This is a genomic window from Micromonospora reichwaldensis, assembly GCF_031845925.1.
Classification (GTDB): Bacteria; Actinomycetota; Actinomycetes; order Mycobacteriales; family Micromonosporaceae; genus Micromonospora; species Micromonospora reichwaldensis.
The window spans coordinates 1-57,671 of record NZ_JAVRFL010000009.1; the positions used below are offsets into that span (position 1 = coordinate 1).

Sequence of the window (57,671 nt, forward strand, 5' to 3'; positions counted from 1 at the left end):
ATGGTGGAGAGCTCGGCGATCTCCTTGCGGAGCTTCTCCTGCTCGGCCTCCAGCTCGATCCGGTCGTACTTGGTCAGCCGGCGCAGCGGAGTGTCCAGGATGTAGGTGGCCTGGATGTCGGAGAGCCGCAGCAACGACGCCTCCGAGGTGACGAAGGTGAGCGTCTCCGCGCCGTCGGTGAGCCAGGTCGCCCCGACCACCTCGTCGCCCTCCCGCAGGCCGATCACCTCGAACTCGTCGGAGCGCACGGGCCACTCCGGCGCGCAGACCTTGACCACGCCCTGCCGGGTGCCCAGGGCGAGGCCCGGGGAGCCCTCGGCCGTCGGCCCGAGCGGCGCCAGCCCGACCACGGTCTCCCCCGGTTCCAGCGGCACCAGCTCGGCGGCGGCCATCCCACCGCGCAGCGACACCGTCCCGGCCTGCTCCGGCAGCACCGGCAGCGGCAGCACGTCGACCTTGAACGCGCGGCCGGCGCTGGTCACCAGCAGCACCTTCCCCCGGGCGGTGGAGTGCACGACGGCGCGTACGGCATCGTGCTTGGTCCGGCCGTGCCGCCGGCGACCCTCGGACGCCTCCTCCGACTCTGCCGCCGTCCGGGCGACCAGCCCGGTCGCGGAGAGGATCACCTGGCAGGGGTCGTCGGCGACCTCCAGCGGGCCGGCCGGCGCGGACGCGGCCAGCACCTCCTTGAGGTCACCGTCGACGAGCGTGGTGCGCCGCGCCGCGCCGAACTGCTTCACCACCGCCGCCAGCTCGTCGGAGACGACCTTCTTCAGCACCTTCGGGTCGTCGAGGATGGTGGAGAGCTCGGCGATCTCCTTGCGGAGCTTCTCCTGCTCGGCCTCCAGCTCGATCCGGTCGTACTTGGTCAGCCGGCGCAGCGGAGTGTCCAGGATGTAGGTGGCCTGGATGTCGGAGAGCCTGAACTTCTGCATCAGGCCGTCCTTGGCGGCCTGGGCGTCCTCGCTGGCCCGGATGAGCTTGACCACCCTGTCGATGTCGAGCAGCGCGATCAGCAGGCCGTCGACCAGGTGCAGCCGCTCCTGGCGTTTGCGCCGGCGGTACGAGCTGCGCCGGGTCACCACCTCGTAGCGGTGGGCCAGGAAGACCTCCAGCAGCGCCTTCAGCCCGAGGGTCTGCGGCTGCCCGTCGACCAGCACCAGGTTGTTGACGCCGAACGACTGCTCCAGCGGGGTGAGCCGGTAGAGGTCGGCGAGCAGCGCCTGCGGGTTGACGCCGACCTTGCACTCGACGACCAGGCGGGTGCCGCTCTCCCGGTCGGTGAGGTCCTTGACGTCGGCGATGCCGGTGAGCCGCTTGGTCTTGTTGACCTCGTTGGTGATGGCCGCGATGACCTTCTCGGCGCCGACGCCGTACGGCAGCTCCACGACGGTGATCGCCTGCCGTCCCCGGCTGCCCTCCAGCGGGCCGATCTCGACCTTGCCCCGCATCCGGACCACCCCGCGCCCGGTCTCGTAGGCCCGACGCACCTCGTCGAGCCCGAGCAGGAGCCCACCGGTGGGCAGGTCCGGACCGGGGACGAACTCCATGAGCTTGTCGAGGGTGGCGTCGGGGTGGTTGATCAGCCAGCGGGCGGCGGAGACCACCTCGCCGAGGTTGTGCGGGATCATGTTGGTCGCCATGCCGACCGCGATCCCCGACGCGCCGTTGACCAGCAGGTTGGGGAACGCGGCGGGCAGCACGGTGGGCTGGGTCAGCGAGCCGTCGTAGTTGGGCTCGACGTCGACCGTGTCCTCGCCCAGCTCGCCGACGAGCAGCATCGCCTCGCGCGACATCCGCGCCTCGGTGTATCTCGAGGCCGCCGGCCCGTCGTCCGGGCTCCCAAAATTTCCGTGCCCGTCGATTAGTGGCGCGTTCAGGGAGAAGCCCTGGGCCAGGCGGACCATCGCGTCGTAGATCGCGGTGTCGCCGTGCGGGTGGTACTTGCCCATCACGTCGCCGACGATGCGCGCGGACTTCACGTGCCCCCGGTCGGGGCGGTGCCCCTGCTCGTGCATCGACCACAGGATGCGCCGGTGCACCGGCTTGAGGCCGTCGCGGGCGTCGGGCAGGGCCCGGGAGTGGATCACCGAGAAGGCGTACTCCAGGTAGGAGTCGGAGACCTCGGTGACCAGCGGGTTGTCGAAGACCCGCGCGCCGGCCTGGTCGAAGGCGGACAGGTCCACCTTGGCGCGGTCGTCCTTGCGGCGTGCCATCGTTCAGCTTCCCTCTCGGCGGGTGGTGCTCATGCGTCGATCGCCTCGCGGTCGACCCGGTCGGCGGAGTCGATCAGCCAGTTGCGGCGCGGCTCGACCTTCTCCCCCATGAGCAGTTCGAGGATCCGCTCGGCGGCGTCGACGTCGTCGAGGGTGATCCGGCGCACGGCCCGGGTGGCCGGGTTCATCGTCGTCTCCCACAGCTCGTCGGCGTCCATCTCGCCCAGGCCCTTGAACCGCGGGATCGGGGTGACGATCTGCTTGCCGGCCTTCTCCAGCTTGCGGACCGTGGCCTCCATCTCGGCCTGGGTGTAGGTGTAGATCGTCTGCGGGTTGCGCCCCCTGGTGGTGATCTTGTGCAGGGGCGGCATCGCCGCGTAGAGCCGGCCGGCCTCGATCAGCGGTCGCATGTAGCGGGCGAAGAGCGTGATCAGCAGGGTGCGGATGTGCGCGCCGTCGACGTCGGCGTCCGCCATGATCAGCACCCGGCCGTAGCGCATGGCGGACAGGTCGAACGTGCGGCCGGAGCCGGCACCGAGCACCTGCACGATGGCGGCGCACTCGGCGTTGTCCAGCACCTGCTGGAGGTTGGCCTTCTGCACGTTGAGGATCTTGCCCCGGATCGGAAGAAGCGCCTGATATTCGGCAGATCGGGCAAGTCGCCCTGTCCCGAGTGCGCTGTCCCCCTCCACGATGAACAGCTCACTGCGCGCGATGCCCGCCGCGCGGCAGTCGACCAGCTTCGGCGGCATCGACGCGCCCTCCAGGGCGGTCTTGCGCCGGGCGGCGTCCTTCTGCTGCTTCTGGGTCAGCCGTACGCGCGCCGCGTCGACGATCTTCTGCAGGACCGTACGCGCCTCGGCCTTGGTCCGGCGGTCCTCCAGCCACGCCTTCAGGTGCTGCTCGACCAGCCCCTGGATCACCTTCGTGATGCCGGCGGTGGAGAGCTCGTCCTTGGTCTGCGAGGTGAACTGGGGCTCCGGGATCCGGACGTGCACGACCGCGGTCATGCCCTCCAGGACGTCGTCGAGGGTCGGCGGGTCCTCCTTGGCCTTGAGCAGGCCACGGGTGTTGCGGACGGCGTCGGCGAGGGTACGCGCCAGGCCCCGCTCGAAGCCCTTGCGGTGGGTGCCGCCGTGCGCGTTGCGGATGGTGTTGGTGAAGCACTCGACGGTGCGCTCGTAGCCCGTGCCCCAGCGGAAGGCCACCTCGACCTCGGCCCGACGCTGCACGTTGGACTGCATGACCCCGTTGGCGTCGGCGGCGTTCTCCCGGTAGGTGCCCTCGCCGGTGACCATCAGCATGCCGGAGACGGGCCGGTCGCCGGCCGGGGCGAGGAACTCCACCATGTCCGTCAGGCCGTCGGGGTAGTGGAAGCTCTCCTCGGTCGGCTCCTCGCCGGTGTGGTCGCGCAGCGTGTAGCTCACGCCCGGCACCAGGAACGCCGTGTTGCGCAGCTTCATCCGCACGGCCTCGGCGTCCAGGCCGGCGCCGGTCTCGAAGTAGCGTGCGTCGTGCCACCAGCGGATCGAGGTGCCGGTGCGCTGGCCGCGCTTCATCGCGCCGACGATCTGGAGCCCGGGGCCCGGGGTGAACGCGGCGTCGGGGCCGTCGCCGTCGAAGATCCCCGGCACGCCGTGCCGGAACGACATCGCGTGGACCTTGCCGCCCCGGCGGACGGTGACGTCGAACCGGCGGGACAGCGCGTTGACCGCCGAGGCGCCCACGCCGTGCAGACCGCCGGAGGTCTTGTAGCCGGAGCCGCCGAACTTGCCGCCCGCGTGCAGCCGGGTGAGCACCAGCTCGACGCCGGAGATGCCGGACTTCGCGTGCACGTCGGTGGGGATGCCCCGACCGTCGTCGTCGACCTGGACCGAGCCGTCGGCGTGCAGCGTCACCTCCACCTTCGTGGCGTGGCCGGCGACGCCCTCGTCCGTCGAGTTGTCGAGGATCTCGTTGACGAGGTGACCCACGCCACGGCTGTCGGTGGAGCCGATGTACATGCCGGGCCGCTTGCGGACGGCGTCCAGCCCCTCGAGGTGCGTGAGGTCGTCGGCCCCATACAGGGTCTCAGGCTCTGCGGTCAACTGGTCGTACTCCCAGGTCTCGGCGATGTGGTGCCGCGTCCGACGTCGTCGGCCGGCCGGCGCGCCGCAGCGAGCCTAACCGGGAGATGCGACAGGACGACGGCGCCCCGCAGCGAGGCACGCGCCTCGTCGTGGGTCGGGCCCGGGCGGCAGGGTAACGCGTTCCGTCCGGTTCCGACGTGTCGGAGCCACCGTGACCGGTTTGGGTGCGGGGCCGGTCGCGGGCGTTCCACCCGGACAACAACGATGCGGTGGCCGGCCTTCCCCCACGCGGCGGACGCCCCGGAGCGGCGCTCCGACCGCCGACGCCCGCGGGGCCGCGGCCAGGGCGAGTGTGTCCCTCTCGGAAAGATCTTGTTACGGGCCATTGACGCCCGTCGTGCCGGAGTGATCTGATCGCGCCCTCGGAGGATCTTTCACGTTTCGATGGACAGTTAGGGGACGACATGTCCAGGTTCCGTCGTACCGCACTCGCGGCGGCGCTCGCCGTCGCCACCGCCACCCTGTCGACCGCCGTCGGGCTGAGCGCCCCGGCCTCGGCGGCCCCGCCCACCGCCGCGGTGGCGCTCGGCGACAGCTTCATCAGCGGCGAGGGCGCCGGGGCGTACACCCCGGTGGCCGACGCCAACGGGGTCGCCCAGGGCTTCCCGGGCTGGACCGCCGCGAACAACAACGCGTTCTTCTGCCACCGCTCGGCGAACGCCTCACTGCACCGGGCCAACCTGCCGGGCATCCAGGACCGGTTCAACCTCGCCTGCTCCGGCGGGCAGCCGCACGACATCGCCGCCGCCTCCTCGGCCCGGGCCAACGGCCGCCAGGTGGCCGCCCAGCTCGACCAGCTCCGCGCGGTCGGCCGGACCCACGACATCGACCTGGTGCTGCTCGGGCTCGGCTCGAACAACAGCTCGTTCACCTTCGGCAACGTCGCGGAGAAGTGCGCCAACCGGTTCATCGCCGACGCCTGGACCGGCTGGTGGGAGTTCTGGGCCTACCTGGGCGGGCCGGTGGAGCAGAAGCCCTGCACCGACGCCGACCTGGCCACCGCCGCCCAGTGGAGCGCCGCGACCGCGGAGACCACCTCGGCCGTACGCCAGCTTCTCACCACGCTGCGCGAGATCGACGCCGACGGTCAGCACCGGATCGTCCTGCAGGACTACACCAACCCGCTGCCGTTCGACCTCGAGGCGCGCTTCCACGAGGAGGACAGCCGTGACGACACCCGGGACAAGTTCCGCGCGCTGGGTGCCGAGCGGTACGCGGCCGGCTGCCCGATCCACCGGGCCAGCCTGCTGCCGGGGCACCGCTTCTCGCAGGGGCTGGGCACCCTGGTGAAGTCCACCCGGGACACCCTGGCCGCCGAGTTCCCCGGCGCGGACCTGGTCTACCTCAACGTGCAGCGGGCCTTCGACGGCGCCCGGCTCTGCGAGTCGGGAACCAGCCCGGCCGGCACCCTGGCCACCCCGATCCGGCTGCAGGACAGCCCGCCCAACGGCGTCTTCGTCACCAGCCTCTCCGGCAAGGACAAGATCGCCATCCAGCGGATCGCGAACACCTGCGTGAGCTACTTCCAGACCTGCCAGGAGTCGTGGCACCCGAACGCCGCCGGCCACCAGGTGCTCGGGCAGTGCCTGACGGGCGCGGCCACCACCGGTGCGCGTTCCGTGGCCTGCGTCCGCGCCGGGGACGGCTCGATCACGGTCTCCTGACCGCGACCCCGTCCCGGAACCCCGTGCCGCCCGGCGCGGGGTTCCGCCACGTCCGGGCCCGGAACGGACCAACGCGGCAACCGTGAGTGGCACCGGTCCGACGGCCACGGACCACCGGCGCGGCCAAGGCCACGGCCACGGCCGATCGCCCCGGCCACGGACCACCGGCGCGGCCACCGACAGCCGGCTCGGTCACGGACGACCGGCGCGGTCACGGGCGAGGATGGATCAGTCGCGGGTGGCCACGCCGAGCACGTGCGGGGCGGCCGGGGCCGGGAGTCGGCTGTCGGGAAAGCGGAACGCGTCCAGCTCGGTGACGGTGAAGCCCGCCGCCCGGATCGCGGCCACCGTGTCGCGGCCCGTGTGGCAGCCGCCGCAGAGCAACGGCCAGACGGTCGCGTCGGCCAACCGCTGCACGCGGCGCAGGCCGGGACTCTGCGCGCGTACGTGCTCGAAGAAGCGCACCTGCCCACCGGGCCGCAGCACCCGGCGGGCCTCGCGCAGCGCGGCGGCCTGGTCGGCCACCGAGCAGAGGACCAGGGAGAGCACCACCGCGTCGGCGTCGCCGTCGGGCGCCGGCAGCGCCTCGGCGAGGCCGTCGACCACCTCGACGGGTACGGGGGCCGCGCCCGCCGCCTCCCGGGCCGCCGCCCGGAGCCGGGGCTCCGGCTCCACCGCCAGCACCCGCTCGACGGTGCCCGGGTAGTGCGCGAAGGTGCGGCCGTTGCCGGCGCCGACCTCGACCACCCGGCCCGCGAGGCCGGCGACGAGGCGGCGCCGGTGAGCGGCCGCGCCGGCGCGGTCCATCGCCACGCTCGCCCGCTGGAACACCCGGGCGAAGACCGGGTGGGAGACCTCGTTGGCGGGCATCGTCACTCCTCAGACCGGACCGGGTACGGCCGGCCGGGCTCCGGCGGGCCCGACAGGCGACGGCGGCGCGTGGGGCTCCGGCGGGCCCGGCACGGTCGCGGAGGGCGACGCGTCGCGCCCCGGCGGCCTCCCGGACGGCGTCGCGTCGCGCCCGGGCAACCCTTCGGACGGCGCCGACCGGGGGCGGGGCAGGCCGAGGGCGAGCAGCGCCGGGCCGGTCGGCCCGGCGACGAGCTCGCCGAGGGTCACGTCGTCCAGCACGGCGAGGAAGGCGTCGCGGGCGCGGCGCAGTTCGCCCCGCAGCCGGCAGGCCGCGCGCAGCGAGCAGGCCGGCTCGTCGCAGGACACCACCTCGTCGTCGCCCTCGAAGGCCCGGACCACGTGCCCGACCGTGGCGTTCCCGCCGTCCTCGGCGAAGGCCACCCCGCCGGAACGGCCCCGGATGGTGACCAGCACCCCGAGCCGCTGCAACCGCTGCACCACCTTGGCGACGTGGTTGCGGGGCAGGTCGAGCTGGTCGGACAGCTCGTCCACGGTCATCCGTCGCGGGTTCGCGGCGGCCAGCATGGCGATGCGCAGCGCCATGTCGGTGGACCGGTTGAGCTTCACGCCTCGACCCTAGCCAGCGCCGTCGACCGCCCACCACGGCCGACCGGGCCCCGGGTGTGATCCGGACGACCCTCGACCCGGGACCTTCGGCCCTGAAGAGGTATTTCGAATACCTGTTTTGCTGTCGGGGCCCGAGCGGTTCAGCCCAGAAGGAGACAGTCGTGCTCTCGGAGTCCTCAGCAGCAGTGGTGACGGCGACCCTGCCCGCCGTGCAGGCGCACGGCGAGGCGATCACCGGCCGGTTCTACCAGCGGATGTTCGACGCGCACCCCGAACTGCTGAACATCTTCAACCGCAGCAACCAGGCCACCGGCACCCAGAAGGCCGCCCTCGCCGCCGCCGTGGTCGCGTACGCGGAGCACCTGACCGGCGGCAGCCACGCACCGTGGGGGCCGATCCTGGACCGCATCGCGCACAAGCACGCCTCGCTCGGCATCACCGCCACCCAGTACACGATCGTCGGCCGGCACCTGCTCGCCGCCGTCGGCGAGGTGCTCGGCGACGCCGTCACCGACGAGGTCGCGGCGGCCTGGGACGAGGTCTACTGGCTGCTGGCCTGCGAGCTGATCGCCCGGGAGGCCCGCCTCTACACCGTGGCCGGGCTGGCCGAGGGCGAGCCGGTCTGGCGGGACTGGCGGGTCGTCGCCCGGGCCACCGAGGCGCTGGACGTCGTGTCGTTCACCCTGGTCCCGGCCGACGGCGGCCCGGTGCCCACCTTCGTCCCGGGCCAGTACACCTCGGTCGCCGTCGACCTCGACGGCGGGCGCGGACAGCAGATCCGGCAGTACAGCCTCTCCGGCCGTCCCGGCGCCGACCACTGGCGGATCACCGTCAAGCGCGTACGCGGTGTCGGCGACGCCCCCGACGGCATGGTCTCCACCTTCCTGCACGAGCGCGTGGGCGTCGACGACGTCCTCCGGCTCAGCCCGGCGTTCGGCGAGGTCAGCGCGGTGGCCGGGGAGGGCCCGCTGCTGCTGGTCAGCGCGGGCATCGGCCTGACCCCGGCGATGGCCGCCCTGGAGCACCTGGCCGCCACCGAGCCGCAGCGCCCGGTGGTGCTGGTGCACGCCGACCGGGCCGGCGCGGCGCACGCGTTCCGCGGCGAACTGCCGCGCCTGCACGCCGCGCTGCCCAACCTGCGCACCGCCCTCTGGTACGAGGACCTCACCGACGGCGAACTGGCCGGGGTGACCGCCGAGGTCATCCCGGGCCGGGTCGACCCGGCGTTGATCCCGCTCTCCCCCGACGCCCACGTGCACCTCTGCGGGCCGCTGCCGTTCATGAACACCGTCCGGGGCGGCCTGCTGCGCCGGGGGGTGCCGGTGGAGCGGATCGCCTACGAGGTCTTCGGTCCGGGCATGCTCCACGACGACCGGTCCTGACCGGCTGCGACCGGCCGGTCACGGGCGGTGGGGCGGTTCGCCCCGCCGCCCGCCGGCCTCTCCACACCCGACGGACGTTCCGTCAGGACGAGCCGGGCAGGCGGCGGTTAGGAGGGGAGGCCGAGGGTAGGGACTCCAGCGGCGGGGTCCGCCAGGCGGCGAGGAGACGCCCCGGGGCTCGACCGGGTCCCCGCCGACGGGCCGGCCGATGGAGGAAGCACATGCGTATCGCGATGATCTCGGAGCACGCCAGTCCGCTCGCCGTCGGAGGGGTGGAGGAGTCCGGCGGTCAGCACACGCACGTGGCGGAGCTCGCCGCCGCGCTGGCCGGCGAGGGACACGACGTCCGCGTCTACACCCGCCGGGACTCCACCGTCCCGCCCGACTCCGTCGTCACCCCGGACGGCTACCGGGTGTGCCAGGTGCCGGCCGGTCCGGCGCTGCGGGTGCCGAGGGACGAGCTGCTGCCGCACCTGGGCGAGTTCGGGCGCTGGCTGGCCGGTCAGTGGCGCGACGGCGGCTGGGCGCCGGACGTGGCGCACGCCCACTTCTGGACGAGCGGGCTGGCCACCCTGCACGCCGGCCGGCGCACCGGGGTGCCAGTGGTGCTGACGTACCACAGCCTCGGCTCGGTGAAGCGGCGGTTGCAGGGCGCCCGGGACACCAGCCCACCGGGCCGGGTGGGCTACGAGCGGGCCCTGGGGCGGGCCGCCGACCGGATCATCGTGCAGTGCCAGGACGAGGTCGGCGAGCTGGTCCGCCTCGGCGTGCCCCGGTCCCGGATGACGCTGGTCCCCGCCGGGGTCGACCAGGAGCTGTTCCGTCCCGACGGGCCCGTCGCCCCGCGCGACCCGGCCCGCCCCCGGATCATCACCGTCGGCCGGCTGGTGGAGCGCAAGGGCATCCAGGACGTCATCCGGGCGCTGCCGGCCGTGCCGGACGCCGAGTGCGTGGTGGTCGGCGGCCCGCCGGCGGAGTTGCTCCCCGCGGACGGCTTCGCCCGCCGGCTCCGCGCGCTCGCCGAGTCCTGCGGGGTCGCCGACCGGGTGAAGCTGCTGGGCGGGCTGCCCCGGGAGGAGCTGGCCCCGTGGTACCGCTCGGCGGACCTGCTGGTGGCCGCCCCCTGGTACGAGCCGTTCGGGCTCACCCCGCTGGAGGGCATGGCGTGCGGCGTACCGGTCGTCGGCACGAACGTCGGCGGGATCGCCGACACCGTGGTCGACGGCCTGACCGGCGACCTCGTGCCACCCCGGGACCCCCGGGCCCTCGGCACCGCGGTCCGCCGGCTGCTCGCCGACAAGGTCCGCCGCTTCGCGTACGCGACGGCGGCACTGGACCGGATCCGCAACCGGTACTCGTGGAAGCGCTGCGCCGAGCAGCTGAGCACGGTCTACGCCACGGTCAGCACGGTCGGCCGGCCCGCTCCGGCGGTGGCGTAGCGCAGGGTGGTGGTGGGCGGCCCCCGGTCGACGCCCGGGGGGCGTGACGCCCACCACCCCACGGTTACCCGTCGGTAGCCTCGGGCCGTAGCCTGGGCCGGTGAACGCGACGGGGGAATACCGGCAGGAGTTCGTCGAGGTCGACGGGGCCCGCATCGGGCTACAGGTGTATCCGGATCCGGAGGGCGTCGCCGACGCTCCGCTGGTGCTGATCACGCCCGCGATGGGCGTCCGGGCGCGCTACTACCGGCCGTTTGCCGCCGCGCTGCGCGCCGCCGGCCTGGCCGTGGCGGTGGCCGACCTGCGCGGCACCGGGGAGAGCACCCCGAAGCCGGGCCGCGCCTGCCGGTACGGCTACCCGGAACTGGCCGCCGACGTCGGCGCCGCACTGGCGGCGCTCAAGTCCCGGCGGGACGGGCGCAGGACGCTGCTGCTCGGGCACTCCCTCGGCGGGCAGGCGGCGCTGCTGCACCTCGCCCTGCACGGCGACCACGACGTCGACGGGCTGGCGCTGGTCGCCGTCGGCGTACCGTGGTGGCGCAGCTACCCGGGCCTGCGCGGATACGGCGTCCTGCCGTACACCCAGGGGATCGCGGCGACCGCCCGGCTGCTCGGCGTCTGGCCGGGCTGGGGCTTCGGCGGCCGGCAGGCGCGCGGGGTCATCCGGGACTGGGCGTACACCGCGCGGACCGGGCGCTTCCCGCACCTCGACGGGGTGGACGCCGAAGCGGCCGTGCGGGCGCTGCGGACCCCCGTCCTCGCGGTCAGCGTCGACGACGACCAGTACACCCCGCACGAGACCGTCGACCACCTGTGCGCGAAGCTGGCCGCGGCGCCCGTCGCGCGCGAGCGCTACACGCCGGCGCAGGCCGGCGCCCGGATGGACCACTTCACCTGGGTACGCGCGAGCGCCCCGCTGGCGGCCCGGGTGGCCCGCTTCGCCGCCGACCTGCCGGCCCGCTGACCTGGCGGGACGCGACCGGTATCTGCGCCACCGCGGCGTATCGGCAGGTCACGGGCGGGATTAGCCGGCCGGGCGGCGGGTATGCCGCACCGCCCGACACGGTGGAAGGGGATCAGATGTCCGAACGGCACACCGCACTGCGTTCGATGCACGACCTGGGCCTGGCGGCCTGGTTCGGGGGCTCCCTGATGGGAGCGTTCGGCGTCAACGGCGCGGCGGCACAGATGAACGACTCGACCCAGCGGTTGCCGATGGCCTCGGCCGGCTGGGCCCGGTGGACCCCGGTGAACGCCGCGGCGATCGGCGCCCACCTGGCGGGGGCCGTCGGGGAACTGGTGACGGAGAGCCCCCGGGTGGCCGCCCAGTCGGGGGTGGCCCGGGCCAGCACGCTGAAGACGGCGTTGACGGTCGGCGCGCTCGCGGTGACCGGCTACAGCCGACTGCTCGGCATGAAGCTGGAGAAGGCCGGCGGGCCGGCGGTCGAGGGGGTCACCGAGCCGAACTCGCACACGCCGTCGAACGTGGCGTCGTGCCAGCGGCAGATGCGGATGCTCCAGTGGGCGATCCCGGCGATGACCGGGGCGCTCATCGTGATGACCGCGTACATGGGCGAGCAGCAGAAGCCCGGCGAGGTGTTCCGGGGAATGCTCGGACGCGTCGGCGGCATGCGGAACGCCCCGAAGGGGATGGGCGCGCTCATGGCGATGGGCGGGGCCAGGCAGAAGCGGATGGCGAAGTCCGGCCGCTGCTGACCGACGTGCCGCCGGACGGCGTCCCGCCGACTCCTCGGCGGCGGGGCGCCGCTGCGCGCGTCCCCACCCGCCGGCACCGCAGCCCCGGGGCGCCGACGAGGCATGACCGCCCCGGTGACGGGCACTCGGGGCCGGTACCGGCGGACCGAACAGCGAGGTGGTCATGACGGCAGGAGAGGAACGCGGCGGGGGCCGACGCCCACCGGAGGCGACCACGCCCTGGGTGACCAGGGACGGCATCGACATGGAGCCGCCGTGGGGCGTCGGTGAGCACGACCCCATGAACGAGGGCAGCGAGGAGACCGCCGTGCCGGAGGGGCGGCGCGGTGAGCGGCGGGCGGACGAGCCGGCGGGACCGTCCGGCCCGGCCGGGCGGCACGGCTTCGGCCCGGTCGAACCGACGCCCACGCGGCCGGCGGGCCCCGGCGCGCCGCCCGACCCGGCGCCGGCCCGACGGTCCTTCCCCGACGCCGCCGACGTCGAGGAGCGGACGGAGGACGCGCTGCGGACCAGGGGCCGACGTTCCTGACCGGCACGCCCCGGCACGGGACTGCACGAGGCGTGGCTCCTCGACCTGGACGCCGCGCTGCGCGGACGGGACCGCCCCCGCCGGAAGGCCCGGCGGTCAGGCGTGCCCCGCCGCCCGCAGCAGCCGGAGCTGACCGATCTCGGCCACGTTCTTCATCAGCTCGGCGTTGGCCCAGGCGAGCATGTGCGCCACGGTGTGGCCCGGGTCGTCCTGCCACGGGAACGGCGCGGTGCCGTCGAGGTCGGCGTCGGTGAGCCGGTCGAGGTGCCCCAGCCACTCGGCGCGCAGGCCCCGCAGCCAGGCGACCGTCGGCTCGCCCGCGCCCGGCCAGCGCACGTCGGTGCGCTGGCGCGGTGGCCGTCCCCCGAGATGGTCCATGGTCACCGTCCACCACCAGCCGATGTGCCAGGACAGCCAGCCGATCGTCGGAACCGGCACGGGGTCGGGTTCGGTGTCGGCCCAGTCGGGTGTCCAGCCGCCGGCGGGGTCGCGACGCACCGTCCAGCAGTGCTCGGCCGGTTCCCAGAGGAAGTCCGCCGCGTCGAGGCGCTCGAGGTGGTACTCGAACAGCGACCACGTCAGGTCGAACTGCCAGCGCAGGAGCGCACGGGAGGTTGCCGCCATCCGGCGATCATGCCCGAGGGCACCGGCCCGGTCCACGGAATTGGGCCTCGCGCGACGGGGTCAGCCGCCGGCGGTGTCCTCTCCGGCGACCTCGGCCGGGTCCGCCGCCACCGGGTGACCGGTGTCGTCCACCAGAGCGGGCGCCATGCTGCCGCCGTGCGCCTCCTGCGCCTCCCGGGTCTCGCGCGCCGCCGCGTCCCCCGGTACGCCGGGCGTCGCCTCTTCGAGGTGCTCCTGCCGCTGCTCACCCATCACCGCGTCCCCTTCCGTCGCTCACGCCCCCGCCGGTACCCGGGCGGCCGGCGGGGAAACCTGGCCGCCACGCCGACGATCCCGGGTGGGGCCGGCGCGTGCTCAGGAGGGCGAACCGGCTCCCGCCCGGTCGCGTCCCGCCGGGCGGACCCCGAGCAGTTCCGCGAGTCGGGCGGCGTCACGCTGGGCCTGGTCGCCGCAGCAGTTGTTGAACAGCGCGTGCAGCTCCCCCGCCTGCCCGGCCAGCTCGACCAGGAGTTCCGACCAGCGGCGCAGTTCCTCGTCGCCGTACGCGTAACGGAACTTCTCCTGCTTGTCCCCCGTCTCCCAGGCGGTGCTGTGTCCGTGGAACCGGACGACCGCCAGCTCCGCCGTGGCGAACAGGATGGGCGGCACCGACGAGGCGTGCCCCTGCGGCATGTCGACGCAGACGAACGACAGCCCGCGCTCCCGCAGGAACCCGAGCGTGTCCAGCGCGGCGGTGCCGTCGAACCAGGACGCGTGGCGCAGCTCGACGGCGACCCGCCACGGCTGGCACCGCTCCGCCAGCTCGGCGATGCGCCGCTCGGCGGCGGCCCCACGGGCCAGCCACGGCGGAAACTGGAGCAGGACCGCGCCGAGCCGGCCGGCCGCCGCGATCGGGTCCAGCGCCGCCCGGAACCGGTCCCACAGCTCGTCGTACGCGGCCGCGGGGAGGTCCCGGCGGCGGATCCGGCTCGGGCCGCCGGCCGGGCGCAGGTCGCGGGGCAGCGCCGCCACCGGTGTCGGGTGACCGGTGAAGAGGCTGAACGCCTTGACGTCGAAGGTGAAGCCCTCGGGCGTGGCGTCCACCCAGCCTCGCGTCGTCTCCGGCACGGGCACCGCGTAGTAGGAGGTGTCCACCTCGACCAGCGGGAAGCGCCCGGCGTAGAAGTCGAGCCGACCGGCCGGGGTGGTGGCCGCGCGGGGATACCAGCCCGAGCGCAGCAGCATCTGGTCCGCCCAGGACGACGTGCCCACCTTGATCACACCCATGTGATTCAGTGCACCGCGCACCGGACGAATCGGCAACCGCTGGCGGAAACCCGGCGTCCGGGCATCCTGCGCGAGGCGGTCGACGGCGCCAGCGATCATGGGCGGGCCCGCGGACCCGGTCGGTCCCGTCCCGCCCCCGGCCCGGCACTTGTCGGACGTCACACCCCGACCCGTGTGACGGCCCGACGGCCCGTGGCGCTGAGGGACACGAGATGAACGCACACCGGATGGACCAGGAAACCGCGGAGCGGCTGCTCGACGGCCCTGTCCTCGACCCGCAGGACGGGTCGCAGCCCCTCACGTCGCTGTTGGCGGCGGTCCGCGCCACGCCCCACGCCGACGAACTGGCCGGCGAGGAGACGGCCGTACGGGCCTACCGGCTGGCCCGGGCCGGCAACCCGCCCGGCCGGCCGGAGCCGCGCCGCCGTCCCGCCCTCGCGGGGTTCGGCGTACGCGCCGCGCTGGCCGGTGCCGCCCTCGCCCTCACGGGCGGGGTGGCTCTCGCCGCCACCGGGGGCGCGCTGCCGCTGCCCCACCCGCTGCGGGATCCGGCACCCACCACCGCCGCTGAAGAACCCGCCCCCACCACGGGTGCCGCCCCCACGACGGCCCACCATCCGCCGTCCGCCCCGACGGGCGGAGTGGACGGTCGGCCGGAGCCGGACGCGCCGGTGCGGGAGTGGTGCCGGGCCTACCGGGCGGACGCCGGCGACGGCGGTCTCCCGGACGCCGCCGCCTTCGGTGACCTGATCCGCGCCGCCGGTGGCCACGGGAAGGTGGCCGGCTACTGCGAGCGGGTGCTGGCCGGCGAGCCGAAGAGCCCCGCCCCGCACGGCAGCCCCTCCGGCGGGCCGACAGTCACCCCGACCGGCCGACCCGGCGCGGACCCGACCGGCCGTCCCGGAGTCGAGCCGACCGGCCGACCGGCCGACCCGACCAGCCGACCCGGAGCGGAGCCGACCGGCCGACCGGGAGCCGATCCGAGCCGGCGGGACGGGCCGCCCACGGCGTCGCCGTCTCCCACGGCGTCGCCGTCGGCCACGGCCGCACGACCGGCCCGGCCCGGCCCCGTCCAGGTCCCGTCGGCGCGGGGGCGCCACACCGCCGCGCCGGGCGCCGGCGCGGCGGGCTGACCCGGACGGCCGAACCGCCGGGTTGAGCGCCGGCGAGGCGGGCTGACCGGCGGCCGACGGGTGGGGGCGCGTCCCTGCCGGCACGCCCTCCCCCCGGCGGCGTGGCCCGCCCCTGCCGGCGCCCCCTCCCACGGCGGCGTGGCCCGCGTGCCGTCGGCCGGTGACCTCGGCTTCGAGGGGCTGGTAGCTTGCCCCGATGAGTCTGCGGCGTCGACGCGCGGCGGTGGTCTTCCGCCTGGCGATCGTGATCAGCGTGCTGGCCGGGATCGTGCTCACCGCGCTCGGTTCCGCCACGCTCACCGGCCTGCTGCCCTACTTCACGATCCAGAGCAACCTCGCCGTCGGGCTCTTCGCCGGGTACGCCGCCTGGCTGGCCCGGCAGGACCGGCCCGAGCCGCCCTCGGCGCTCAAGGGCGCGGTCACCCTCTACATCACCATCACCGGCGTGGTCTACCACCTGGTGTTGGCCAACCCGGCCAGCCCGTTCGCGATGCCGCAGGCCGACCGTACGCTCGGCGAGGCGCTGGGCAACCAGTTCCTGCACACCGTCGTGCCCCTGCTGGCCGTGGCGGACTGGGCGCTGTTCGACCGCCGGGGCCGGCTCCGCCCGCGCTACGCGGCCTGGTGGCTGGCGTTCCCCCTCGGATACCTCGGCTTCGCGCTGCTGCGGGGGCTGGTGGTGGACAAGTACCCGTACCCGTTCATCGACGCGGGCGAGTTGGGCTACGCGGGGGTCGCCGTCAGCGCGGTCTTCTTCGCCGCCGCGTTCTGGCTGCTGGGCCTGCTCTTCGTCGCCGTCGACCGGGGCCTGGGCCGCCGTGCCGGAGCGCCGGCCGCCCCCTCGACCAGCCCGGACGCCCACTCCATCACCCCGGACGCCCCCTCGATGGCCCCCGACGCCCCCTCGATGGCCCCGGACGCCGCCCGGCCCGACGCGACGGCCCTGCCCTGACCTCCACGCCAGCGGCGGCTCACCGCCACGGGGCGGACCGAGCGTCCCGGCGGGCCGTTTGGGCTCCCGCGGAACGGGCAGCCGGCAGGCGGACCGGAAGCGGGAGAACAGGAGGCGTCATGCGCGCGCTGCGATTGCCCAACTGGAAGTCGGAGCCCGAACTAGTCGAGGTCGACGAGCCGACCCCGGGCCCGGGTCAGGTGGTCGTGAAGATCGGCGGTGCCGGCGCCTGCCACTCCGACCTGCACCTGATGCACGACTTCGAGGCCGGCGCGGTGCCCTGGAACCCGCCGTTCACCCTCGGCCACGAGAACGCCGGGTGGGTGCACGCGCTCGGCGACGGGGTGAGCGGGCTGACGGTGGGCCAGCCGGTGGCCGTCTACGGGCCGTGGGGCTGCGGCACCTGCGAACGCTGCCGGGTGGGCGTCGACCCGTACTGCGAGAACGTCGCCGAGGCGCCCGTGCCCGGCGGGGGCGGCGGCCTCGGCCTCGACGGGGGCATGGCCGAGTACATGCTGGTGCCGCAGGCCCGGCAGGTCCTACCGCTGCCCGACGGGCTCGACCCGGTGCTGGCGGCGCCGCTGACCGACGCGGGGCTCACCCCGTACCACGCGATCCGCCGCTCCTGGGCGAAGCTGGGCCCGACCAGCACCGCCGTGGTGATCGGGGTGGGTGGGCTCGGGCACGTCGGCGTGCAGATCCTCAAGGCGACCACCGCGGCCCGGGTGATCGCGGTGGACACCCGCGAGGAGGCGCTGAAGCTCGGCGAGGAGTGCGGCGCCGACCTCGCCATGCTCTCCGGCGCGGACACCGCCCAGGAGATCCGCCAGGCTACCGGCGGCCGGGGCGCCGACGTGGTCCTGGACTTCGTCGGCGCCGATGCGACCCTCGCGCTCGGCGCCGCCGCCGCCCGCACCGTCGGCGACCTCACCATCGTCGGCATCGGCGGCGGCACCCTGCCGGTGGGCTTCTTCTCGGTGCCGTACGAGGTGAGCATCCAGACCACGTACTGGGGCAGCCGGCCGGAACTCATCGAGGTGCTCGAACTGGGCGCCCGGGGCCTGGTGAAGCCGAAGGCCAGCACCTTCCCGCTGGACGAGGCGGTCGTCGCGTACCGGAAGATGCGCGACGGCACGCTGGAGGGCCGGGCCGTCGTCGTGCCGTGACCACCGCGGCCCTAGAATGATCATGTGGTCGCGGCGCTGGAGCTCTACCTGGACACCGACGCCACCCGGCGGATCCGGGTGCTCTGGGACGCGCTGGAGTCCGAGGGCGTGCAGAGCATGCGGTCGCTGCTGGAGCAGCGTCACCGGCCACACGTCTCACTCGCCGTCGCGACCCGCTTCGATCCGGAGCGGGTCGCGGCGGCGCTGCGCGGCACGGTGGTGGCCGCGCCGCTGCGGCTGAGCTTCGACCACGCCGGGCAGTTCGTCGGTCGGGTGCTGTGGCTGGGCCCGACCCCCACCGCCGAACTGCTCACGCACCACGCGCGGGTGCACGAGCGGCTGGCCGAGGCGGGGATCGGGCTGGTCGAGCACTACCGGCCGGGGCGTTGGGTGCCGCACTGCACCTTGTCGATGCGGGTGCCGAACGCCCTGATGGCCGCCGCCGTGCGTCGCTGCCTGGAGATGCTGCCGCTGGAGGCGACCGTGGTCGGCGCGGCCCTCACCGACCACGCCCGGGGCATCTCCCACCCGTTGCCGTAGCCGGACCGCGGACGGGTCGTCGACCCGACGAGCCGCTTGTCCGCGTCACGCCGGGGGTGGATCCTGTAGGGAATCGACAGAAACGAATCTATGGAGGTTCGATGCGTCGTCTCCCGCCCGCCCTGCTCCTGCTCGCCGCGCTGCTGCTCGGCCTGCCGACGCCCGCCCACGCCGCCCCCGACCACGGCAAGGTCGCCCCCGACCACGACCCCGGCCGCGCCGCGGCCGCGCTCGCGCAGGTCCGCACCGCCGGCACCGCCTGGGGGCTCGACCCCGCCACCGGCCGGATGACCCTGACCGTCGACGACACCGTCTCCGCCCGGGACGTCGCCGCGCTGCGGGCGACCGCCGCCCGGGCCGGTGCGGTGCTCCGGCACGAGCCGGGCGAACTGCGCATCCTCATCGCCGGCGGGCAGGCGATCTACAGCGGCGGCCGGTGCTCCCTCGGCGCCAACGTCCGCAGCGGCACCACCTACTACTTCGTCACCGCCGGCCACTGCACCGCCGTCGGCACGACCTGGTACGCCAACAGCGCGCAGACCACCGTCCTCGGCAGCCGGGCGGGCAGCAGCTTCCCCGGCAACGACTACGGGCTGGTCCGCTACACGAGCCTGGTCGCCCACCCCAGCGCTGTCTACACGTACCCCGGCCTGCTCACCATCAACGGCGCCGGCAACGCCTACATCGGCCAGGCGGTCTGTCGCAGCGGCTCCACGACGGGGGTGCGCTGCGGCACGGTCACCGGGCTCAACGCGACCGTCAACTACGCCCAGGGCAGCGTCGCCGGCCTGATCCGCACCAACATCTGCGCCGAGCCGGGTGACAGCGGCGGGCCGCTCTACGCCGCCGGCACCGGCACCGTCCTCGGCATCCTCTCCGGTGGCAGCGGCAACTGCACCAGCGGCGGCACCACCTACTACCAGCCGATCATGGAGATCCTGGCCGCGTACGGCGTGACCGTCCCCTGACCCGCCGAGGCCCGGCCCGCGCGACGGGCCGGGCCGGGCGCGGCGGGTCAGCCCTTGCGGCCGGTGGTGGCGATGCCCTCGACGAAGTGCCGCTGGGCGAGGAAGAACAGCACGAGCATCGGCACGGTCGCGATGACGCTGCCCGCGAGCACGACCTCCCACTGTTGCTCACCGCCGTAGCCGAAGCGGTCCAGCACCACCTTGAGCCCGCGCGGGAGGGTGTACAGCTCCTCGTCGCGCAGGTAGATCAGCGGCTTCATCAGGTCCGTCCAGCTCGCCTTGAACTCGAAGACGAAGGCCACCAGCAGGGCGGGACGGATCAGCGGGAAGGCCAGCTTCCAGAACAGCTGCGGATAGCTCGCCCCGTCGACCCGGGCCGCCTCGAAATACTCGCGGGGCAGCGAGAGCAGGAACTGCCGCAGCAGGAAGATGTAGAACGCCGAGCCGAACAGGTTGCCCGCCCACAGCGGCACCTGGGTGCCGGTCAGCCGCAGTTCCGTCCAGATCAGGTACGTCGGGATCATGGTCACCGCGAACGGCAGCATCATCGTCGCGAGCACCAGACCGAACAGCAGGTCGCGCCCCGGGAACCGGAAGTACGCGAAGCCGAACGCCACCCACGCGCTGGACAGCGTCACCGCGACCGCCGCCGCCGTGCCGACCACCACGCTGTTGGCCAGCCAGGTCACCATCGGCACCGCCTGCCACGCGTCGGCGTAGTTCCCCGGCGCGAACGGAGTGGGCAGGAACCCGCCGGAGAAGACGTACTCGCGGGGACGCAGCGAGGCGCCGATCAGCCAGACGAACGGCAGCATGAACACCCCGGCGGCGCCGACGAGCGCGACCACGAACAGCACCCGCTGCCACAGCGGGCGCCCGCTCTCCTCGGCCGCCGCGCGGCGGCTGGCGTCCCCCGGCGCGGTCACGGGCCCGGGCGCGGCGACCGCCCGCTCGACCGTGGCGGTCACGACCGGTCCCCCTCGTAGTAGACGAACCGGTTGCCGAGCTTCACCTGCACCAGCGTGATGATCAGGATGATCACGAAGAGCAGCCAGGCCATCGCCGAGGCGAAGCCCATGTGCAGGAACTGGAACGCCTCCTGGAACAGGTGGATCACGTAGAACGACGCCGCGTCGCTGTTGAACGACCCCTGCGTCTGCCGGTTGCCGAAGTACATGGTGTAGACCTCGGTGAACATCTGCAGCGACGAGATGGTGTTGACGATCAGCGTGAAGAACAGCGCGCCCGAGATCATCGGCAGCGTCACGTGCCGGAACCGCGCCCAGCCCCCGGCGCCGTCGATGCTCGCCGCCTCGTACAGGTCGCGCGGCACGTTCTGGAGGGCGGCCAGGTAGATGATCACGGTGGAGCCGAGGCTCCACAGGCTCATCAGGACGATGCCGGGCATCACCCAGTCCGGGTCGGTGGTCCAGCTCGGGCCCTCGACCCCGACCAGGGCGAGGCCGCGGTTGATCAGGCCGTCCTGGGTGTTGAGCAGGAGCAGGAACAGGATGCCCACGGCCACCGCCGGGGTCATCACCGGTAGGTAGAAGACGGTACGGAAGAAGCCCTGCAACCGTCCCACCCGCTTGAGCAGCAGCGCCAGCCCCAGCGAGATCGCCATCACCAGCGGCACGTGCAGGACGGTGTAGTACACGGTGTTGCCCAGGCTGCGCGCCACCATCGGGTCGGACATCAGCTCCCGGTAGTTGTCCAGGCCCGTGTACCGGGGGGCGCTGATCGCGTCGTACTCCGTGAGGCTGAGCCAGGCGCTGGCGATCATCGGGCCGGCGTTGAAGACCAGGAACCCGACGATCCACGGCGCCAGGAAGAGGTACGCCCAGCGCGCCTCCCGCCGGGCCAGCGGCGTACGGCGCCGCCGGCCCGTGGGAGCGGGGACGGTGGTGACGGCCATCCCCCGGGGCCTACTTCGAGGCCTTGTCGAGGGCGGCGGTCGCCTCCTGCTGGGCCCGGGCGAGGGCCTGCGCCGGTTGCGCCTGACCCGAGAGGACCCGGTTGACCGCGTCCGTCCAGGCCTTGTCGAACTCGGCGCCGGCCGGCGAGGCCGGCATCGCGAACGCGGCGTCCTGCACGGAGCGGATGGTGGCCACCGCGTCGTCGAAGCGCTTGTTGCCGGTCGGCTGGTAGATCTCGTCGAAGATCTTCTGGTCGGCGGCGACGTTGCCCGTGTAGACGCCGGTGAACGGCTGGCCGGCGGCCTTGCGCGCGTCGGCGCGGGCCTTGGCGGCGGCGACCCAGGTGTCGGTGGCGGTGACCTTCTTGGCGAAGGCGCACGCGGCGTCCGGGTTCTTCGCGCCCTTGGGGATCACCCAGGCCTGCCCGGAGGAGAGGGTCAGCGGCTTGCCCTGCCGGTCGACGAACGGCTTGACCACCAGTTCGGCCTTCGGGCTGTTCTTGGCGGCCTGGTTGAGGAACCACTCCTCCATGGGCCAGGCGACGATCTGGTTCTTCGCGAGCGGGTTCTGCGCCCCGAAGAAGTCGAAGGTGTCGCGGAAGGACTTGAATTTGCCCCAGCCGCCCTGGTCCTGGATCAGCCGCACGCCGGTGGTGAGCGCCTCGGCCACCTTCGGGTCGTCGAGGTGGGCCTTCGTGCCGTCGGCGGAGAGGATGTCGACCCCGTTGGCCCTGGCCCACAGGGGCAGGAACTCGGGGATCTTCGGGTCGATGCCGATGCGGGAGAGCCGGCCGCCGGAGACGGTGGCCAGCTTGGCGTTGAGCGCGGGCAGCCCGGCCCAGTCCGCGAGGTCGACGTCGGCGGCGGTCAGGCCCGCCTGCCGCAGCAGCGCCTCGTTGAGGTAGAGCACCCGGACGCTGGAGAACTCGGGGATGCCGTAGACGGTGCCGTCGAGGGTGACCTGGTCCTTCGCGGCCGGCCGGTACTGTCCCATGTCGACGTCCTGCTTGTCGACGCAGTCGGTCAGCGGCTGGACGGAGCCGCGCTTGGCGTACGTGCCGACCAGCTTGCGGTCCATGTAGACCAGGTCGGGCGGGTTGCCGGAGGCGACCGCGGAGAGGAACTGCTGCTCGTCGAAGGCTCCCTCGACGATCTTCAGCTCGACGCCCGGGTTGTCGCGCTTGAACGCGTCGACGCGTGTGGTCGCGATCTCGTCGGACAGGCCGAAGCCCATCGTGGACAGTGTGCCCGTGGTGGCCGTACCGCCGCCCTCGTCGCCGTCACCGCCGACGCCCCCGCATCCGCTGACCGCCAGGGCGAGCGCCCCGGCGATCGCGACAGCACGCACCATCCGTGTCATCAAGTCTTCCTCCTGACGATCGGCGGGCACCGATGCCCGCCTCGACCGGCACTTCTCCGGTCCGCGACCGCGCTAAACGTCTTCAGGAGGAATTGGTGTTTGTGGGAAACGCAGGCCGAAACGGAGCGCCCGCAACGACGCCGCCGGGCGGCAGCCGCTCAGGCGGCCCGGGGGGTGAGCAGGTAGTCGTCGGCCTCGGGGCTCCACCGCAGGTCGACGACGCCGCTGGTGGCAGCCGCCTTGCAGAACTGGAGGAAGCTGCGGTAGCCCAGCTTCTTCTCGCTGAAGTCGGGCCGCGCCCGGCGCAGCTGGTTCTTCAGCCCGGAGAGGGCCACCGCGCCCTCGTCTCCGGCCAGGTCCGACACCACCGAGCCGAGCAGCCCGAACGCCACCTCCCGGTCGCCGTGCTCGGGCAGGGAGACCTCGGGGTCGCCCTTGGCGGGTCCCTCCGCCAGCTCGACCACGTTGTGCTGGGCGAGGTGCCGCATGAGCTCGCCGAAGGTGCGGAACCCGTAGTCGGACTCGCTGAACGTCGGGTCCTTGCGCAGCAGGGTGCGCTTCAACGTCGAGGCCGTGACCTCGCCGCTCGAACTGCCCTGGAGGCCGGCGACGGTCTGTGCCACGAACACGGCGAGCGTGTCGACGTCCCGGCCGGCCTCCTCGGCCGCCGGCTGCGGCTCGGGCTCGGGCTCCTGCTCCACCCGCGGCACGTCGGGGCTGGGCAGGCGGGCCGGGCGGCCCCGCCGGACCCGGGCGGGAGGGATGTCGACGCCCTCCAACCGGTCGTAGTAGAGGAACTCGTCGCACGCGGGCGGCAGCAGCGCCGAGGTCGAGTTCTCCACGCCCACCCCGATGACGCGCTTGTTCAGCTCGCGGAGCTTGTGGACCAACGGGGTGAAGTCGCTGTCGCCGGTGCAGATCACGAAGGTCGAGATGTACCCGCGCTCGAAGGCCAGCTCCACCGCGTCCACGGCCATCTTGATGTCGGCGGCGTTCTTGCGCGAGGCCCCCATCCGCTGGGGAATCTCGATCAGCTCGACGTGCGACCGCGTGAGCATCCGCCGGTCCTCGTCGAAGTACGACCAGTCCGCGTACGCCCGGCGCACCACCACCCGGCCGCGCTCGGCGAGGGCGTCGGCGATGGGGCGGAAGTCGAAGGCGACGCCGCCGAGGTGGTCGCGGGCCCCCAGCGCGAGGTTCTCGTAGTCGAGGAAGAGGGCGATGCGGTCTTCGTGATCCACGCAGGTCAGCCTACCCCCGGCGGGGCGTCGCACCGTGGCGTCCGCCGCTGGCCTGGCGCGGTGCCCGCCGGGGCCGGCCCAGCCACCGGGTAGTGCTGGCCCTACCCGCGAACTACCTCCAGACGGCTGGGTCGGCGCGTCACCCACGGTTAGCGTCAGCGGCATGACGACAGCTCGTCCCCTGTGCCTGGCCGAGGCGCTGCGCCGGCCCGGATACCTGCTCTCCCCGTGGCCGTGGCGCGCGCTGGCCTACCTGCTCACCACCGTCCCGGTCGCCGGGGTGCTCGCCGTCGGGCTGCTCGTCGTCGGGGCGCCCCTGCTGGCGGCGGTCAACGCCGCCCGACAGGACCGCCCGGTCGAGCTGCCCCTCGTGCTGTTCCTGGCCGTCGGCGCGCTGACGGTGCTGGCGTCGGCCCCGGTCGTGAGCATCGCGGTGACCGCCGTGGAACGGCAGCGGATCGGCCTCGTGGACGGGCGGCCGTTGCCGGCGTACCGGTGGCGGGGCCTGGCCGCGCGTTACACCGGCGCCGACGCGTGGCGGGAGGTCGCTCACACCTTCTGGCTGGGCGGCGTCGTGCCGCTCGGCTACGCCGTGTCCACCCTGCTCGTGCTGCTCGACCTCACGCTGGTGGCCAGCCCCTGGCTGGTCGGCGACGCCGACGAGGTCATCGTGGTCTGGACCACCGTCGACACGACCGGCGAGGCCGTCCCGTACGCCGTGCTCGGGGTCCTGCTCCTCCCGGTGCTCTGGTACGGGCTCGGCGTGCTCGCCGCGGCCCAGGGCGCGGTGGCGCGGTGGCTGCTCGGCCGGCCCGCCGACGGGGCGGCCCTGCGGGAGGTCAGCCGCTCGCGGGCCCGGCTGGTCGACGCGTACGAGACCGAACGCCGCCGCATCGAGCGCGACATGCACGACGGCGCGCAGCCCCGGCTGACCAGCCTCACCCTCCACCTGGGCCTGGCCCGGCTGGACGTGCCCGAGGACTCCCCCGCCGCCGCCCCGCTCGCCGTGGCGCACGACCAGGCCAAGAACCTGATGGTCGAGCTACGGCAGATCGTGCAGGGCATCCGCCCGCAGAGCCTCACCGACCTCGGTCTGGCCGGCGCGGTACGGGAACTGGCCGGCGAGGCCACCGTCCCGGTCACCGTCCACGCCGACCTCGGGCAGCCGCTGCCCGAACTCGTCGAGAGCACCGCGTACTTCGTGGTGTCGGAGGCGCTGGGCAACGTCGTCCGGCACGCCGGGGCGACCCGGGCCGGGGTCCGGCTCGTCCAGGCCGACGGCGAACTCGTCGTGGAGGTCTCCGACGACGGCCACGGCGGGGCCGACCCGACGCGGGGCACCGGCCTGACCGGCCTCGCCGACCGGGTCGCCGCCGTCGACGGGCGGCTGCTGCTCGCCAGCCCGCCCGGCGGCCCCACGCTCGTCCGGGTGGAGTTGCCGTGCCGCCGGTGACGCGCGTCGTGCTCGCCGAGGACGAGGTCCTCCTGCGCGAGGGCCTCGCCGGCCTGCTGGCCCGGTTCGACTTCGAGGTGGTCGCCGCCGTCGGCACGGCGCCGCAGTTGCGGGACGCGGTCCGGGCGCACGAGCCGGACCTGGTGGTGACCGACATCCGGATGCCGCCCGGCCCGCACGACGACGGGCTGCGGGCCGCCGTCGACCTGCGCGCCGAACGGCCGCTGCTCGCCGTCATGGTGCTGAGCCAGCACGTGCAGGCCGAGTACGCCGCCGCCCTGCTCGCCAGCGGCGACGGCCGGGGCGTCGGCTACCTGCTCAAGGACCGGATCGCCGAGGTCGCCGAGTTCGCCGGGCAGCTGCGTACGGTCGCCGGCGGCGGCACGGTCGTCGACCCCGACGTGGTGCGGCGGCTGCTGCACCGCCCGCGCGACCCGCTCGCGGCCCTGTCCGCCCGGGAGCGCGAGGTGCTGACGCTGCTCGCCGAGGGACACTCCAACGCGGCGATCGCCGCGCGGCTGCACGTCACCGAGGCGGCCGTCGGCAAGCACATCGGCAACGTCCTGGCGAAGCTCGGCCTGCCGCCCAGCGACGACACCAACCGCCGGGTGCTGGCGGCCCTCACCTACCTGCGCGCGGGCCCGTCGCCCCGGTAGCCGGCTCCGGCGCGCCTGCCCGGCACGGCCGTGCGCCGGGCAGGCGCGGCCGCCGCGCCGAAAGTTGCGGTCCCGATCTCCCGTCGTTCACCCGCGCCCCGCTAGCATCGCTGCTCATGAATACGAGGAGCAGTACCCGCTCGGGCCCCAGAAGGCTGGCGATGGCGTTCGCGCTGGCCGTCGTCCTGGTGGCGCCCGTGGCGGTGACGGCGGCGGCGTCGGCCGCCGGCCCCCTAACCGTGGCCCAGGCGCTCGCCGCACAGGACGGCCGGTCGGCCGCCGTGACCGGCTACGTCATCGGCCAGCCGACCAGCGCCACGACGGTGCTCAGGTCCGGCTTCACCGCGGACACCGCGATCGCGATCGCCGACACGGCCGCCGAGACCGGCGCGAGCAGGATGCTCTACGTCCAGGTCACCGCCGCCTACCGGAGCACGTTCGGGCTGCTCACCAACCCGGGCCTACGGGGCCAGCGGATCACCGCCACCGGCACGCTCACCGCCTACTTCAGCCACGGCGGCCTGAAGAACCCGACGGCGATGACCCTCGGCGGCACCACGCCCTCGCCAAGCCAGTCGCCGACTCCGGTCCCGACGGGCACCCCGGCACCCGGCGGCGACTACGACTCCACCTACTACGCCAACGCGATCGGCAAGTCCGGCACGGCGCTGCGCAGCTCGCTGCACTCGATCATCAAGGTGCAGACGAAGCTCTCCTACGACCAGGTGTGGGAGGCGCTGAAGGACACCGACCAGGACCCGGCCAACACCAACAACGTCATCCTGCTCAACACCGGCCGGTCGCAGAGCAAGAGCAGCAACGGCGGCGGCGTCAACGACTGGAACCGCGAGCACGTCTGGGCCAAGTCGCACGGCGACTTCGGCACCGCGACCGGCCCGGGCACGGACGTCCACCACCTTCGGCCGGAGGACGTCTCGGTCAACTCGACGCGCGGCAACAAGGACTTCGACACCGGCGGCAGCCCGGTCGCCGAGGCGCCGGGTTGCTACACCGACGCCGACTCGTGGGAGCCGCGCAACGCGGTCAAGGGCGACGTCGCACGCATGCTGATGTACATGGCGATCCGGTACGAGGGCACCGACGGCTGGCCCAACCTGGAGCTGAACCAGTCGGTCAACAACGGCAGCGCGCCGTACCACGGCAAGATGTCGGTGCTGCTCCAGTGGAACCAGGCCGACCCGCCGGACACCTTCGAGAAGCGCCGCAACCAGCGGATCTACGAGCGCTGGCAGGGCAACCGGAACCCGTTCGTCGACCACCCGGAATGGGCGACGGCCATCTGGGGCTGACCTCGCCACACCGGCGTGTCGCGGCCGGTCCTCCGTCGGGGGACCGGCCGACCGGCAGGCGGCGGTCGGCACCCGCCCGGGGGACCGGCGTTCCACGGGCCGCGCCCGCGCCTGATCCGTCCGCGACCCGGTCGAGCTTGCCGGCCACCTGGGCCGGCGGCTCGCCCCAGGTGAGGTAGACGTCGCTGTGCCGCACCGCCACCGGCAGGGCGGCGGCGGAGGAGCCGCCGAAGTAGATCGGCGGGACCGGGTCCGGCAGCCGGTTGAGCCGGCCCTGCGCGATCCGCAGGTGCCCGCCGGCGTGGTCCACGGTCTCGCCGCGCCACAGCGCCCGCACGACGTGCAGGAACTCGTCGGTGCGCGCGTACCGGGCGTCCTTGTCCAGGAAGTCGCCGTAGGCGCGCTGCTCGTGCGACTCGCCGCCGGTGACGACGTTGACCATCAGCCGGCCGCCAGAGAGCCGTTGGTACGTCGAGGCCATCTGCGCCGCCAGCGCGGGCGTGAGCAGGCCGGGGCGGAAGGCGACCAGGAACTTCAGCCGCTCGGTCACCTCGGTGAGCATCGCGGTGCTCAGCCAGGCGTCCTCGCACCAGGCGCCGGTCGGGGTGAGCGCGCCGACGAATCCGAGCTGCTCGGCGGTCCGCGCGATCTGGCCCAGGTAGGCGACGGTCGCCGGGCGACGACGGCGTGGTCGCCGACGGGCACCCGGTCGACCACCCGGCAGAGCAGCCAGGCCAGGACGCCCCCGAGGATCGGCGCCCCCTCCGGTCCCGTACGCCACCGGGTGGGGGTGGCGAACCGGTCGATGCCGCTGGTGGCGAAGGTGCGGGCCAGTTCCCGCTGGTCTTCGGCGAGCAGGTGAACCGCCACGTGGCGGGCGCCGGCCAGGGTCGGCCAGCTGGACGATCCGAGGTTCACGCAGAACGACACGACCGGCGGCGCCAGCGACACCGAGGTGAACGACGTGGCGGTGAAGCCGACCGGCGGCGCGCCGGGCGCGGTGACCACGGTGACGGTGCTGGCCTGGTGGCGCAGCACCGTGCGCAGCGCGCGGGCGTCGGCGTCGGTTGCCCACCCGCCCCCCGGACCGTCCTGCCACTGTCGGACGAGGGGGTCGGTGTCGTGCCGCGCGATGACCATCGGGACCTTCCGGAGGGGAGTCAGGCAGAGAATCGTGGCGGAGCGGCGACGCCGGCCCCGGCCGCCCGCAGCGATGCCACGCGGACCTCGGTCCACGGCGGCATCCTGGAGTCGGAGAGCGCCGGGACCGGCGCTGACGCCGGCACCAGGAACCGCACCCGCGGGTCGTCGACGACCGCGACGGCCGGTTCGAGGGGACAGGTGGCGATCACCGAGGCGGCGACGAAGCCGGAGAACCGACCGGTGCGCCCGTGGGGTGCGGCGATCGGCGGTCAGGCCGCCGGGCGCGGACCGGGACAGAGCGGCGAGGCGACCCGCATCAGGTCGACGACCCGGCGGGAGGTGAGCAGCGGTACGCGCGGCATGCCCCCCTTTTCCTACCGGATCAGTAGGAATACAAGTCCCCTTCGTCCGCCGGAGAAGGTCGGCGCGCTGCCCCGCGCCGGCGGTGCGTCCCGTCAGCGCCGGCGGGCGTACGCCAACGGCAGAGGGCTCGGCTGGCCGCTCCACGTGCCGGTCAGCACGGCGCCCTCCGACGCGGTGCCGCCGTCGGGGCGGCGCACGACGGCCAACTCCACGAAGTCGGTGACGATGACGGTGAGGTCGTCCTCCACCACGCGGTGCACGGCGCCGACGGGCGGGACCTCGGCGCCCCGGGTGCCGCTGCCGGCGATGGTCATCGACAGCTCGCGGTACTCCCGCTGGCCGTCGGTCTCGAAGTACTCCTGCGCCTGCCCGGCGTCGGCGAGGACGGCCGCCGCCAGCGTCGCGGCGTAGACGGGGTCGGCGCACGCGTCGTACACCCAGCGGCGGCCGAGCACGGAGTGCTCGGTGGTGCCGACGAGCCAGTCGTCGCCGCCGTCGAGGGGCGCGTCGCGGTAGGTCAGCGGGACCTGGTGGATCGGCCCGTCGCCGGCGCTGACGAGCAGCGTCTCGACGCCGACGGCGCCGGCCGGATCGTCGAACCGGTAGGCCGCCACGCGCTCGATGTCGGCGCCGGCCGGCCCCTGGTACCACGGTCGGCCGGGCAGCCACGCCGCCAGGAGTGCGAACTTCGTGGGGCGCATCTCCGCCCGGTGCAACAGCGCCATACGCCGCATCGTAGGGGCACCCCGTGCCCCGCGCTGACCCGGTCGCACGCGACGCGGCCGGCGCGAGCGGGGCCCGGCGGGTCAGGCGGTGGCGTAGCGGCGCAGCCCGTCGATGTCGGACCGGGTCAGGCGGCCCTGGGCGACCAGGAGTTCCAGGTGCGCCGCGGTCTCGGTGACGGCGAGCATGGCGTTGAACACGTCGAGGTCGCCCAGCCGGCGCTCCCGTCGGGTCCAGCGCAGCCGCGCGGCGACCTCGTACGCCGAACTCGCCCCCCGGGCCACGGCGGCCTCCGTCTCGTCGAGCCGCGCGCCGTGGTGCGCGACGAGTTCGTCGACCCGCGCGTGCACGCTCGGGGTCACCGGCCCGTGCGCCGGGAGCAGCCGCGCGTCCGGTCGCCGGCGCACCAGCGCGAGCGACGCCAGGAAGTCGCCGAGCGGGTTCGCCGACAGTGCGGCCTCGAAGCCGATCGAGGGCGTGATGGTGGGCAGCACGTGGTCACCGGCGAACAACAGGTGCGAGCCGGTGTCGTGGAAGACGACGTGCCCGCGTGTGTGGCCCGGCGTCTCGACGACGTGCAGGGTGCGCTCGCCGTGCCTGATCTGCTGACCGTCGTGGAACCAGTCGTCCGGCAGTTCCCAGTCCCCGGTGCTCAGCCGCGTCCCGGTCAACCCCGCCAGGGTGTCGGCCAGCTCGCCGGCGCCCAGCAGCCGCAGGCGGGCGAGCTGCTCGGCGAGCGGGTTCCGGTGCGGCGTCATGGACGCTGCCAGGCTCTCGCGTTCCCCGGCGCCGAGGCTCACCCGCATGCCGTACTCGCGGCGCAGGTGCACGGCCTGCGTGTAGTGGTCCCGGTGGACGTGCGTGACGAGGAACCGGCGCACGTCCCCCAGCGAGCAGTCCAGCTCCTTGAGCGCCGCGTCGAGCGCGGCGCGCGCCTCGGTGATCGCCCACCCGGAGTCGACGAGCACGAGGCCGTCGTCGTCGCGCAGGACGTACACGTTCACCGCGCGCAGCCCGTCGTTGGGCAGCGGCAGCGGCACGCGGTGGACGCCGGGGGCGACCTCGAACGTCCCGGGCGTGGTCCAGTCGTCGGAGTTGCCGGTGCCCGAGGTCATGATCCGACCATAGTGCGCGCCGCGACCTGGCCCGGCCCCTCGTCGGCGACCGCGACGAGAATGGCGACGAAGCGGTCGCACCAGGCCGCCACCGTCGCCCGGTCGAACAGGTCGGTGGAGTACTCCACGACGCCCCGCAGGCCGCCCCCGTGCGGGGTGACGACCGTGGCGTAGTCACGGCGGGCGCAGCCGAGCCCCTGGTCGGTGGCGTGCGCCACGAGCCCCGGCAGCCGCACCTCCGGCATCCCCGGATTCCAGCCGAACAGCGTCGTGGCGACCGGTGGCGGCATGCCGACCCGCCAGTGCGGATCGAGGGCCGCGTACACCTCGGCCAGGGGCGCCGGCTGGTGCCGGACCGCGTCGAGGAACACCTGGTCGGTGCCCGCCGTCAACTCCGCGAAGGACGTCGCGCGCGCCAGCGGGGGCCGCAGCAGCAGCGGGCTGGTGAACAGGCCCACGACCGACTCGTCCTCGCGGTGGTCGCGGTGGGCGTACGGGCAGGCGAGGACCACGTCACGGGCGCCGGTGAGTTCGCGCACGAGCAGCGCGTACCCGCTGGCCAGGACCGGGAACAGGGTCGTGCCGCAGCGCTCGGCGAGGCCGCTCAGGCGCTCGGTCAGCTCGGCCGGGACGTCGAAGGCGAACTCGCTGCCCCGGCCGGACGGCCGCGCCGGCCGTGGGCGGTCGGCCGGGAACGACACCGTGCGGGGCGCTCCGGCGAGCTGGTCCCGCCAGTACCGCAGGACGCCCGGCGCGACGGCGGTCGCCCGTTGCCGGCGCGCGTGGTCGACGTAGCGTGCCGTGGGCGCGGCGGGGGCCGTACCCTGGCCGGTCTCCGCGGCGTAGCCCCTGCCCAGCTCGTCGAGCAGTTGGAGCATCGACCAGCCGTCACCGCAGAGATGGTGCACGACCAGCATCAGCACCCACGCGTCGTCGTCGAGTCGCGCCAGCCGGGCCCGCAGCCATGGTCCCGTGTCCTCCGGGAAGGGCTCGCGGCCGGTCCGCACGCACCACTGCTCGACCTCGTCGGCGGCGAGGTCGCGCACCGGCAGCGTCCCCGGCCGGGCCGGGAGCACCTCCTGGACCAGCTCACCGGCGCGTTCCACCAGGCGGGTGCGCAGCGCCTCGTGCCGGGCGACCAGGCCGTCGACCGCCCGTTGCAGGGCCGGCACGTCGAGCCGACCGGCGAGGGTCACCCGTACCGCCATGTGCACGGCCGGCGGGTCGGGGGCCTGCCGCTGGCGGTGCCACATCAGCTCCTGCGGGTAGGTCGCCGGCGCCCGGTCCACGACCTCGGACCCGCCCTCCGCGGTCGTCAGGTCCCGCGCCATCGCCCGGATGCCCGGGCTGCGCAGCACCCGGTGCGCGCCGACCTTCAGGTTGAGCAGGTCCGTCAGCCGGTTCGCCAACCGTACGGCCGCCAGGGAGTGACCGCCCGCGGCGAAGAAGGGGACGTCCACCGGCAGCCGGGCCACCCCGAGCTCGGCGCACCAGGCGTCGTGGACGAGCTGCTCCATGGCGGTGCTGGGCTGGTCGGCGGCGCCGGTCACGGCGGGTGCGGGCAGCCGCGACCGGTCCACCTTGCCGTTGTCCGTGGTGGGCAGGGTGTCCAGCAGCACCCAGGCCCGGGGCACGAGGTGTGCGGGCAGGCGCTCGGCCAGCACGGCGGCGAGTCGCTCCGCGCGGGTCGCGGCCGGTTCCCCGTCGTCGTCCGCCACGACGTACGCGGCGAGGTACGGCTCGTCGCCCCGGTCGTGCCGCGCGATGACGGTGGCCTGGCGTACCCCGGGCAGCACAGCCAGCTCCGCGGCGGCCTCGCCGGGCTCCGTCCGCTGTCCGGCGATCTTGACCTGGTCGTCCACCCGGCCGACGAACTCGAGGGTCCCGTCGCCCCGTTCCCGGACCAGGTCCCCGGTCCGGTAGACCCGTGCCCCGGGCAGGCCAGGATCGGGCAGGAAGGCGGCGGCGGTCGCCGCGGGTCGGTCGAGGTAGCCCCGGGCCACGCCGGTCCCGCCGACGTACAGCTCCCCCACCGCCCCCCGTGGCACCGGCACACCGCGCTCGTCCAGCAGGTACAGCCGATGGTTGTCGACGGGGGTGCCGATGTCGACCGGCCCCGGGACGTCCGCCCGCACCGGACCCGCCGTGGCGACGATGCTGCACTCGGTCGGACCGTAGGCGTTGATCACCTCGGCCGGGAAGCCGGCGGGCGGTCGGCGCCGGAGCTGGCTGCCGCCCACGACGAGCGTGCGCGGGGCGTGCGCGGGCATCGGAAGGGCGAAGACCAGCTCGACGAGCGGCGCCGGCAGGAAGGCCACCGTGACGCCGCCGCGGGACCACTCCTCGACGAGGGCCGCGGGGTCGCTCCGCGCCTCCTCCGGTACGAGATGCACGGTGGCGCCGGCGGCGAGCGCCGGATAGATCTCGGCGAGGTTCGCGTCGAAGCCGAGCCCGAGCGCGTGGCCGACGGTGTCGGCTCCGGTGAGGGCCAGGGCCCGCACGTGCCAGTCGACGGCGTCCACGGCGGCCCGGTGCGGCACCAGGACGCCCTTCGGCCGGCCGGTCGAGCCGGACGTGTGGACGCACCAGGCCACCTGCTCCGCCGTCGGCACCCGGCCCGGGGCTGGCAGGTCCGGGTCACCGGGATCCTCGACCCGCAGGCAGACCGCGTCCGTCGGCGCGTCCACGTCCCTCGTGGTGACCAGCAGCCGGGCGCCACTGTCGGCGAACAGGGTGGCCACCCGGGCGGCGGGCAGCCCCGGGTCGAGGGGGAGGAAGCCCGCGCCGGCGATCAGCACGGCGAGCTGGGCGGCGATCAGCTCCGGTCGGCGCGGCAGGAGCACCGCGACGAGGTCGTCGGGCCCGACGCCGGCGGCGGCGATCCGGCGGGCGAGCAGGTCGGCCCGCTCGCGCAGTTCGCGGTACGTCCACCGGGTCGGCCCGCACACGACCGCCACGGCGTCCGGGGTACGGGCCGCCTGCCGCAGGAACAACTCGTGCAGCCGGGCGTCGCCGACGGGTGTCCGCGGCCCGTGCAGGCGGTCGGCGGAGTCGTCCAGGTGCGCCGCCAGGCCCGACAGCGGCTCGTCGGGCTCCCGGGTCGCCCGGTCGAGCAGCCGCTCGACGTAGTCCAGCAGGCGACGCACCGTCGGCCGGTCGAGCACGTCGGTCCGGTACTCGACGTGGCAGCGCACGGTGTCGCCGTGTGACAGGTAGACGACCAGGTCGACCGGGGCCTTGTCCAGGCCCACCGGGATCGGCTCGGCGGTGACCCCCGGCAGGTCGAACTGGAACGCCGGGGCGCCCCGCTCGTACTCCACGACCACGTCGAAGAGCGGGTGGCGGCCGGCCTCCCGGTTCGGGGCGAGCGCGCTGACGAGGTCGTCGAAGGGCACGCCCGCGTGTTCGTACCCGTCCGCCGAGCGGTACTGGACCCGGGCGAGCAACTCCCGGAAGGTGGGGTCACCGGCGAGGTCCAGCCGCAGCGGCACGGTGTCGACGAAGAACCCGATCAGGTCCTCGGAATCCTCGTCGCGGCCGCTCATGCCGGTGCCGATCACCAGGTCCGGTTGGCCGCTGAACCGGAACAGCGCCACCCCGATCGCGCTGAGCAGCGTGGTGAACGGGGTGACCCGCTCGACGCGGCTGAGCTGCCGGACCCGTTCGGTCAGCTCCACCGGGATCTCCGCGAGGAGACTCCCACCGGCGGCCGAGACGGTGGCCGGTCGCTGCCGGTCCGAGGGCAGCACGAGGGTGGGCGGCAGCGGATCGAGCAGGTCGAGCCAGTACGCCAGGCTCTTGTCCACGCCGTCCCGGGCCGACCGGGCACGCGCCCGGGCCAGCTCCGGGTAGGTGACCGGCAGCGGGGGCAGCGCGGCCGTCGTACCGGTCGACCGGGCCCGGTAGCACGCGCCGACCTCGCGGGTCAGGACCGCGTACGAGCCGCCGTCGGTGGCCAGGTGGTGGAACGACATCACCAGCACGTGGTGTGTCGGGGAGAAGCGCAGCAGCTCGAACGCGAAGACCGGCCCCTCGACGAGGTCGAACACCCGCGTGCTCTCCCGGGCCATCGCGGCCCGCACCACGGCGTCCTCGTCGGCACCGGAATGCTCCCGCACCGGCAGGTCGACCGTCGCCGTCGGCCGGACGACCTGGCAGGGTTGCCCGTCGACCTCGCGGTAGGTCGTCCGCAGTGGCGCGTGCCGGTCCACGACGTCCTGCAACGCCCCGCGCAGCGCTCCCGTGTCGAGCGCGCCGCACAGCCGCACGGCCACGCCCTCCGTGTAGGCCGGGCTGCCCGGGTACGCCTGCTCGACCAGCCACAGCCGCCGCTGGCCGGGCGTCAGCGGCGCGGTCTCGACGGTCGGTGGCGCGGTTTCGTCGGCCGGCGGCGCGGCGATCCCGGCGGCCGGCGGCGCGGCGATCCCGACGGCCGGCGGCGCGGCGATCCCGACGGCCTCCCGCGCCGCCGTCCCGACGACCACCGCGGCCGGTGCCGGGGCCACAGCCGGGGGCGGGGCTGGGGCTGGGGCCACAGCCGGGGCCGGGGTTGGGGTTGGTCGACGGGGGGTGGCCCGCCGTAGCGCGTCGATGGCCGGCAGGCCGTCCCGCACGGCTCCCGCCGGCAGGCCGAAGTCGACGAAGCAGGCGATCTCGTCGGCGCCGGCGTCGAGGACCGCGTCGAGGACCGGCCGGCAACTCTCCGGCGAGCCGATCAGGGCCCGCTGCTCGCAGTACCGCTGGTAGGCACGGGACAACACGAACCGGACGTCCTCGTCGGGGGTGTCGGCGAGGTCGACGTTCATGCCCAGGCTGTTGACCACCTGGCCGAGCAGGCTGAAGGAGGAGCGCAGGTAGGCACAGAACGGCTCGAACGCCATGGCCCGCGCCTGCTCGGCGTCGTCGCCGAGGAAGGTGTGCAGCAGCACCACCACCCGCCCCGCAGCGGGATCGAGCCCGTGTTCGGCCCGGGTACGCCGGTACAGCGCGACGTTCTCGGCCAGCCGCGCGACGTCCTGGGTCATCAGGTTGGTGACCACGCCGAGGCCGCGACGGGCCGCCTCCCGATAGCTGTCCGGGTTGCCGACGATCGCCGTGAAGGCCGGCGGTTCCGCCTGCACCGGGCGGGGGAACAGCCGGATGTCGACGTCTTCCCCGCTGCCCGACCGCGCGGTGATCGCCTCACCGCGCCAGAGCCGCCGTACGGTGTCGAGATTGTCGTACATCACCTGCTTGTGGCGACGGTAGTTGTCCGGGTAGAAGACGAAGTCGTTGGCGTGCCATCCGGGCGCGCACCCGAGCCCGACCCGCCCGCCGGAGAGGTTGTCCACCATGGACCATTCCTCGGCGACCCGGACGGGATGGTGCAGGGGCAGCACCACCGAGCCGGCGTTGAGGCGCAGCCGGCGGGTCCGGGTCGCGAGGGCCGCGGCGAGCACCGACGGGTTGGGAAAGAGCCCGCCGAAGGAGTGGAAGTGCCGTTCGGGCAACCACACCGCATGGAAGTCGTGGGTGTCGGCGAACTCGGCGGCCTCGATGATGGTGCCGTAGGCGTCGTCCCGGGCCGAGTCGGGGTAGTCGCCGAAGAAGTACAGGCTGAAGTCGACGGTGTCCTGCGCGCAGGACACCGACGCGGCCGGCGCCGGCCGCGTCGACGGCTCGGGGGCGACGGCCGCGCCGCCACCACTGGTGCCGCCGACGCCGCCGCCGGTGCCCGTGGCGGTGGCGCCCGTGGCGGTGGCGGTGGCGGCGGCGCCCGTGGCGGTGACGGTGGCGCCCGTGGCGGTGACGGTGGCGCCCGTGGCGGCGCCGAGAAGAGCGAGCTGGTCGCGCATCAGGTCCAACTGGCGGTGCACGATCGTGACGAGGTCGGCCGGCACGTCCCGGGGAGCGTCGCCCGGGTCGGCCGGTGCCGCCGAATCGACGGGCACGGGCACCGGCCCGGCGGAAACCGGCGTTACAGGCGCGGGGACCGGCGCGGCAGGGGCGGAGGGCGACACGGTCGGCGGACCGGCCGGCGGGGCCGCCGGAGGGAGCACGCCGGCCGAGGCGCCCCGCGTCACCGCCTCGGCGAGCCGGCGGGGGGTGTCCACGGCGGCGAACAGGTCCCGGACGGGAACCCGCACCCCGAACGCGTGGTCGATCTCCCGGGACATGGTGATCAGGAGCAGCGAGTCGGCACCGAGGTCGAGGAAGGTCTCGTCCGGATCGACCTCTCCCACGTCCAGTCCGAGCCGCTCGGCCGTCAGCGCCCGGATGCGCGCGAGCACCTGCTCGGCCCCGACGTCGTGCCCGGCCGACGGCCGGAGCGGCCCCGGCTCGGCGGTCGCCGGCGATCCGGCCGCGCCGCTCGCAGCGGACCCGCCGGCCGCGACCCGGACGTCAGTCGCGGCAGAGGTGCCGGTCGCGACCCGGACGTCAGTCGCGGCAGAGACGTCCGGCGCGGCGGACCCGCCGGCCGCAACCCGCACGTCGGTCGCGGCGGAGATGTCGGCCGCCCCGGCAGCGGAGACCCAGAACCGCCGGCGCTGGAACGGATAGGCCGGCAGTGGCACCGCCCGGCCGCCGCAGTCGGCGGTGAGCGCCGCCCAGTCGATGGAAAACCCCGCCACGTGCAACTCCGCGACGGCCCGCCACAGCCCGTCGACCGGTGGGGTGCCACGGCGTTGCGACGGCACCCACCGCAGGTCGGATCCCGTGCCGCGGGCGATGCCGGTCAGCGCCCCGTCCGCGCCCGCCTCGACGACCGATCGCACGCCCTGCTCGGCGAGGGTGGCCACGGCGGCGCTCCAGGCGACCGGCTCGCGCGCCTGCCGGCACAGGTGGTCGGCGTCCGGCAGCCAGCCGGGCGGGCGTACCCGGCCGTCCAGGCTGCTGATCAGGGGCAGGCGGGTCGGTGCGAACTCCACCTCCCCGATCATCCGGCGGAACCGGTCGAGGACCGCGTCCACGCCGGTCGAGTGGAACGCCCGGTCGACCGGGAGCGGGCGGGTCGCCACGCCGCGCCGTTCGGCTTCCCGGACGACCGCCGCCAGGGCCTCGGGGGGACCCGCGAGCACGTGGTGCTCCGCGCCGTTGCGGGCGGCGATCTCCGCCGTCGACCCACGCAGCAGGGCACCGACCGTCGCTTCGTCGGCCAGCACCGCGCACATCGCGCCGGGTGGCAGTGCGTCGCGCATCAGGGCGCCCCGGTGCGCGGCCAGCCAGACCGCGTCGCCCAGGGACAGCGCACCGGCCACGACCAGTGCGGCGTACTCGCCGACGCTGTGCCCGAGGACGACGTCCGGCGTGAGCCCCCACGACCGCCACAGCTCGGCGAACGCCACCGCGGTGACCACCAGTGCCGGCTGCGCCACGTCCGTCGGGCGGCCCGTTCCGACGGGGTGTTCCCGCAGCCGGGCGACGAGGTCGCCACCGGTCGCCCGGCGGTACGCGTCGGCCCCCTCGGCCAACACGTCCCGCGCGACCGGGAACCGCTCGGCGAGATCGAGGACGACGCAGCGACGGTCGCCCTGCCCGGGAAAAGCAAGCGCCACCGGGGTGACGGTCTCCGGCTCCGCCCGGCCGGTCAGCACGTTTCCCGCGACGCCCGCCTGGACGTACCGGTCGAGGCCGTCGGCCAGCTCGGCGGCGGAGGTGCCGAGCGCGACCAGTCGGTGTCGGAGGTGGCGTCTGCGTCGCCCGGTGCTGGTGACCACGTCTGCCAACGCCGGCCCGGGGTCCTCGCGCAGCAGGTCGCGGTGGCGGGCGGCCAGCTCCACCAGCGCCGACGGGTCGGCCGCCGACAGGGGCAGCAGTCCCGGCGCGGGGTGGGCCGGCGGCTCGTCCGACCGACGTCGGTCCGCCGGGGGCGGCTCCTCGACGATCACGTGGGCGTTGGTGCCGCCCACCCCCAACGCGCTGACGGCCGCCCGGCGCGGCCGCAGGTCCGCCGGCCACCGCGTGCCACGGGTGGTCACCGTGAAGGGGCCGGCGGCGAGGTCGATCGCCGGATTCGGCCGGCGGAAGTTGATCTGTGGGGCGACCCGGCCGGAACGCACGGCCAGGATCGTCTTGATCAGGCCGGCCATGCCCGCGCAACTGTCCAGGTGACCGATGTTCGCCTTGACCGAGCCGAGGAACGGTCGACCGCCGGCGTACACCTCGGCGAGGGCGTGGTGCTCCACCGGGTCGCCCAGGGCAGTGCCCGTACCGTGTGCCTCGACGTACCCGATCGACTCCGCCGGGACCCGCGCGGCGGCCAGCGCCCGCCGGGCGACGTCGACCTGCCCGGCCACCCCGGGTGCCGTGAAGCCCACCTTGCCGGCGCCGTCGTTGTTCACGGCCGAACCGATGATCACGGCGTGCACGCGGTCGCCGTCGGCGAGGGCCCGGTCGAGCGGCTTCAGCACCACGGCGGCGACGCCGTTGCCGCCGACCGTTCCGTCCGCGTCGGCGTCGAAGGGCCGGCACCGCCCGCTCGCCGACAGGATCGATCCCGGGGTGTGCCGGTAGCCCGTCACCTGCGGCACGTGCACGGCCACGGCGCCCGCGACCGCCTGGTCGACCTCGCCGTCGAGCAGCGCCCGCACCGCCAGGTGCACCGCCACGAGCGAGGTCGAGCAGGCGTTCTGCACGTTGATCGCCGGCCCCGTCAGCCCCAGCCGGTACGCCACCCGGGTGGCCAGGAAGTCCGGCTGGTTGCCGAGGGCGACGCCGATCGAGTCGGCCGGATCGGCGGAGACCGTCAGGTGGCCGAGCTGGCGGAGGTAGGTGTGGTGCGGATAGAGGTTCATTCCGCTGCCGGCGTAGAGGCCGGTCCGCAGCCCCCGCGCGTCGCCCGGGTGCCCGGCGTCCTCCAACGCGTGGTGACAGGTCTCCAGGAACAGCCGGTGCTGCGGGTCGAGCAGCTCCGCCTCCCGGGCGCTGATCGAGAAGAAGCCCGCGTCGAAGCCGGCGACGTCGTCGTCGAGGACCCCGCTGGCCGCCACGAGGTCGGGGGCGTCGACGGTGTCGCGTGGGATTCCCGCCGCGACGAGTTCGTCCGGTGTGAAGGCACGCACGCTCTCCACCCCGGCGGTCAGGTTCGCCCAGTACTCGTCGACCGTGCGCGCTCCGGGGAACCGGACCGCCATGCCGATCACCGCGATCCGCCGGTCCCGTACCGGCCCGCCGACGGGCTCCGCCGTGGGCGTGGCCGCCGGGGCGGCGAGGTGCGCGCTGAGCGCGTCGACCGTCGGGTGGGCGAAGAGCACCGGCTGCGGGACCGGGCGCTCCAGTGCCCGCTCCAGGCGGGCCCGGAGGCGGACGATCTCGACCGAGCCGATGCCGAGTTCGTAGAACGGACGCGCCGGGTCGACCTGGCCACCCGTCAGGTCGCCGAGGATGCCGGTCAGCAGGGCGCGTACCTCCGCCCTGCCCGGTCCGGCCGCGCGCGCCGCCGGGGCCCCGGTGGGGTCGGTGGTCGCCCGCCGCCCGTCGTGCGGCCGGTGCGGCGACCGCTCGGCCAGGCAGCGCCGGACCAGCTCCGCGCGCCGGATCTTCCCCCCGGTGGTACGCGGGAACTGCTCCGCGGGGAGCGACCGCACCCGCTCGGGCACGACCTGCCAGCGTCGGGCCACCGCCGCCCGCACCGCCTCGGCCACCCCCGTCGCGGGCGCGTCGTCGTCGGGCACGTAGAAGATCACCAGCGACTCGGTGCCGGTGCGGGGCTCCGGTACGCCCACGGCGGCCACCAGGCCGCGCCGTACCCCGTCCACCTCCCCCACCACCTGCTCGACCTCGTGGCAGGGCAGGTTGTGCCCGTTCAGAATGATCATGTCCTTCGCCCGGCCGGTGATGGCGATCCGCCCGTCCCGCATGAAGGCGAGGTCGCCGGTCTCCAGCCAGCCGTCGCCGTCGGGGAAGGCCAGGCGGGTCGCCTCCGGGTCGGCGAGGTACCCGGGCGTAACCCGTGCCGACGAGACCTGGAGCCGGCCGATGCGGCCCTCGGGAAGCACCGCGCCGGCGGCGTCGACGATCCGCAGGGTGGCACCGGGCGCGGGCGGCCCGACGGAGAGGAACTCGGTGACGTCGGCCGGGTCGTCGTCCTCGGCGTACTCCAGGTCGCCGCCCAGGCTCGCCGTACGGACCCGGAGGCGGGTGCCGGGCTCGGTGAAGGAGGCGAAGGTGATTCCCGTGCTGGTCTCCGACATGCCCCAGGCCGGCGTCATCGCCTCCGCCGGCACCCCGGTCGCGGCGACGAACGCCTCGAAGGTCTCCGGCAGGCACTGCTCCCCGCCGCTGACCATCCGGCGTACGCCGCCGAGGTCCCACGGTTCTCCGGGGGCCCGGGCGACCGCGTCGGCCACCAGCCGCAGGCCGAAGTTCGGCGCCCAGCTGTGCGTGACCCGGTGCCGCCGCATCAGCTCCAACCACCGCAGCGGATCGTCGAGCACCCACTCGGTGGCGACGTGGACGGACGTGGCGCCGAGGAAGACGCCGCCGAGGTGGTAGAGCAGCAGGCCGGCGACGTGGTCCAGGGGAAGCCAGTTGAGCAGGACGTCCCGCGGGCCGATGTCGAGCATCGTCCGGGCGCCGACGGCGTACTCCGAGAGCCCCCGGTGCGTCAACGGGATCACCTTCGGCCGACCGGTGCTGCCCGAGGAGAGCTGCAGCAGCGCCACCGACCCGGGGTCGGTGTCCGCCGCCTCCGGATCCGGTACGGAAGGGGCGGGGCCGTCGGGAGCGGTCGTCGCGGTCAGCTCCGCCACCGCGACCACCCGGTCCCGCAGCGGCAGCCCGGCCAGCGCGTCCAGGTCCTCCGGCCCGGCCAGCACCACGGGCTCCCCCAGCACCCGCCAGGCGTGCACGAGGGCGGCGGCGGTGGGGTTGTCGGCGTCGTACCCGGTGGGCGCGCCGACGGTGAGCGGCACGATCCCGCCGAGGACGCAGCCGAAGAAGGTCGGCCAGTACTGCTCGCCCGAGGTGATCCGCAGGACGACGTGGGACCCGCGACCCAGGCCGTGGGCCCGCAGACCGGGCAGCGCCGCGCGCGCCCCGGCGAGCAGCCGCCCGTGGTCGAGGAACTCCTCGCGCCCGTCGGGACCCACGATCCGGATGCCCGCCTCCGGATGGTTCCGGGCCGCCCGCAGCAGCGCCTCGTCCATGGTCAGGGGATGGTCGACGGGGCCGGGCAGGTCCCCGCCGTGGCTGACGGCGGCGGGGCGATCGGCGGACGTCGACTTCACGGTGCTACCTCGACTTCTTGCGTTCGGTGCGGACGGTGCGCCGGCGTACGGGCGTGGGAGATGAGGAAGGCACCGGCGGCGGCGAGCGCCAGGCCGTGCGCCAGCGCGACCACCGGCAGGGGCGTCAGGCGGTCGAGCGCGAAGGCGCTGACGATCATGCCGATGCCGAACCCCGCGTTCTGCGCCGTGCTGGCCAGGCCCATGAGTTGCGGCAGCCGGGAGGGCTCGACGGTCTGCAACCGGGTGGTGTAGCTGATCTCGGCGTAGCCGTCCGCCATGCCGGCGGCCAGCGCCAGGACGGCCACCAGCCAGATCGGGGGCCCCGCGAAGGCGAGCACGAACAGCAGCGACATCGCGCAGGTGGCGACGCCGAAGGCCCTCGGCGATCCCGGGCGGGAGGTGCCGGCGGCCCGCCGGGCGTACCACCGGCCGGCGACGAGACTGCCGACCGCCCAGGGCGTGGTGAACAGGGCGGCGAACGCGGCGGGGGCGTCGGGCCAGGCCAGGTTCGCGTACACCGGCAGGCCCACGTTGTGGGAGGCGGACCCGAACGCGTCGACGGACCGCACCGCGATCATGGCCAGGATCACGGGGGCGACCGAGGGCAGGAGGCGCCGGAGCCCCGCCCCGCGGCGGGAGCCCTTGGCGGGCGGCCCGGCGGGGCGGCCCACCACGCGCCAGGCGCGGACCGCGGCGAGCAGCAGGGCGGACAGCGCGAACGAGGTGGCGTCGAGCAGGAACGCGGCGTGGTAGCCGAACAGGGTCACGAGGATCCCCGCGCTGCCGAAGCCCAGCAGCATGGCCACCGAGCGGGCCGCCACCAGGTTCGCGTTGGCCCGGGCCAGGTCGTCCGGGCCGACCAGCGCGGGCAACCCGCTGCGCAGCGCGACCACCCACAGCGTCTGGCTCCCGCCGAGGAGCACGGCCAGCGCGTGCAGCATGGTCGGCTGCGCGGCGGACGGCATCGCGACCAGCAGCACCAGCGCGCCGGCCGACAGCAGGTCGCCGCCGATCATGAGCCTGGCCCGCGCGTACCGGCTGACCAGCGTGCCGGCGACCAGCCCCATCAGGACGCCGGCGCACAGGCGGACCGCCATGAAGATTCCGGTGGACACGGCGGAGCCCGTGATCTCCAGGGTGAACAGCCCCAGCGCCACCATGTTCAGGAAGCTGCCGTACGTGGACACGGCGTGCGCGGCGATGACGAGACGGAGCGGGCGTGCGGGAGGTTCCTCCGTTGCTGGCACCTGTCGAGATCCGCCCCGCTCATGATCGTGCATGGAGCGAGGATCATGCCATTGCGGGTACGGGCATCTCAATACGTCGACGGACCGGCGCCCGCATCGCCGACGGCGGCTGTCCGTACGCCGTGGCGCAGAGCCGTCCTGAGTACCCCGCCTTGCCGGCCGGGCGGGCGTGTGGTTGGTTTCGGGGCAGACCAGATCAGCGGCACACCGAGGAGACACACGTGGACGACCCGGTTCTCGTCGAGCGGGACGGTCCCGTGGAGACCTGGACGATCAACCTGCCGGAGACCCGCAACCCCATCTCCGGCGATGACGTGATCGACGCGTTGGTGGCCCGGGTCGACGCGGTCAACGCCGACCGGGCGGTCCGGGCGGTCATCCTCACCGGCGCCGGCAGCGCCTTCTCCGCCGGCGGCAACGTCAAGGACATGGCGGACCGGGTCGGCCTCTTCGGCGGCGCCCCGCACGAGCTGCGCGACGGCTACCGCCGCGGCATCCAGCGGATCCCCCGGGCGATGTACGCGTGCGACGTGCCGCTGATCGCGGCGGTGAACGGAGCGGCCGTCGGCGCCGGCTGCGACCTGGCGCTCATGTGCGACCTGCGGATCGCCTCGGAGCGGGCGTTCTTCGCGGAGAGTTTCGTCAAGCTCGGCATCATCCCCGGCGACGGCGGCGCCTGGCTGCTGCCCCGTGCCGTCGGCGCCGCCCGGGCCGCCGAGATGACGCTGACCGGGGACCGGGTCGACGCCGCCACCGCCCTGGAGTGGGGGCTGGTCTCCCGGGTCGTGCCGCACGAGGAACTGCTCGCCGAGGCGCGCCGGCTCGCCGACCGGGTGGCCGCGAACCCTCCGCACGCCGTACGGATGGCCAAGAAGCTGCTGCGCGAGGCCCAGCACCAGAGCCTCGACAGCGTGCTGGAGCTCTCCGCCGCGATGCAGGCGCTGGCGCACCAGACCCGGGACCACGACGAGGCGGTCCGGGCCTTCCTCGACCGGCGCGAACCGCACTTCACCGGGGAGTGAGCGGGACGGCGGTCGGCGTACCGCCGTGGGTGCCGGCCGCGTCGTGCGCGGCGGCCTCCGGCCCCTGATCACCCGCGCCACGATGTAAGGAAGGGCACCTTCCTATCGCGTATGCGATAGGAAGGTGCCCTTCCTTACATGCGAGGGCGTCAGCGCTGCACGCGCGCGCCGGCGCCCCGGACGAGCGCCTCGACCTCCCGGAGGCTGGCCATCGAGGTGTCGCCGGGCGTGGTCATCGCCAGCGCGCCGTGCGCCGCGCCGTACTCGACGGCGGTGGCCAGGTCGCCCTTCTCCAGCAGGCCGTAGATCAGGCCGGAGGCGAAGCTGTCGCCCCCGCCGACCCGGTCCATGATCTCCAGTCCGGGCCGGTGGGTCGCCTCGACGAACCGCCCGTCCGCCCAGGCGATCGCGCCCCAGTCGTTGACGGTGGCGGTGCGCACCGTACGCAGGGTGGTGGCGACGACCTTGAAGTTGTCGTACTCCCCGGTGGCCGCCTCGATCATCCGCTGGAAGTTGGCCACCTCCAGCTCCGACAGCGAGGCGTCGGTGTCGGGCACCTCGAAGCCCAGCGAGGCGGTGAAGTCCTCCTCGTTGCCGATCATCACGTCGACGTAGCGGGCCAGCCGCCGGTTCACCTCCTGGGCGCGGGCCTGCCCGCCGACCGCCTTCCAGAGGCTGGGCCGGTAGTTGAGGTCGTACGAGACGACGGTGCCGTGCCGGGCGGCGGCGGCCATCGCCGCCTCCATCGTCTCCGGGGTGGTCTCGGACAGGGCGGCGTAGATGCCGCCGGTGTGCAGCCACCGCACCCCCAGGGTGCCGAACAGGTGGTCCCAGTCCACCTGGTCGGGCCGGAGCTGGCTGGCGGCGCTGTGGCCCCGGTCGGAGGTGCCGACGGCGCCCCGGACGCCGAAGCCGCGCTCGGTGAAGTTCAGCCCGTTGCGCACGGCGCGGCCGACCCCGTCGTAGGGCAGCCAGGTCACCAGCGACGTGTCCACCCCGCCCTGGAGCACGAGGTCCTCCAGCAGCCGGCCCACCTCGTTGTCGGCGAACGCGGTGACCACGGCGGTCCGCAGCCCGAAGCAGCGGCGCAGGCCGCGCGCCACGTTGTACTCGCCGCCGCCCTCCCAGGCCCGGAAGGTGCGGGCCGTGCGGACCCGGCCCTCGCCCGGGTCGAGCCGCAGCATGATCTCGCCGAGGGAGACCAGGTCGTACCGGCACTCGCCGGCCGGACGGATGGACAGCACGGCTCAGCCCTCCACGGCGGGTCGGGCGGCCTCGACGGCCGCGGCGGTGCGGGTGGCGACCTCGTCCCAACGCCCGGCGGCGATCAGGTCGGGGGCGACCATCCAGGTGCCACCGACCGCCAGGACGGCGGGCAGGGCGAGGTAGTCGGAGAGGTTGGCGGTGTTGACCCCGCCGGTCGGGATGAACCGCACCGAGCGGTACGGCGCGGCGAGCGCCTTGATCATCGCGACGCCGCCGAGCTGCTCGGCGGGGAAGAACTTGACCGTGTCGAGCCCGGCGTCGAGGGCCATCTGGATCTCGGTGCCGGTGGCGACGCCGGGGAAGACGGGCACGCCCGCCTCCTGGCAGCGCCGGACGACCGCCGGGGAGAACCCGGGGGTGACGACGAACCGGGCGCCCGCCTCGACGGCCCGGTCGACCTGGGCCGGGGTCAGCACGGTGCCGGCGCCGACGAGCAGGTCGCCCCGCTCGGACATGACGCGGATCGACTCGGCTGCGGCGTCGGTGCGGAAGGTCACCTCGGCGCAGGGCAGCCCGCCGCGCACCAGCGCCTCGGCCAACGGGGCGGCGTCGCGGGCGGCGTCGAGCACGACGACCGGCAGGATCCGGGCCGCGCCGACGGCCGCCACGACCGCAGGGCTCTGTTCATCATTCTGTACGCCAGTCACATATGTGACCCTAGCGCTGCCGACCGGCCTGTCAACCCCGCTAGAGTGGCGCCCATGACGCTGCCCGGCGGGTTCCAGCCCGTGAAGTCCTCCACCCGGACGCTGGAGGTGCTCGAGGCGCTGGCCGCCTCGCCGCAGCGGCGCTCGCTGGTCGACCTGGCCCGCGCGCTGGACATCCCGAAGAGCAGCCTGCACGGCATCCTGCGCACCATGGCCCAGCGCGGCTGGGTGGAGAGCGACCCGACCGGCACCCGCTTCGGGCTCGGGGTGCGCGCGCTCCAGGTCGGTGCCGCGTACCTCACCAGCGACGACACCGTGGGTCTGCTCGGCGGGGTGCTCGACGACCTGTCCCGGCAGTTCGGCGAGACCGTCCACCTGGGACGCCTGGACGGCGCGCACATCGTCTACCTCGCCAAGCGCGAGTCGGTGCACCCGCTGCGGCTCTACAGCGCGATCGGCCGGCAACTGCCGGCCCACGCCACCGCCCTGGGCAAGGCGCTGCTCGCCGAGCGCCCGGACGAGGCGCTCGACGGGCTGCTGACCTGGCCGCTGCCCGCGCTCACCCCGCACACCGTCACCGACCCCGACGCGCTGCGCGCCGAGCTGGCCGCCGTCCGGGAGCGGGGGTACGCGGTGGACCGCGAGGAGAACACCGAGGGCATCGTCTGCTTCGCGACGGCCGTACCCCTGGCGGCGCCGGCCACCGACGCGATCAGCCTGTCGGTGCCGGTGGCCCGGCTGGGCGCCGCCGGCGAGGACCGGATCGTGGCCGCGCTCCGCCGGGCCGTCGACCAGGTCCAGGCGGCGCGCGGCCTGCTCTCCACCGCCTGACCCGGCGCCGCTTCGACGCCCCCGCCGCCCACCGCCGGGCCCGGCGCGGGCGCGCACCGGCCGTCGCCGAGGGCGACGCGCGGGCCACAACTGGCAACCTTCTTGACAGATGTGTCGAGATATCGACAGACTTCTTTCGGAGAGCGCTCTCTTGTTTCGTCTGCCGCCCTCGCCGCACCGGGAGGAACCCCCTTGTCTCGAAGACTGCGCATGCTCGTCCCCGCCGCCGCCGGCCTCCTGCTCCTCGGCCTGACCCCGGCGGCGGGCCACGCCAGCGACACGTCCCCCGCCGCCCCGGACCGCGCCACGGCGGCCCCGGCCGACCCCAGCCCCGCCCTGGTCGAGGCGATGCGCCGCGACCTCGGCCTCACCCTCACCCAGGTCGACGAACGCCTCCGCACCGAGGCCGCGGCGCCGGTGGTCGAGCGGCGCCTGCGGGCGAAGCTCGGCCCGGCGTTCGCCGGCGCGTGGATCCCGCCCGGCGGGCACCGGCTCACCGTCGCCGTCACGGACCGCGCGCTCGCCCCGGCCGTCCGTGCCGAGGGCGCCGACGTCACGGTCGTCGCCCGCAGCGAGCGCACCCTCGACGCGGTCAAGCGCGCCCTCGACCGGCGCACCGCCGCCGCCGACCCGCGCGACGTCCACGGCTGGCACGTCGACGTCGCCCGCAACAGCGTGGTCGTGACGGTCCGGCCGGGCGCCGCCGACAAGGCGATCGCGTACGCCAAGGCCAGCGGCGTGCCCGCGGACGCGATCCGGGTCGTCACCGCCACCGACGCGCCCCGCCCGCTCTACGACATCCGCGGCGGCGACCAGTACGTGATCAACGGCAACACCCTCTGCTCGGTCGGCTTCGCGGTCGTCGGCGGCTTCGTCACCGCGGGCCACTGCGGGGGCGTCGGCAGCCCGACCCTCGGCTTCAACAACGTCTCCCAGGGCACGTTCGCGGGATCGTCGTTCCCCGGCAACGACTACGGGTGGGTACGCACCAACGGCTCCTGGACGCCGCAGCCCTGGGTGAACAACTACGCCGGGGGCAACGTGGCGGTCGCCGGCTCGCAGGACGCGGCGATCGGCAGCTCCGTCTGCCGCTCCGGGCGTACGACCGGCTGGCGCTGCGGGACCATCCTGGGTCGCAACGAGACCGTCAACTACCCGCAGGGCGCGGTGTCGGGCCTGACCCGCAGCAACGCCTGCGCCGAGGGCGGCGACTCCGGCGGGGCCTGGATCTCCGGCAACCAGGCCCAGGGCGTCACCTCCGGCGGTTCCGGCAACTGCTCCACGGGCGGCACGACCTGGTTCCAGCCGGTCAACGAGATCCTCGGCGTCTACGGGCTGTCCCTGGTGACCACCGGTGGTGGCGGCGGAAGCCGGCTGATCAGCAACTGGAACAACCGCTGCATCGACGTGCCGAACTCCAACTTCTCCGACGGCGTACCCCTGCAGACCTGGACCTGCAACGGCACCGCCGCGCAGTCGTGGACCTTCACCGGCGGCACGCTGCGCACCCAGAACAACAAGTGCATGGACGTGGCGTGGGGGTCCACCGCCAACGGCGCGGTCATCCAGATCGCCAACTGCAGCGGCAACCCGGCCCAGCAGTTCGTCCTCTCGGCGGCCGGCGACCTGGTCAACCCGCAGGCCAACAAGTGCGTCGACATCAAGGAGTGGAACAACTCCGACGGCGCCCGGCTGCACCTGTGGGACTGCCTCGGCGCCGCCAACCAGAAGTGGCGTCGCGGCTGACCCGGTGCCCGCCCGTCGTCGCGCCCGCACCGACCGGCCGATCGACCGCCGCGAGAGACGTCGCGCCGGCGCAGTTTCGCCAAGGAGGTCCTACATGTTCAGAGTCCGTACCCGCCGCCGGCCGTGGGCGCTCGCCCTCGCCGCGACCGCGATCATCGCCGCCACGACAGCTCTGTCCGTGCCGGTCCACCCCGAACCGGCGCAGGCCGCCATCGGGGGGATCACCTGGCAGGACGAGTTCAACGCCTCCGCCGGCACGCCCGTCAACCAGAGCAAGTGGCGCTTCGACATCGGTGGCGGCGGCTGGGGCAACAACGAGCGGCAGTACTACACCAACAGCACGAGCAACGCCGTGCACGACGGCCAGGGCAACCTGGTGATCACCGCCCGCCGGGAGAACCCCGCCAACTACCAGTGCCACTACGGCCGGTGCGAGTACACCTCGGCCCGGCTGCTCACGGCGGCCACGTTCACCCAGGCGTACGGCCGCTTCGAGGCCCGCATCAAGATCCCGCGCGGTCAGGGCATCTGGCCGGCGTTCTGGATGCTCGGCAACGACATGGGCAGCGTGGGCTGGCCGAACGCGGGCGAGATCGACATCATGGAGAACATCGGCCGGGAGCCGAACACCGTCTACGGCACCATCCACGGCCCGGGCTACTCGGGCGGCGGCGGCATCACCGGCAGCCGCACCATCGGCCAGCCGCTCGCCGACACCTTCCACACCTACCGGGTGGACTGGGAACCGAACTCCATCATCTGGTACCTGGACGGCGTCGAGTACCACCGGGTCGACCCGGGTCGGCTGGGCGGCAACCGCTGGGTGTTCGACCACCCCTTCTTCATGATCCTCAACGTGGCGGTGGGCGGCAACTGGCCGGGCTACCCCGACGCCTCCACGCAGTTCCCGCAGCAGATGCTCGTGGACTACGTACGCGTCTCGGGCTACACCTCGGGCGGCAACCCGCCGACCGGCACCAACGCCATCCGGGGCGCGCTCAGCGGTCGGTGCATCGACATCCCGAGCGCCAACCCGGTCGACGGGGCCAAGCTCCAGATCTGGGACTGCAACGGCACCGCCGCGCAGGCCTGGACCTTCGCCTCCGACGGCACGATCCGGGCGATGGGCAAGTGCATGGACCCGGCCTGGGCCGGCACGGCGAACGGCACCGAGGTCAACCTCGTCACCTGCAACGGCAACCCGGCGCAACGCTTCACCCTGAACGCCGCCGGTGACCTGGTCAACCTCAGCGCGAACCGCTGCGTCGACGTACGGGACCGCAACCCCAACAACGGGGGCAAGCTCCAACTGTGGGACTGCACGGGCGACGCCAACCAGAAGTGGTCCCGCGTCTGATCCCTCGGGCAGCACGCGGACGCCGGCAGGGTCGGCCGGGGCACACCGCCTCGACCGGCCCTGCCGGCCCGCCCCCCTTCAGCAGCCGCACCGCGCTGCTGTCCCCGTTCGACCGCCTGGTGTACGACCAGGCACACGTCACACCCTGTCCGGCACGCCACTCCCGACTTCCAGCGCCGACGAGTGAGCCGCGCACAACTCCACCCAGGCGCGACGCGTCCCGCCGTCGAGCCGGCCCTCGGGAACCTCGGCCATACACGCCTCGGCGACCTCAACCAGTTGCTGCGACCACGGGTCTTCCTCCATGACATCCAACCGACCGAAGTGGCTTGCCCACTTCCGCACGGGTCGCCTACCGTCGTCGGGCACCTCCCGGTGCGCAGGCAACGGCTACTTCCGCTTCCAACGGGGAGACGCGGGTGCGAATCCCGCCGCCGCCGAAAGGCGGTGTCGACCAGCAGCCCAGGTCACCTTGGCCCGCGAGGGCCGGTCTCCCGTTGCCGCCTCGATCTCGGGAGGTGCGCACGCCGCGTACCCGGTGCGCAGACAGCGGATACTTCATCTACGGGTCGGGGGTTCGAGTCCCCTCCAGCCCTCCGGGGCTGGTAGCTCAGCTGGCAGAGCGATAGCCCTTCCGCCGTCGACCTTCTGGTCTCGGGTACGCGGCGTGGCGTCATTTCCGGCCACGGTCACCGGGCGGCAAACCTCGTTGCCCCCGAGGCGGCGCCGCCGCTACGTTCGTGCCCGCACCTCCCGGTGCGAAGGCGACGGTTACATCTTGGAGGGGTGCCCGCACCCCGTTGAAGAGGCCGTCCGTCGCCGGCTCCGATCTCGGGAGGCGCGACCACGCCGCACGCCCGGTGCGCAGGTGACGGTTACTTCAGGGATCCGCAGGTTGGAGGTTCGAGTCCTCCGCCGCCTTCGGGCGGCTGGCTCAAGCGGCAGAGCGGCGGACAGGTCCGTCGCCGACTCCTGATCTCGGGTGTGCGGTGCGGTCGCGCCTTCCGCTCCACCCACCCGGGGTACGCGATGGCCAAGTTCAACCTCAAGCTGCGGCGCGACAAGCCGCCCGTCACCGCCGAGGGCGCGCCCGGCTTCGCCCGCGAGCCACGGGCCGAGCTGTTCCTGCTGGGCGTGTCGAACATGGTCGGCGAGGACACCTTCTACGAGGGCGCCGCCGACCGGGACTCCCGGTTCCGCGAGTTGGTCGCCGCCGTGGCCGTCGCCGACCCCGACTGGTTCGCGCGCTTCGTGCGGTGGCTGCGTACCGGCGCGATGCTGCGTTCCGCGTCCGTCGTGGCCGCCCTGGAGGGTGCCCGCGCGCAGGTCGCCGCCGGCATCCCCGGTTCCCGGGCGGTGGTGGACTCCGCGTTGCAGCGGGCCGACGAGCCGGGCGAGGCCCTCGCGTACTGGCTGGGCCGCCACGGCCGGGCGATGCCCAAGCCGGTCAAGCGGGGCATCGCCGACGCGGTGGCGCGGCTGTACCACGAGCGGAGCCTGCTCAAGTACGACGCCGACGGCAGCGCGGTGCGGTTCGGCGACGTCATCGACCTGACCCACCCGACGGCGCGGGACGCGCGGCAGGGCGACCTCTTCCGGCACGCGCTGGACCGCCGGCACAAGCGCGACAACCCGCTGCCCGGGTCCCTCACGATGCTGGCGGCGCGGGCCGAGCTGATGGCGTTGCCGGTCGAGCGGCGCGTCGAGATCACCGACCCGGCGGTGCTGGGCGCGGCCGGCATGACCTGGGAGGCCCTCGCGGGCTGGCGGCAGACCGCGATGGACGCCGCGGCGTGGGAGGCGATCATCCCGACCATGGGCTACCTGGCGCTGCTGCGCAACCTGCGCAACTTCGACCGGGCCGGCGTCAGCGACACCGTCGCCGAGGCGGTGGCGGCGAGGCTGGCCGACCCGGGCGAGGTCGCCCGGTCGCGCGTGCTGCCGATGCGGTACCTGTCGGCGTACAACGCGGCACCGAGCCTGCGGTGGGCGTACCCCCTGGAGCGGGCGTTGCAGCAGGCGCTGGCGCACGTGCCCGCCCTGGACGGGCGGACCCTGATCCTGGTCGACACGTCGGGGTCGATGAACAGCGCGTTCAGCAAGGACGGCACGCTGCGCTGCTGGGACGCGGCCACCGTGTTCGGCCTCGCGCTGGCCGCCCGCGCGCGGGACGCCACGGTGGTGTCGTTCTCCAACGCCAGCACGGTGTTCCCGGCCGTCGCCGGCGAGTCGGTGCTGGCCGCGGTGCGCCGGTTCAAGGAGGGTGGCTACTTCCACGGCGCCGGGACCCAGACCGAGACGGCGGTGCGCGACCACTACGACCGGCACGACCGGGTGGTCATCCTCACCGACGAGCAGGCGCACTGGCACGGCGCGGCGGACGTCACGGCCGCCGTGCCCGCGCGGATACCCGTGTACACCTGGAACCTGGCCGGGCACCGGGTCGGGCACGCGCCGGCGACCGGCAACCGGCACACGTTCGGCGGGCTCTCCGACGCCGCGTTCGCGATGATTCCGCTCATCGAGGCGGGGTCACGAGACCAGTGGCCCTTCTGACCCGTGTCGCGGCGTCGGTCCCGTCGCCCGGGACCGGCGCCGGGGCACGGCCGGTGGACGATGCCCATTGACGGACGTCTAGGCACGTTGCAAGATGCGGGCGCACCCGTCGTGGTGTGAAGCTCCGGTGATCCCTGGCGTACCGCGATCAGGAGGCCCAGCACTGTGAATACCGGTCTGTCGCTCGTGCTCTTCCCCATCGCGCTGGGCATCGTCATGCTCGGCCTCGGGCTAACCCTGACCATCGCCGACTTCCGTCGCGTCGTCGCCTATCCCCGGGCCGTGATCATCTCCCTGGTCTGCCAGATGCTGGTCCTGCCGGCCGTCTGCCTGGGCCTGGTGCTCGCCGCCGACCTGCGTCCGGAGTTGGCCGTCGGAATGATGCTGCTCGCCGCCTCCCCCGGCGGCAGCACGGCCAGCCTCTTCAGCCACCTGTTCCAGGGCAACGTCGCGCTGAACGTCACCCTGACCGCCATCAACTCGGTGCTCGCCCTGTTCACGCTGCCGGTGATCGTCAACCTCTCCGTCGCCGCGTTCATGGGCTCGGACAGCTCGCTCGGCCTCCAGTTCGACAAGGTGCTCCAGGTGTTCGCCCTGGTGCTCATCCCGATCGCGATCGGCATGGTCGTCCGGCAGCGGCGTCCCGCGTTCGCCGCGCGCATGCAGCGACCGGTGAAGATCCTCTCCATCGTGGTCCTCATGGTCGTGATCGTCGGCGCGGTCCTCGGCGTCAAGGACGAACTCGCCGCCACCATCGGCGCGGTCGGCCTCATCGCCCTGCTGTTCAACCTGCTCAGCCTGGCCATCGGCTACGCGGCGCCGCGCCTGCTGCGCGTCGGGCACCGGGATTCCGTCGCGTCGTCGTTCGAGATCGGCGTCCACAACGCCACCCTGGCCATCACGATCGCGCTCAGCCCGGCCCTGCTCAACAACACCGACATCGGCATGCCGCCGGCGATCTACGGCATCCTGATGTTCTTCACCGCCACCGCCTTCGGCTTCGTCGCCGCCCGCCGGTCCCGGACCGCGGACGATCCGACCCGTCTGCCCACCCCGACGGCGTGAGCGGGCATTGAGGCACACCGCGCGAGCGGCGGCGTGCCGTACCGCCGCTCGCGCGCGGCACCGGGTTTCGCCTAGGGTCCCCGGTCATGCCGCCTGAAGGTTCCGACTTCACGGCCGGGCTGCCCCGCAAGCGCATGGGCGCCGGGCTGCTCGTGACCGACTCCGACCGAGGGGTCATGTTCGTCTACGACGGGGGCCGGCTGACGCCGGCGCAGGCCGCCCGGATCGTGTTGCCGCCCGCCGAGCTGCGGAGCTGGTCGTGGTGTGACCGGCGGGAGGCCGACGGGCGGCTGGTCCCGCTGCTCGCCCGACGGGTCGCGGAGGCACTCGCCGCGCGCGACGACGGCGTCACCCGCTATCTGGAGGACGGCTTCCGGGTGAGCTGACCCGTCCCGGATCGCTCCATCTTCCCTGCCGTGGGGTCTGGACCAGCGCGTCGTCGACAGTGACCATTGGTAGCTGTGCAAATACTGTGGGTTGGACGCTCCGCTCCCCCACCACCGCCCGACCCGCGACGCCGACCACGTCACCGCGCAGCGAGGAGACACGCCCGTGCCCGGAGCCGCCACCCGCACCGAACGGGACACCACGTCGGAACAGTCGGCTCCGGCAGGGGCGGAGTCGGTCCTGCCGGAGCTGCGGACGATGTACTGGGAGACCGGGATGCAGGCGCGGTCGGAAGCCGGCCTGTTCACCGTCTTCGCCGAACTGCCCCGGCTGGTCTGGACGGCGGTCCGGACCAGCTGGCGGGCTGACCGCCTCCGGACCTCGGTGGTGGCCGCCGCGACGCTCGGCGGCGGGGCGATGGCCGCCTTCGGGCTGCTGGCCACCCAGCGGGTGCTTGTCGAGCTGTTCGCCGGGGGCCCGACCACGGAGAAGGTGCTCGCCGCGACGCCCGCGCTCGCCGTGCTGGCGGGGGCGACCGCGCTGCGCGCCGGCATGGGCATCGCCACCGGGTACGCGCAGAACGGGCTCACCCCGCGGGTGAGCCGGGAGGTGGAACGCGGCCTGTTCGAGATGTCCACGGCGGTACGGCTGGAGGCGTTCGACGCCGACGCGTTCGCCGACGACATGGAGCGCGCCTCCCGGGGCACCGAGTCGACGGTCGACCTGGTGGAGTCGTCGATGAACCTGCTCGCCGGGCTGGCCGGCCTGCTCGCCGTGGCGGTCGCCGTCGTCGTCATCCACCCGCTGCTGCTGCTGGCGCTGCTGGTCGCGACGCTGCCCAAGGCCTGGGCGTCACTGCGGGCCGGGCACCTGCGCTACCGGACCTACACGGCCGGCTCGGTGCGGCGACGGCGACTGTGGCTGCTGCACCGGCTGATGGCCGAGCGGGACTCGGCGCCGGAGCTGCGCTCCTACGGGCTGCGCCGCTTCCTGCTGGACCAGTACGACCGGGTGATGGAGGTCGAGACCGACATCGAGCTGGCCCTCGCCCGCCGGGTCACCACGACCACCACGGTCGGGGCGGTGATCGGCGGAATCGCCACCGCCGTGGTCTACCTCCTGCTCGGGCTGCTGCTCGTCGACGGTCAGATCCCGCTCGCGGCGGCGGCGACCTGCGTGGTCGCGGTGCAGGCCGCGCAGCGTTCGCTGGCCGTCACCACCTTCCAGGTCGACCGCGTCTACACCGAGGGTCAGCACTTCGGCGACTACGCCGGGTTCATGACCCGCGCCGCCGACTACCTGCCCGACCCGGCGCCGGGCGCCGCGGGCACCGACCCCGGCCCGCTGCGCGAACTGGCCGTGCGGGAGGTCAGCCTGCGCTACCCCGACCGGGGCGTCCCCGCCGTGGACCGCGTGACGCTGACGATCACGGCGGGGCAGACGGTGGCGTTCGTGGGCGAGAACGGCTCGGGCAAGACCACCCTCGCCGCGATGATCGCCACCCTGCGCGCGCCCACCGAGGGCGTCATCTGCTGGAACGGGCGGCCCCTGCCCGAGTGGGACCTCGACCGGCTGCGGGCCCGCATCGCGGTGGTCACGCAGGAATACCACAAGTGGCCGTTCACGGCCGCGACGAACATCGCCGTCGGCGACGTCGAGAGCGAGGCACGGCAGGACCGGATCGAGGCCGCAGCCGCCCGCGCCGTCGCGCACGACATGATCCAGGAGCTCCCCGACGGGTACGAGACACTGCTCGACCGGACGTTCGCCAGGGGCCAGGACCTCTCCGGCGGCCAGTGGCAGCGCATCACCGCCGCCCGGGGCTTCCTCCGCGACGCCGAACTGCTGGTCATGGACGAGCCGTCCTCCGCCCTCGACCCGCGCGCCGAGGACGCCCTGTTCCAGGCCATCCGGGACCGGCAGGGTCGGGCGACCACCATCCTCATCACCCACCGGCTGGCCAACGTCCGGCACGCCGACCGGATCTTCGTCCTGCACGACGGCGCGCTGGTCGAGGCCGGCAGTCACGCCGAACTCGTCGCCGCCGGCGGCCGGTACGCCGAGCTGTTCGCCCTCCAGGCCGCCGGCTACCACGGCGCCCACGACGAGGACGCCCCCGCGCCACGGCAGCGCTGACCGACGGGCGCTCCGGCCCCCGGGGGCGTCCCGGGGGCCGGGGCGTCGCGTCAGTGGATGATGACGGGAGCCTTTGGCTGCCCCTCCTGCTGGCCGTCGAGCAGGTGCGACGGCTCGCGCCGGCGCGGCAGGAACGCCACCGGGACGAACGTGACCAGCACCAGCGCGAACGCGACCCAGAACGTGGTGGCGAAGGAGCTGGCGGCGAAGTCGAGGCCACGCTGGATGAGCGACGGGTCGACCGGGAACTGCTGGGCCAGCTCCGGCTGCTGCTGGACGGCGATGGCGAGGCCGGCCTCCGTCACCGGTTCCCCGCTCGGGTCGGTCGCCCCGGGGATCGGCCGGGAGCCGTTCAGCTCGCTGGTGAGGATCACCGACATCATGGCGGCGCCCACGGACCCGCCGATCTGCTGGAGGATGTTGACCAGGGTGGAGCCGCGGGCCACCTCGTGCGCCTTGAGGGTCTTCAGCGCCGAGGTCATGATCGGCATCATGGTGCCGCCCATGCCCAGGCCCATGACGAACAGCGACCCGCAGAGCAGGACGTACGAGGTCTGCGGGTCGACCTGGGTGAAGGTGAAGAACCCGACGGCGATGAGCGCCAGCGCGAACGGCACGGTACGGCCGACGGGGACCCGGTCGGCCAGCATCCCGGCCACCGGCATGGTCACCATCGCGCCGATGCCCTGCGGCGCCATCAGCAGGCCGGCGGCCAGCGTCGTCTCGCCGCGGATCTGCAGGAAGTAGCTCGGGAACAGCAGGCCGGCGCCCATGAACGCGATGATGAACACGAACATGGTCAGCGCCGCGACGGTGAGGCTGCGGTTGCCGAACAGCCGCAGGTCGAGCAGGGGGTGCCGGGTCCTGAAGGAGTACAGGACGAAGGCGACGAGGAGCACGCCGCCGACCAGCATGGGCACCCACACCTCGGCGTCGGCGAACGTGCCGGTCTCGGGCAGCGTGGAGACGCCGTAGAGGAAGAGGGCGAGCCCCGGCGAGAGCATCAGCATGCCGAGGAAGTCGAACGACTCGGACGGCTCGGGGTTGTCCTTCGGCAACGCCAGTGCGGCGTAGACGAGGGCCAGGGCGCCGATCGGCAGGTTGATCAAGAAGATCCAGTGCCAGCTCGCGACGTCGATCAGCCAGCCGCCGAGGATCGGCCCTCCGATGGGACCGAGCAGCATCGGGATGCCCAGGACGGCCATCAGCCGGCCGATCCGGTGCGGCCCGGCCGCCCTGGTCATGATCGTCATGCCCAGCGGCAGGAGCATGCCGCCGCCGAGGCCCTGGAGCACGCGGTAGCCGATGAGCTGCCCGATCGTGTCGGCGTTGGCGCACAGCCCCGACCCGATCGTGAACAGCGCGATGGCGATCATGTAGAGCCGCTTGGTGCCGAACCGGTCGGCGGCCCAGCCGCTGAGCGGGATCACCGTGGCCAGCGCGAGCGTGTAGGCCGTCATGGTCCAGGCGACCTCGGCGTACGACGCGTTGAACTCGCGCTGGAATGTCGGCAGGGCGACGGTGACGACCGTCACGTCGAGGATCGACATGATCGCGCCGAGGACGACGACCCCGGCGACCTTGAGCACCGAGGCGTCGAGTTTGTCCGAGGTCGCGATGGATTGCTGTGTCACTAATTCTCCTGGGTCCCCGTGGTGGCCGGCGCGAGCCGTGCCTCGACCTGTCACGTACTGACACTGTCCGCAGGCAGACTAACGAGCG

41 protein-coding genes and 2 pseudogenes are annotated in these 57,671 nt (G+C 74.0%); 22 read left to right on the forward strand and 21 right to left on the reverse strand.

The genetic code is table 11. From position 1 onward, the window contains the following. Together RM555_RS09375 and RM555_RS09380 are read right to left on the reverse strand one after the other, a co-directional pair. The coding region (locus RM555_RS09375; protein WP_311411372.1) for a DNA topoisomerase IV subunit A at nucleotides 1-2,216 on the reverse strand (2,216 nt) is incomplete at its 3' end. Between the two features lie 29 nt (nucleotides 2,217-2,245). After that, complete coding sequence (locus RM555_RS09380) at nucleotides 2,246-4,303, reverse strand: DNA gyrase/topoisomerase IV subunit B (RefSeq protein WP_311411373.1); 2,058 nt, start codon at nucleotides 4,301-4,303, stop codon at nucleotides 2,246-2,248. A gap of 446 nt (nucleotides 4,304-4,749) precedes the next feature. On the opposite strand from RM555_RS09380, the gene RM555_RS09385 reads away from it, so the two are divergent. Then, nucleotides 4,750-6,009, forward strand: coding sequence for an SGNH/GDSL hydrolase family protein (locus RM555_RS09385; protein WP_311411374.1), 1,260 nt, complete (start codon nucleotides 4,750-4,752; stop codon nucleotides 6,007-6,009). 228 nt (nucleotides 6,010-6,237) lie between these two features. Here the strand turns inward: RM555_RS09385 and RM555_RS09390 are convergent, their stop codons facing one another. Continuing rightward, nucleotides 6,238-6,879 carry a class I SAM-dependent methyltransferase gene (locus RM555_RS09390; RefSeq protein WP_311411375.1) on the reverse strand — a complete coding sequence of 214 codons (642 nt, stop codon included), beginning with the start codon at nucleotides 6,877-6,879 and terminating at the stop codon, nucleotides 6,238-6,240. A gap of 9 nt (nucleotides 6,880-6,888) precedes the next feature. Continuing rightward, nucleotides 6,889-7,488 (reverse strand): RrF2 family transcriptional regulator, encoded by a 600-nt coding sequence (locus RM555_RS09395; RefSeq protein WP_311411376.1) that lies wholly within the window; start codon nucleotides 7,486-7,488, stop codon nucleotides 6,889-6,891. A gap of 113 nt (nucleotides 7,489-7,601) precedes the next feature. On the opposite strand from RM555_RS09395, the gene RM555_RS09400 reads away from it, so the two are divergent. The 5 genes from RM555_RS09400 (at nucleotide 7,602) to RM555_RS09420 (ending at nucleotide 12,554) form a co-directional block, all read left to right on the forward strand. After that, a complete protein-coding gene (locus tag RM555_RS09400) occupies nucleotides 7,602-8,870 on the forward strand; it encodes a globin domain-containing protein (protein WP_396888725.1) in 1,269 nt (422 codons plus the stop codon). 221 nt (nucleotides 8,871-9,091) lie between these two features. Next, nucleotides 9,092-10,309, forward strand: a complete 1,218-nt coding sequence (locus RM555_RS09405; protein ID WP_151455859.1) for a glycosyltransferase — start codon at nucleotides 9,092-9,094, stop codon at nucleotides 10,307-10,309. Between the two features lie 100 nt (nucleotides 10,310-10,409). Continuing rightward, complete coding sequence (locus tag RM555_RS09410) at nucleotides 10,410-11,273, forward strand: alpha/beta hydrolase family protein (protein ID WP_311411378.1); 864 nt, start codon at nucleotides 10,410-10,412, stop codon at nucleotides 11,271-11,273. A 116-nt stretch (nucleotides 11,274-11,389) separates the two neighbouring features. Then, a complete protein-coding gene (locus RM555_RS09415) occupies nucleotides 11,390-12,025 on the forward strand; it encodes a hypothetical protein (RefSeq protein WP_311411379.1) in 636 nt (211 codons plus the stop codon). 163 nt (nucleotides 12,026-12,188) lie between these two features. Further along, nucleotides 12,189-12,554, forward strand: a complete 366-nt coding sequence (locus RM555_RS09420) for a hypothetical protein (RefSeq protein ID WP_311411380.1) — start codon at nucleotides 12,189-12,191, stop codon at nucleotides 12,552-12,554. Between the two features lie 96 nt (nucleotides 12,555-12,650). Here RM555_RS09420 and RM555_RS09425 read toward each other — a convergent pair whose 3' ends face one another. From RM555_RS09425 to RM555_RS09435, 3 genes are all read right to left on the reverse strand, one after another. Then, the gene (locus tag RM555_RS09425; RefSeq protein ID WP_311411381.1) at nucleotides 12,651-13,178 is read right to left on the reverse strand and encodes a DinB family protein; all 528 of its coding nucleotides are present in this window, start codon (nucleotides 13,176-13,178) and stop codon (nucleotides 12,651-12,653) included. Nucleotides 13,179-13,238: 60 nt separating this feature from the next. Then, nucleotides 13,239-13,430 carry a hypothetical protein gene (locus RM555_RS09430; RefSeq protein ID WP_311411382.1) on the reverse strand — a complete coding sequence of 64 codons (192 nt, stop codon included), beginning with the start codon at nucleotides 13,428-13,430 and terminating at the stop codon, nucleotides 13,239-13,241. Nucleotides 13,431-13,532: 102 nt separating this feature from the next. Continuing rightward, nucleotides 13,533-14,444: a DUF72 domain-containing protein gene (locus RM555_RS09435; RefSeq protein WP_311411383.1), complete on the reverse strand. Its 912-nt coding sequence runs from the start codon at nucleotides 14,442-14,444 to the stop codon at nucleotides 13,533-13,535. Between the two features lie 212 nt (nucleotides 14,445-14,656). Between RM555_RS09435 and RM555_RS09440 the strand changes: the two genes are divergently transcribed. From RM555_RS09440 to RM555_RS09460, 5 genes are all read left to right on the forward strand, one after another. Next, nucleotides 14,657-15,577 (forward strand): hypothetical protein, encoded by a 921-nt coding sequence (locus RM555_RS09440; protein ID WP_311411384.1) that lies wholly within the window; start codon nucleotides 14,657-14,659, stop codon nucleotides 15,575-15,577. A gap of 196 nt (nucleotides 15,578-15,773) precedes the next feature. Next, nucleotides 15,774-16,529, forward strand: coding sequence for a Pr6Pr family membrane protein (locus RM555_RS09445; RefSeq protein ID WP_311411385.1), 756 nt, complete (start codon nucleotides 15,774-15,776; stop codon nucleotides 16,527-16,529). A 119-nt stretch (nucleotides 16,530-16,648) separates the two neighbouring features. Continuing rightward, a complete protein-coding gene (locus tag RM555_RS09450; protein WP_311411386.1) occupies nucleotides 16,649-17,695 on the forward strand; it encodes an NAD(P)-dependent alcohol dehydrogenase in 1,047 nt (348 codons plus the stop codon). Between the two features lie 24 nt (nucleotides 17,696-17,719). Then, nucleotides 17,720-18,235, forward strand: a complete 516-nt coding sequence (locus RM555_RS09455; RefSeq protein ID WP_311411387.1) for a 2'-5' RNA ligase family protein — start codon at nucleotides 17,720-17,722, stop codon at nucleotides 18,233-18,235. 101 nt (nucleotides 18,236-18,336) lie between these two features. After that, nucleotides 18,337-19,203 carry a S1 family peptidase gene (locus RM555_RS09460; RefSeq protein ID WP_311411388.1) on the forward strand — a complete coding sequence of 289 codons (867 nt, stop codon included), beginning with the start codon at nucleotides 18,337-18,339 and terminating at the stop codon, nucleotides 19,201-19,203. A 47-nt stretch (nucleotides 19,204-19,250) separates the two neighbouring features. Here the strand turns inward: RM555_RS09460 and RM555_RS09465 are convergent, their stop codons facing one another. The 4 genes from RM555_RS09465 to RM555_RS09480 all read right to left on the reverse strand — a co-directional run bounded on the left by RM555_RS09465 (nucleotide 19,251) and on the right by RM555_RS09480 (nucleotide 23,719). Next, on the reverse strand, nucleotides 19,251-20,171 hold the full coding sequence (locus RM555_RS09465; protein ID WP_311411389.1) for a carbohydrate ABC transporter permease: 921 nt from the start codon (nucleotides 20,169-20,171) through the stop codon (nucleotides 19,251-19,253). Beyond that, entirely contained in the window at nucleotides 20,168-21,118 is a 951-nt protein-coding gene (locus RM555_RS09470) for a carbohydrate ABC transporter permease (RefSeq protein WP_311411390.1), read from the reverse strand. Before RM555_RS09470 ends, RM555_RS09465 begins: the two co-directional genes overlap by 4 nt. A 10-nt stretch (nucleotides 21,119-21,128) precedes the next feature. Next, on the reverse strand, nucleotides 21,129-22,478 hold the full coding sequence (locus RM555_RS09475) for an extracellular solute-binding protein (protein ID WP_311411391.1): 1,350 nt from the start codon (nucleotides 22,476-22,478) through the stop codon (nucleotides 21,129-21,131). Nucleotides 22,479-22,636: 158 nt separating this feature from the next. Then, on the reverse strand, nucleotides 22,637-23,719 hold the full coding sequence (locus tag RM555_RS09480) for an NYN domain-containing protein (protein WP_311411392.1): 1,083 nt from the start codon (nucleotides 23,717-23,719) through the stop codon (nucleotides 22,637-22,639). A gap of 163 nt (nucleotides 23,720-23,882) precedes the next feature. Here RM555_RS09480 and RM555_RS09485 point away from each other — a divergent pair, with 163 nt between their 5' ends. The 3 genes from RM555_RS09485 to RM555_RS09495 all read left to right on the forward strand — a co-directional run bounded on the left by RM555_RS09485 (nucleotide 23,883) and on the right by RM555_RS09495 (nucleotide 27,138). Then, nucleotides 23,883-25,172 carry a sensor histidine kinase gene (locus RM555_RS09485; RefSeq protein ID WP_311411393.1) on the forward strand — a complete coding sequence of 430 codons (1,290 nt, stop codon included), beginning with the start codon at nucleotides 23,883-23,885 and terminating at the stop codon, nucleotides 25,170-25,172. Then, entirely contained in the window at nucleotides 25,160-25,828 is a 669-nt protein-coding gene (locus RM555_RS09490) for a response regulator transcription factor (RefSeq protein ID WP_311411394.1), read from the forward strand. The genes RM555_RS09485 and RM555_RS09490 overlap by 13 nt, the downstream gene beginning before the upstream one ends. Before the next feature lie 161 nt (nucleotides 25,829-25,989). Then, nucleotides 25,990-27,138: an endonuclease gene (locus tag RM555_RS09495; RefSeq protein WP_311411395.1), complete on the forward strand. Its 1,149-nt coding sequence runs from the start codon at nucleotides 25,990-25,992 to the stop codon at nucleotides 27,136-27,138. Between the two features lie 97 nt (nucleotides 27,139-27,235). On the opposite strand, the pseudogene RM555_RS09500 reads toward RM555_RS09495, so the two are convergent. The 6 genes and pseudogenes from RM555_RS09500 to RM555_RS09525 all read right to left on the reverse strand — a co-directional run. Continuing rightward, nucleotides 27,236-27,817: pseudogene (locus tag RM555_RS09500) on the reverse strand (LLM class flavin-dependent oxidoreductase); the annotation flags it as partial. After that, the gene (locus RM555_RS09505; RefSeq protein ID WP_311411396.1) at nucleotides 27,709-28,278 is read right to left on the reverse strand and encodes a flavin reductase family protein; all 570 of its coding nucleotides are present in this window, start codon (nucleotides 28,276-28,278) and stop codon (nucleotides 27,709-27,711) included. The gene RM555_RS09505 and the pseudogene RM555_RS09500, both read right to left, overlap by 109 nt. 458 nt (nucleotides 28,279-28,736) lie before the next feature. After that, nucleotides 28,737-29,369, reverse strand: a complete 633-nt coding sequence (locus RM555_RS09510) for a CG0192-related protein (RefSeq protein ID WP_311411397.1) — start codon at nucleotides 29,367-29,369, stop codon at nucleotides 28,737-28,739. 81 nt (nucleotides 29,370-29,450) lie between these two features. Beyond that, complete coding sequence (locus tag RM555_RS09515) at nucleotides 29,451-30,482, reverse strand: MBL fold metallo-hydrolase (protein WP_311411398.1); 1,032 nt, start codon at nucleotides 30,480-30,482, stop codon at nucleotides 29,451-29,453. Further along, nucleotides 30,479-41,689 (reverse strand): non-ribosomal peptide synthetase/type I polyketide synthase, encoded by an 11,211-nt coding sequence (locus RM555_RS09520; RefSeq protein ID WP_311411399.1) that lies wholly within the window; start codon nucleotides 41,687-41,689, stop codon nucleotides 30,479-30,481. The genes RM555_RS09515 and RM555_RS09520 overlap by 4 nt, the downstream gene beginning before the upstream one ends. Next, the gene (locus RM555_RS09525; protein ID WP_311411400.1) at nucleotides 41,686-42,936 is read right to left on the reverse strand and encodes an MFS transporter; all 1,251 of its coding nucleotides are present in this window, start codon (nucleotides 42,934-42,936) and stop codon (nucleotides 41,686-41,688) included. The genes RM555_RS09520 and RM555_RS09525 overlap by 4 nt, the downstream gene beginning before the upstream one ends. 221 nt (nucleotides 42,937-43,157) lie before the next feature. Between RM555_RS09525 and RM555_RS09530 the strand changes: the two genes are divergently transcribed. Then, nucleotides 43,158-43,958: a crotonase/enoyl-CoA hydratase family protein gene (locus RM555_RS09530; protein ID WP_311411401.1), complete on the forward strand. Its 801-nt coding sequence runs from the start codon at nucleotides 43,158-43,160 to the stop codon at nucleotides 43,956-43,958. Between the two features lie 149 nt (nucleotides 43,959-44,107). On the opposite strand, the gene RM555_RS09535 is transcribed toward RM555_RS09530, so the two are convergent. Both RM555_RS09535 and eda read right to left on the reverse strand, forming a co-directional pair. Then, nucleotides 44,108-45,202: a sugar kinase gene (locus tag RM555_RS09535; protein WP_311411402.1), complete on the reverse strand. Its 1,095-nt coding sequence runs from the start codon at nucleotides 45,200-45,202 to the stop codon at nucleotides 44,108-44,110. A 3-nt stretch (nucleotides 45,203-45,205) separates the two neighbouring features. Beyond that, a complete protein-coding gene (gene eda, locus RM555_RS09540) occupies nucleotides 45,206-45,871 on the reverse strand; it encodes a bifunctional 4-hydroxy-2-oxoglutarate aldolase/2-dehydro-3-deoxy-phosphogluconate aldolase (protein ID WP_311411403.1) in 666 nt (221 codons plus the stop codon). 54 nt (nucleotides 45,872-45,925) lie between these two features. Between eda and RM555_RS09545 the strand changes: the two genes are divergently transcribed. The 3 genes from RM555_RS09545 to RM555_RS09555 all read left to right on the forward strand — a co-directional run bounded on the left by RM555_RS09545 (nucleotide 45,926) and on the right by RM555_RS09555 (nucleotide 49,805). Then, nucleotides 45,926-46,702: an IclR family transcriptional regulator gene (locus RM555_RS09545; RefSeq protein ID WP_311411405.1), complete on the forward strand. Its 777-nt coding sequence runs from the start codon at nucleotides 45,926-45,928 to the stop codon at nucleotides 46,700-46,702. Nucleotides 46,703-46,894: 192 nt separating this feature from the next. Beyond that, nucleotides 46,895-48,448: a ricin-type beta-trefoil lectin domain protein gene (locus RM555_RS09550; RefSeq protein WP_311411406.1), complete on the forward strand. Its 1,554-nt coding sequence runs from the start codon at nucleotides 46,895-46,897 to the stop codon at nucleotides 48,446-48,448. A gap of 94 nt (nucleotides 48,449-48,542) precedes the next feature. Next, a complete protein-coding gene (locus RM555_RS09555; RefSeq protein ID WP_311411407.1) occupies nucleotides 48,543-49,805 on the forward strand; it encodes a family 16 glycosylhydrolase in 1,263 nt (420 codons plus the stop codon). Between the two features lie 138 nt (nucleotides 49,806-49,943). Here the strand turns inward: RM555_RS09555 and RM555_RS09560 are convergent, their stop codons facing one another. Continuing rightward, on the reverse strand, nucleotides 49,944-50,111 hold the full coding sequence (locus RM555_RS09560; protein WP_311411409.1) for a hypothetical protein: 168 nt from the start codon (nucleotides 50,109-50,111) through the stop codon (nucleotides 49,944-49,946). A 723-nt stretch (nucleotides 50,112-50,834) separates the two neighbouring features. On the opposite strand from RM555_RS09560, the gene RM555_RS09565 reads away from it, so the two are divergent. The 4 genes and pseudogenes from RM555_RS09565 to RM555_RS09580 form a co-directional block, all read left to right on the forward strand. Continuing rightward, the gene (locus RM555_RS09565; RefSeq protein WP_311411410.1) at nucleotides 50,835-52,361 is read left to right on the forward strand and encodes a TROVE domain-containing protein; all 1,527 of its coding nucleotides are present in this window, start codon (nucleotides 50,835-50,837) and stop codon (nucleotides 52,359-52,361) included. A 165-nt stretch (nucleotides 52,362-52,526) separates the two neighbouring features. Next, nucleotides 52,527-53,426 (forward strand): bile acid:sodium symporter family protein, encoded by a 900-nt coding sequence (locus tag RM555_RS09570; RefSeq protein ID WP_311411411.1) that lies wholly within the window; start codon nucleotides 52,527-52,529, stop codon nucleotides 53,424-53,426. 86 nt (nucleotides 53,427-53,512) lie between these two features. Next, nucleotides 53,513-53,812: an NUDIX hydrolase gene (locus RM555_RS09575; protein WP_311411413.1), complete on the forward strand. Its 300-nt coding sequence runs from the start codon at nucleotides 53,513-53,515 to the stop codon at nucleotides 53,810-53,812. A gap of 161 nt (nucleotides 53,813-53,973) precedes the next feature. Continuing rightward, nucleotides 53,974-55,949 (forward strand): annotated as a pseudogene (locus tag RM555_RS09580) (ATP-binding cassette domain-containing protein); the annotation flags it as partial. Nucleotides 55,950-55,999: 50 nt separating this feature from the next. Here RM555_RS09580 and RM555_RS09585 read toward each other — a convergent pair. Beyond that, a complete protein-coding gene (locus RM555_RS09585; RefSeq protein WP_311411415.1) occupies nucleotides 56,000-57,583 on the reverse strand; it encodes a DHA2 family efflux MFS transporter permease subunit in 1,584 nt (527 codons plus the stop codon). Between the last annotated feature and the right edge of the window lie 88 nt (nucleotides 57,584-57,671).

Excerpts from the sequence above, each read along its gene's own strand:
- RM555_RS09385 (WP_311411374.1), top strand. The coding sequence starts at position 4,750 with ATGTCCAGGTTCCGTCGTACCGCACTCGCGGCGGCGCTCGCCGTCGCC.
- RM555_RS09390 (WP_311411375.1), bottom strand. The coding sequence starts at position 6,879 with ATGCCCGCCAACGAGGTCTCCCACCCGGTCTTCGCCCGGGTGTTCCAG.
- RM555_RS09405 (WP_151455859.1), top strand. The coding sequence starts at position 9,092 with ATGCGTATCGCGATGATCTCGGAGCACGCCAGTCCGCTCGCCGTCGGA.
- RM555_RS09415 (WP_311411379.1), top strand. The coding sequence starts at position 11,390 with ATGTCCGAACGGCACACCGCACTGCGTTCGATGCACGACCTGGGCCTG.
- RM555_RS09420 (WP_311411380.1), top strand. The coding sequence starts at position 12,189 with ATGACGGCAGGAGAGGAACGCGGCGGGGGCCGACGCCCACCGGAGGCG.
- RM555_RS09425 (WP_311411381.1), bottom strand. The coding sequence starts at position 13,178 with ATGGCGGCAACCTCCCGTGCGCTCCTGCGCTGGCAGTTCGACCTGACG.
- RM555_RS09430 (WP_311411382.1), bottom strand. The coding sequence starts at position 13,430 with ATGGGTGAGCAGCGGCAGGAGCACCTCGAAGAGGCGACGCCCGGCGTA.
- RM555_RS09435 (WP_311411383.1), bottom strand. The coding sequence starts at position 14,444 with ATGGGTGTGATCAAGGTGGGCACGTCGTCCTGGGCGGACCAGATGCTG.
- RM555_RS09440 (WP_311411384.1), top strand. The coding sequence starts at position 14,657 with ATGAACGCACACCGGATGGACCAGGAAACCGCGGAGCGGCTGCTCGAC.
- RM555_RS09445 (WP_311411385.1), top strand. The coding sequence starts at position 15,774 with ATGAGTCTGCGGCGTCGACGCGCGGCGGTGGTCTTCCGCCTGGCGATC.
- RM555_RS09450 (WP_311411386.1), top strand. The coding sequence starts at position 16,649 with ATGCGCGCGCTGCGATTGCCCAACTGGAAGTCGGAGCCCGAACTAGTC.
- RM555_RS09460 (WP_311411388.1), top strand. The coding sequence starts at position 18,337 with ATGCGTCGTCTCCCGCCCGCCCTGCTCCTGCTCGCCGCGCTGCTGCTC.
- RM555_RS09470 (WP_311411390.1), bottom strand. The coding sequence starts at position 21,118 with ATGGCCGTCACCACCGTCCCCGCTCCCACGGGCCGGCGGCGCCGTACG.
- RM555_RS09475 (WP_311411391.1), bottom strand. The coding sequence starts at position 22,478 with ATGACACGGATGGTGCGTGCTGTCGCGATCGCCGGGGCGCTCGCCCTG.
- RM555_RS09485 (WP_311411393.1), top strand. The coding sequence starts at position 23,883 with ATGACGACAGCTCGTCCCCTGTGCCTGGCCGAGGCGCTGCGCCGGCCC.
- RM555_RS09495 (WP_311411395.1), top strand. The coding sequence starts at position 25,990 with ATGGCGTTCGCGCTGGCCGTCGTCCTGGTGGCGCCCGTGGCGGTGACG.
- RM555_RS09505 (WP_311411396.1), bottom strand. The coding sequence starts at position 28,278 with ATGGTCATCGCGCGGCACGACACCGACCCCCTCGTCCGACAGTGGCAG.
- RM555_RS09510 (WP_311411397.1), bottom strand. The coding sequence starts at position 29,369 with ATGGCGCTGTTGCACCGGGCGGAGATGCGCCCCACGAAGTTCGCACTC.
- RM555_RS09515 (WP_311411398.1), bottom strand. The coding sequence starts at position 30,482 with ATGACCTCGGGCACCGGCAACTCCGACGACTGGACCACGCCCGGGACG.
- RM555_RS09545 (WP_311411405.1), top strand. The coding sequence starts at position 45,926 with ATGACGCTGCCCGGCGGGTTCCAGCCCGTGAAGTCCTCCACCCGGACG.
- RM555_RS09555 (WP_311411407.1), top strand. The coding sequence starts at position 48,543 with ATGTTCAGAGTCCGTACCCGCCGCCGGCCGTGGGCGCTCGCCCTCGCC.
- RM555_RS09560 (WP_311411409.1), bottom strand. The coding sequence starts at position 50,111 with ATGGAGGAAGACCCGTGGTCGCAGCAACTGGTTGAGGTCGCCGAGGCG.
- RM555_RS09565 (WP_311411410.1), top strand. The coding sequence starts at position 50,835 with ATGGCCAAGTTCAACCTCAAGCTGCGGCGCGACAAGCCGCCCGTCACC.
- RM555_RS09575 (WP_311411413.1), top strand. The coding sequence starts at position 53,513 with ATGCCGCCTGAAGGTTCCGACTTCACGGCCGGGCTGCCCCGCAAGCGC.